Here is a 56,666-nt window from a genome sequence, read left to right as displayed (position 1 = left end):
CGCCATCGGCCCATGACCAGTCCGGGTAGGACATCAGGCATTGCGTGGTGGCCGAATCTTCACAGCCCGATACCGAGCCGCCGGAAGGCGCGTTGCAGGCACCAAGACCGAACAGACTCAGCAGGACCAGAAGCGGGCGGAGGATGGTCGGATAGGCTCTTGTCATATCGCTCCCCATATCGATGATCCGGCCGCAACGTCAGGAAATACTTCGCCGCCGGATCGGATCCCGGTTAAGATACCGGCGGCTAAACTTACGAGTCTACCTACCAATTCGATGGAATTCTTCGGAAATCTTGCATATGGCATGCGGCGCTTGCCTGATGCCGAAACTCCTGCAACGGTAAAATCTCGACCCGTATGCAAGACAGAAGAAGGGCGCCGGGAGATATTCAGTCATGCTTGATCTCAAGACTGTGCTGATTGTCACATTTGCAATCGCGAGTTTGCAGGCCGTCGCCTGGATCTTTGTGTGGCTCGCATGGCGGCATCTTTACGAACTCAAGTTTCTCGCCGCGGGGCTGGGCGCCATCGCGCTTGGGCTTTTTCTTATGATCATGCGCAGTGTCGAGCCGTCGGGATGGAGCATCGTGCTGGCCAATACGACGATCAAGGTTGGACTGGTCCTGCTTGCCGAAGGGCTGGCCCGCTTTCTTGGCCAGCCTCGCTATAGCTGGATCGGGATATCGCTGCTTGTCCTGCATGTCATCGGCTGGAGTACCGCCGTCATCCTTGATCCGGGCAATGTCGCCATCCGGGTGCATATGTCGACGATTTTCACGGTGATCATGATGTCGGTGATTTGCCTGGCCCTCAGCCGCGACCGGACACAGCCGATCCTGCTGCGCTGGATTACCATCGGGATATTCGTCGAATACATGGCTTCGAGCATCGCGCAAAGCGTTTTCGAATTTCGGATGGTCGGGCAAGGAAATTCGCTGGTACTGGCCAACCATAACAGCTGGTATCTGCTGCAGGGATCATTGTTCCAGATCGCCTTCTTCGCCTGCATGCTGTTCATGGTCAGCACGCGGCTGTCGAACGATCTGCGCGAAAAGAACACCGCCTTGTCCCGCGAGATCACGATGCGCCGCCAGCTTGAGACCCGGCTAAGCGCAAGTCTCGAAACCGAACGCGGACTACGCGAGGAACAGACCGATTTCATGCGGATCGTCGGTCATGAATTCCGCACCCCGCTTGCCATCATCCGCAATGCGACGGACATGATCGAACTTGTTGGAGACAAATCGCCCTCGGCAACGAAGGACCGGATTGCCGCGATCGGCGAGGCGAGCGACCGGCTGGTTTCGCTGATCGAGCGTTTCATGGCCAAGGATCGTGATACGGGTTTCCAGCCGGAGCCGATCAGGATCGGCCTGCTCATCTCGGATGTAAGATTGCATTTCGAGCTGACGGGCCGCGGCGAACGGCTGATCTTCACCTCCGATGACGGTGGAACATTGCTGTTCGCGGATCCCGAGATGCTGGCGACCGTGCTGATCAACCTGATTGACAATGCTCTCAAATATTCACCCGAGGATCAGCCGATCGAAATCGATATCCGAACCGCCGGGAACAAGATCACCATCAGAATCCGTGACCGCGGCATCGGCATCCCGCAGGCGGATTTCCACAAGATCGGCCGCCGCTTCTTCCGGGGCTCGAATACAAAGGCAGGAACCGGCACCGGGCTTGGCCTTTACATGTCGCGCAAGCTGCTTGGCTATCACGGCGGCAAACTGCACTTGTCACCCAATGAGAGCCGGGGCATGACCGCGATTGTAAGCCTGCCCCTGCCGCATGGATCGGCGCAGCCCGCTCTGCCAAAGGAAATGATGGCATGACACATATTCTTATCGTCGAGGATGAATCCCGTCTTCGCCGCGATTTGGCGGATTTTCTCGAACTGACGGGATATACGACAATGGGGGTCGCGACGGCACGGGATCTGCGCCTGACCCTTGCCGAGGGCACTCCGCCGGATGTCGTCATTCTGGATGTCGGGCTGCCGGACGGAAACGGCTTCGAACTTGCCGGAGAAATTCGCGGATCACATCATTGCGGCATCATCATGCTGACCGCGCTTGGGGATAGCGACGACCGCATTCGCGGCTATGAGAGTGGCGCGGATATCTATCTGGTCAAGCACAGCACTCTGCGAGAGATCGAAGCCGCGATCCGCAGCCTTCTGAGGCGCACAAATGATGCGCCCGGCTCCGGAAGCGAAGACGCGGGGCAGTGGATTCTGGACACCATAGACTGGACGCTGATCGCGCCGAACGGTCATGCCCTGAAGCTGACCGCAACTGAATTCGCCTTCATGCATCTGCTGTGCAAGCGTTCGGGGGGGATTTGCTCGCGCGACGAACTGGCGAATGTCGTGGCCCGGCCCAACTGGCCCTTCGATCACCGGCATCTGGATGCGGTGGTCAGCCGGCTTCGCCGCAAGATCGAACAACGGGTCAATCTGCCCGCACCGATCAAGGTCGTCTACGGCGTCGGTTATACATTCGCGGCCGGGCTGAGCCTGTCGTGACGGCGGCGGGTGCATTTGCACGAACTGCACAACACCTCAAAATATTCTGACGTTACAGCGTTCTGCGCGTTGTCATTTGTTGTTTTCTGGCCTACCAACCTTTCAGGAACTTGTCGGCGGGAAAAATACGAACCGTCCAGCCAGGCATTGCCTCGCCCTTCCCATAAGCCGCCAGGTCCTCCGATCCGCCAGTCATGCTGATCGGTATTGCGGTACGGTCCGCAGCATTTCGGACCGTGTGAGAAAGGAACATCGGATGTCCATGAACAATTTGCAAAGCAAGCCGCCGGAAGGTGGCGGGTTGCTGTTGCGTATCGTCGGCATACTCATCGCGCTGGCCGGGCTGCCACTGGCCTGGAGCGGCGCACAGCTTATCGGTCTTGGCGGGTCGTGGTATTACCTCCTCGCCGGCCTGTGCATCGTCGTTACCGGTATCTTGTTCTTCATACGCAATAAGGCCGGGATCTGGCTTTATGCGCTTGTGTTCCTTGCCACGGTCGCCTGGGCGCTGTGGGAAGCCGGCATGGATTTCTGGCCGCTCGTGCCGCGTCTGGTGGCGCCGATGGTTCTGGCGATCATCGTCGCGCTATGCGTGCCGCTGTTTCCGGGGCGCCCGCGCAAGGCACTTCCCTTCACCATTGCCGCCATCCTTGTTCTGGCACTGGCCGCGACCGGCTATCTGGCGTTCCAGCCTCATGGAGTGATCCGGGGCACCGCGCCGGATGCGGTTGCGGAAGTGCCCGCGGATGCCCGGACGGATTGGCCCGCCTATGCCCGGACCACACATGGCACCCGCTTCGCGCAGATCGATCAGATCAATGCCGGGAATGTCGGTGAACTCGAGGTCGCCTGGACCTTTCAGACCGGCGATACCGCGGAAGATCCTGCGCAGGATCAGAATACGCCGCTGATGGTGAACGACACCGTCTATACCTGCTCGCCGCATAATATCGTTCACGCCCTGAACGCCGAGACGGGCGAACTTCGCTGGAAATACGATCCCGAAGCCAGTTCGCCATTGTGGCAGCGTTGCCGTGGGGTCAGCTATTAAGAACCTTCGGATGCAGCCCTTGCCGCCGGTGCCACCGCGACCGCGCAGCACGACGATCCCGCGACGTCAGAAGAGGGCCCGGAAACTGCCGAAGGCCCCGCAGCAACGGAAACGCCCGACACTGCGGAAACAGAGGAAACCGCAGCAGCGGAACCCCAAGCCTGCGCGCAGCGCATCGTATTGACCACCATCGATGCGCGGCTGATCCAGATCGACGCGGCGACGGGCGAGCCCTGTGCCGGTTTCGGCGATGCAGGCATTGTCGATCTCAAACAGGGTATGGGCGAAGTCGAGGAAGGCTTCTATTTCCAGACCTCTGCTCCGACCGTCGCGGATGACCTGATCGTCGTCGGCGGCTGGGTGTGGGACAATGTCAAGACCGGCGAGCCTTCGGGTGCTGTCCGGGCATTTTCCGCAGTCACGGGTGAGCTTGCCTGGGCATGGGATCTTGGCAATCCCGCGATCACCGGAGCGCCCCCGGAGGGTGAAACCTATACCCCCGGAACACCGAATGTCTGGTCGACTCCGGCCGTGGATGAGGAACTGGGGCTGATCTATCTGCCTACTGGCAACGCAACCCCGGATTTCTTCGGCGCCCACCGTTCGGAAGCCGCCGAGGAATATTCCGCCGCAGTTGTGGCGCTTGATCTGGCCACGGGCAAGGAACGCTGGAAATTCCAGACCGTCCATCACGATATCTGGGATTATGACGTTCCGTCGCAACCGGCGCTTTACGATGTCCCTGACGGAGACGGCGGCACGATTCCCGCGCTTATCCAGGTGACCAAGCGGGGCCAGATCTTCATGCTGGATCGCCGCGACGGCAATCCGATCGCCGAGGTCGAAGAAAAGCCGGTGCCGCAGACCGGGGGGGTGCCGGAAGATTTCCTGTCCGAAACCCAGCCCTATTCCGTGGGCATGCCCGCCATCGGCACCGAACCCTTCACCGAGGCACGGATGTGGGGCGCGACGCCCTATGACCTGCTTTATTGCCGGATCCAGTTCCGCAAGATGCGCTACGAAGGTGAATTCACGCCTCCGGGCACGGATATGAGCCTGATCATGCCGGGCTATTACGGTGGGATGAACTGGGGTTCCGCCTCGGTCGACGAAGGCAATTCGATGCTGATCGTCAATGATATCCGCATGCCGCAATTCGTCCAGCTTATCCCGCAGGCCGAGGTCGAATCCGGCGCGGTATCGTCGGATTCGCATGAAGGGCTGGCGACCCAGACCGGGACTCCTTACGCGGCGTGGAAGAACGGTTTCTTCTCGCCCCTGCAGGTTCCCTGTCATCAGCCTCCCTATGGCACCATCACCGGCATCGACCTGAAAACCCGCGAGATCGCATGGCAGGTTCCCGCAGGGACATTGCAGGATAGCGGCCCACTGGGACTGAAGACTAATCTGCCGATCCCCGTGGGCATGCCTTCTCTGGGCGGGCCGATGACCACTGCCGGAGGGCTGACCTTCTACGCCGGAACGCAGGATTACTATCTGCGCGCCTTCGACACCTTCACCGGCGAGGAATTGTGGAAAGCTCGCCTGCCAGTCGGCGCACAGGCAACGCCGATGACTTATGTATCGCCCGAAAGCGGCCGGCAATTCGTCGTCGTCTCTGCAGGTGGCGCACGGCAATCGCCCGATCGGGGTGATTACATCGTCGCCTATGCCCTGCCGGAAGCAAACTGACTTCCGATAGACGGAACAAGGCAAAGCCCTGATATGCGGTCCGTTTCAAGGCGGGCCGCATATTTATTTCAAGGAGCCGATATCCGGGGCCAGCAGAGGAGATGAAATCGGAACGCGGACAACCGGCTGTCCCGTATTCCTCCCCCGGATCAGAGACCGCCGGCCGGTGTCGGGGTTACGGAGCGCTTGGCCGCCATGATTTCCTCAAGCAAACCCAACGCGCGCGAGCGATGCCGGTCCCTGTGGCGGATCATATGGAACGGACGCGCCGGCAGATCGAAGGGCGGCGCAACCATGCGGCCGGCACTCAGATAGGGTTGCGCGACATCCTTCGAAATCACGGTCGCCAGTTTCGAGCCCTCGACAGCGGCGCAAACCGACTCGTTGCTGGGAAGTTCAAGAAAGATGTCGAGCTGTTCGGGATCATACCCCTCGGCGCGCAGTTTCTGCTCGAATGTCGCGCGGGTGCCCGAGCCCGCTTCACGCAGAATCCAGCCGGTTTCGAACAATGCGGCAAAACCGCGCGGAGGCGTCCTGCTCCAGCGATGCTGCTCGCCGACAAGCAGCACCAACTGATCAAGCCCCACCGGGATCTGGCAAAGCTCGGCATTATTGACCGAAGCTTCGATAAAGGCCGCGTCGGCCTTGCCCTGGATAATCGCATCCACGCAGTTCTGCGTATTGCTGACCTCAAGCCCGATGCTGATTGCCGGACAGTGCTGATGAAACTGCACCAGACGCTGGGGCAACCAGACGCTGGCGACGGTCTGGCTGGCGAATATCTTCAGCCGACCGGCATTGCCAACGCCGAAATCCTGCAGCAACTGCTCGGCATCGCGCACAGAGGCCAGAACCTTTTCGGCCAGAGCAACGAATTGCTCGCCCTCTCGGGTAAGGTGAATGCCGCGGCCAAGCCGGTTGAAAAGCTGCACGTCATGCCGCGTCTCCAGCGCCTTGATCGCGGCACTGACCGTTGATTGGGTCAGATTCAGCACGGCTGCTGCCTGGGTAACATGCTGCTGCCGGGCCACCTCAAGGAAAATCCGCAGCTGGTCAATGGTCATGGGCGGTACTTTCAGATGGCCGCAATCCGAAGATCGGAAGCCGCCTCGATATCACATCGACACGAGAATATAGGAAAGCGTGGTGATGACAATCGTACCCAATCCGCAAAGGATCAGCGGCTTCACGCCCAATTCGCGCAGCTTGTCGAACCGCGTGCAAAGCCCCAGCGCCGCAAGCGCGGCAGTCAACAGGACGGGCGTCACATCGATGATCGCCTCGCGGGGCATCTCGGGCAGCAGGCCGCCCGAATTCATCAGAACCAGCCCCAGAAAACAAAGGATGAAGCCGGGAACCAGCGGAACACCGGCAGAGGTCTTGTCCGCTTCCGCGCCGTCTCTTTTCCGGAAGGCAAGCACAAGCCCGGATACCAGAACGGCAAGCAGCAAGACCCGCACAAGCTTGGTAATGACCGCGGTTTTCCCGGCAAATTCACCGCTTTGGAATCCGGCACCCACCACCTGCGCGACCTCATGCACCGAAAGCCCGACCCAGGTGCCATAGGCCTGCGTCTCCATGCCCAGAAGCCGGCCGATCAGGGGAAGGCTGAACATCGCGATCGTGCCGAACAGCGTAATGCTTGCGACCGCATAGGTCACATCTTCATCCGAGCCGCGGGCGGCGCTGTTCGCCCCCGCAATCGCAGCGGCGCCGCAAACCGAGGTTCCTGCCGCGATCAGCACCGTAAGCGAGCGCCCGACCCCCATCAGCCGCCCAACCCAGAGGATAAAGAAAAATGTGGTGAATAACGCGATGACCGCGCTGGCCAACCCCCAGGCGCCGATCCCGATCAGCTCACCAATGGTGATCTGCACACCAAGAAGGGCGACGGCGGCACGCAGCAGCCCCTTGCCGGCGATGGCAATGCCGGGGCGGAATATCTCGGCCGTGGGCGCGAGATTGCACATCATTACGCCCAATATGATGCCGATGATCATCGGGCTAAGCTGTGCAAGTCCGGGAAACGAACGCAATCCGTAAGAGGCCGCCGTCAGAAGACCGACCAGCCAAAGCCCCGGCAGATAACGCCGTATCCACAGCCCGGGTGCCCAGGATGTCTTGCTGTCCCCAGCGGTTTTCGGAAGCTTCTCGGTCGTGACATGCGACATGGTGATCTGGCCATTCGATAGGATAATTTTCGCTATTTCACGGCTTATGGGGGATTTTTTATCTGTATTCCAACAAGAAAAAAGAATTGTTTTGTTCTATATTTTCGATCAATCGATGGGCTTCCACGGCGAAGCCCGCCCCTTATCGCGGCATGCAGATACGACGCATCGACCGGCATGATCTTTCACCCATGCGTGATGACGATAGCCGCCCCTATTTTTCACATTATGAAATTCTGTCGCAATTCCGATACACGCATTGATGGAATTTCGGGACGTGATAGCCTTGTCGCGACGGCATCGAAAGGGGAGGTTTGCATGCAGCAGGTATCGAATGCGTTGACGGCGGCGAACAGCAAGCGGGCGTCTCATTACAGGCATCTGTCCCCTGCCCTGCCCGGCGAGGAACGCGGCAAAAGCATCCAGTCCGTCGATCGCGTGCTGTCGATCATCGAGATCCTGTCGCTCAGCGACCGGCCGTTGATGCTGAAGGACATCGCCGATCTGGCCGATCTGAACCTGTCGACATGCCATCACCTGATCAATACTCTGGTCCGCCGCGGCTATGTGATCAATTCGGGACGGGCTCAGGGCTATAGTCTCAGCTCCAAATTCGAGATCCTGTCGCGCCGCTCCGAGCGTGAGGCGAAACTGATCGAATTCGTGAAACCGTCCTTGCACGAGTTGAACGAGGATATCCGCGAAGCCGTGCAGATGACGGTGCTGCGGGGATCGTCGCTGGTCAGCTATGTCCGCCTGCCCTCGCAGATCCGCGGCAGCGCCATTGATCTTGCCAACCGCCCCCTGACCCATGCCGTCCATACCGTGGCCAATGGCAAGGCGATCCTTGCATGGCTGCCTCAGGCTGAACTGGCGCGGGTCGTGGCCGATAACGGGCTGACTGCGTTCACTCCCCATACGATCACCTCGCTGTCGGATCTGACCGAAGAGCTGCGGCTGGTGCGGCGGTCGGGCTTCGCGGTCGAGGATGGCGAATTCCATACCGGGCAAGCTGGCTTTGCCGCTCCGGTACGGGACATGTCGGGCGCCGTCGTCGGCTCGATCGGCGTAACAGTAGAGCGGCGGCGGGCCAGCGACGCCTATAGCGATTACCTTACCCGCGCGGTGGTGAAATGCGCCAATGACCTGTCCAGCCGGATGCCCGCAGGCTGCTTTACCTGAAACCGGGCGCGGCGGCACTTCGTTTCGGATTGCGCGATTTCAGCCCATTCTGCCTGCCAGGGCCGTCCCTTCTTCTTTGTCCAAATACCTCGGGGTGAATTGGCCGCAGGCCAAGAGGGGCAGCGCCCCGGGCGTGGCGGGCCCCATGGGTTAGTTCCGACAGGTCGGGACGCGCTCCGAATCCGCGGACGCCCGTCTTATCCGGTCGCTTTGGTCCCGGAACCGGCCCAATCCGCACCCATCCAGCCCAATCCCGCCACCGTCTCGCCCGCAGGCGCATATTCGCAGCCCAGCACGCCCTCATACCCGCATTCGGCAAGAGTCGCAGCAATCGCCGCAAAACCCAGCTTGCCCGAACCGGGTTCATGGCGACCGGGATAATCGGCGATATGAACGTGCCGGATCAGGGACGCATGGTCGCGGATGGTCTGATGAATATCCTGCCCGATGGCAGCGGTATGGAAAATATCCAGAAGCAGACCGATATTCCCTGCCCCCGTCTCGGCGATGATCTGCGCGGCGCCCTGCGGAGTATCGATGAAATAATCCGGCACCGCCGCCGCGCTCATCGGTTCGATGATGATGCTGATATCACGCTTTGCGGCTTCGGCTGCCGCAAGGCGCAGATTCCCGACATAGCAGTCCCGATGCTCCGGGCGGCGTTGACCGGCCGGCAGGATCCCCGACATCGCATGGAGCATGCGCACGCCAATGGCCTCGGCATAATCCAGCGCTTCGGTCAGGCTGGCGCGGAATTCCTCGCGCCGGTCAGGGAAAATTCCGATGCCCTTCTCACCCCGGGCGGCATCGCCGGATCTTAGACCGAACTGCGTATAACGCAGCCCGGAAGCATTCAGCAATTCCGCCATTTGCCGGGCCGGAATGTCATAGGGCGCGGGATATTCGACCGCCGCGAAGCCGTGATCACATGCCGCAGCGACCCTGTCGGTCAACGGGAGTTCCGTGAAGAGATAACCCATATGGGCACTGAGCGGGAATGCTTTTACCATGATATGATCCATGAAAAACTGCAATTCGGACCGCCACTGGCCTCGCGGCGGCCCGGACAGATGCATCAGCCGCCCGCGATATTCCATCCGCGGCCGGTATCGCCATAAGCTTCCCAGCCGTCGGCGGTAATGGCAATCGTGTCTTCCAGCTTGATGAAACCGCGCTCGGTATGATGCAGCTCGGTCTCGATCGAGATCACCATGCCTTCCTCAAGCGGGCGGTCCGCGTGATATGCAGGATAGGTCGGCACGGCAGTACTCATCAGCCAGGGCGCTTCGTGGCTGACGATGCCCATGCCGTGGGCCGAGAAGAACATCCGCCTCCTCTCGCCGCATCTGTCCAGCGCGGCATTGGCCCATTCGAAGATATCGCCGCCGATGGCCCCGGGCTTCAACCCGCTGCGGCCGGCCTGCTGCACCTCTTCCACCTGACCCAGCAGATCGACCAGTTCCTGATCCGGCTCGCCGGTAAAGGCCATCCGGCACAGATCGCCGATATAGCCCTTGTAATTGCCGCCTGAATCCAGTGCCAGTGTCTCGCCCTCTTCCCAGATCTTGTCATAGGGGGCACGGTTGAAGGCGGTTCCGATATTGGTCAGTGCATATTCGAATTTCAGGCCGCGCTTGGTTTCCTCTTGCCGCAGCGCCTCGAACAGGGCGCGCTTGGTCACGCCCGGACCGTGACTGCCGATCACCGCCAGCATCGCATCGACCACCTTTTCCGAGGCTTCGCGCAGAAGGTTCAGTTCCTCGGGCGTCTTGAGGGCGCGCAGCAATTCAAGCGTGAAAGTGGCATCGGTCAGCGTGGCGTCGGGTAGCTGCTCTTCCAGCACCTGATAAGCGTCGATGGGCATGAAGCCAACCTCGATGCCCACACGGCCGCCGCCGCCATTGATCCCCTTCAGCATATCGGCCGCCGCCGCCGCGAAGCCCTTGCTTTGAAAATTCTTCAGGTTCAGGTCCGAGACCCAGAAACTGCCCAGTTGCTTCTCATACCGCTCCATCGGCACGCCGACATAACCGGAGTCCTTCGGGCGGCCCTTTACATAGACGAAAAACGGCAGATAGCGACTAAGGCCATGCGCATCCATGTAATCGTAGAAGAAGAAGCGATAACCACCCAGCAGGTACTGGATGCTGTGCTTCGACGTCACCAGCAGGGCGTCCAGCCGGGCATCCTCCATCAGCCGGTCCAGCCGCTCGGTATCGAAGGGCGGCTTGTGCAGCCGGGATGTATCTTCAGGCGGATTTCCTTCAGAAAAAGCGAAGCTCATGGATTCTCCTTTGCGGTCTTTGCCGGGTCCGGGCCGGTCAGGGTCCGGAGTGAGTTTTCCTGTTGCGGGGAAACGCCCCCGAACGATTGCCGATATGTCAATGTCCGGGGGCGGTTGGTTAACGCGCGGGGGCAAGCCCCATCGCGTCGGAAGAATCGGCGCCGGCCTGCGCCGATACCGGTTGTTGCGGCAGATCCGGAACCTCCTCGCCATTCAGGATCGCGTTCGCCCGCTTCTTGTCGACATTGCCTGTCCACGAGCCGACGACCAGCGTGGCGATGATATTGCTGGCCAGATTGGTCGCCGCGCGGATTTCGGCCATGAAGCGGTCGACACCGATCAGCAGCGCCAGCGAGGCGACCGGCAGCACGCCGATGGCGGGCATGGTCGCCGCCAAAGCGATGAAACCGCCGCCCGTCACGCCTGCCGCGCCTTTCGACGTGAACAGCATGATGAACAGGATCGTCAACTGATGCATAATCGTCAGGTCGGTATTCGTCGCATGGGCAAGAAACAGAACCGCCATGGTCATGTAGATCGCTGTCCCGTCCATGTTGAAGGAAAAGCCGGTCGGTATGACCAGCCCGACGGTTTCCTTCTGCACGCCCAGCCGCTCCAGTTTCTGCATGCTGCGCGGAATCATGGTTTCGGCCGAGGTGGCGGCGAAGACGATGATGATCTCGTCCTTGAAATAGGCCAGTACCTTGAAGATGTTGAACCCGGCAAGGCGCAGGAAGAAGCCCAGCACGAAAATCACGAACAGACCGCTGACCAGATAGACCGCAAGGACAAGCTGACCCAGATCCAGCAGCGTCGAGAAGCCATATTTGCCAATGGTGAAAGCCATTGCACCCGCCGCCGCCAAAGGGGCGGCGCGCATGATGATATTGACCATGCCGAACAGGCCGTGCGCCGCCGTGTCAAGCAGCGCGATCAGCGGCTGCGCCCGCTCGCCCAGCTTGCAAAGACCAAGCCCGAACAGCACCGCAACGAACAGCACCGGCAGGATCTGCCCGGTAACGAAAGGCTCGACAAAAGTGTTGGGCACCATGTTGATCAGAAAGTCGATCAGCGTCATCTTCTCGCCTTGCTGGACATAGCTGGACACGGCGCCGGCATCCAGTGTCGCCGGATCGGCGTTGATGCCGCTTCCGAATTTCCAGATATTGCCCACCGCCATGCCGATCAGCAGGGCACAGGTCGAGGCGATCTCGAAATAGATCAATGCTTTCAGGCCGACATTCGCAACCTTGCGCATATCGCCGATGGCGGCGATGCCCACCACGATCGTCAGAAAGATGATCGGCGTGACGATGACCTTGATCGCCCGGATAAAGACATCGCCCAGGGGTTTCAGGGTAACCGCGATATCGGGGGCGACAAAGCCCAGCACTGTCCCGATGATCACCCCGATAATCACCTGGACATATAGTTTGCTCAACCAGCGCATGACGCCACTGCGTTCCGGCGCTGTCGGGGCGGCCTCCGTCGGCGTGAGATGCGCCATGATTTTTCCTCCCTTGTGTTTCGTTCGACGCCGGGCAAGCTCCACCCTTGCCCGGCATATCGCCATTCACCGATCTAACGGATCACTCGGCGGCCTCGACCATCTGGGCCGCATGGCGGTTCTTCACCACGACCTTGATCGCATCCTCGACCCGGTCCTTGGCATAGCGCAACGCCTCGGGCAGATCATCCATCTCGAATGTATGCGTATGGATCAGCCGGGCGTCGAAGCGTTTCTGGCGCATATAGGCTTCGGCGCGATGGGTAGCCGTCTTGCCCTCGCCGCGGATGCCGTAAAGATAGATATTGTTGCGCACCAGATAGGCCACATCCACCGGCACCGAATCGGACGGGAAAGCCGCGAGGCAAATCTTGCCGCCACGGTTCAGCATCTGCGCGGCCTCGTTCACTGCATTCGGCGCGCCCGAGCATTCCAGCACGTAATCGACGCCCTTGCCCCCGGTCAGCTTGCGCACGGCCTCGACCGGATCTTCCTTGCGGATGTTGATCACATGGTCGGCGCCAAGCTGTTTGCCGATCTCCAGCCGGTTATCGCGGGTGCCGGTCAGGATGACGGGCTGCGCGCCAAGCGCCTTTGCAACCGCCGCGCCCAGAAGCCCGATCGGACCCGGTCCGCTGACGACGATGCTTTCCCCGGCGATCAGCCCGCCGATCTCGGTCAAACCATACATCGAGGTCCCGGCGGTGACGACCAAGGTCGCCTCTTCGTCGCTCATGGAATCGTCCACATGGACCAGCGTATTGATATTGTTCACCTGATATTCGCAAAAGCCGCCATCGGTGGTGAAACCGTTGGCCCGGTGTCCCTTGTCTACATCACCGTAATTCTTGCCGTAATTGTGGCACGAGGTATACATGCCCTGACGGCAACGTTTGCATTGGCCGCAACCGGCATGAATTTCCACCGTCACACGTTCACCGATGGCGAATTCGTCCACGCCCGGCCCAAGCGCCACGACGGTGCCCATATATTCATGACCCGGCGTATAGTTCTTGTTGAACGGCAGGTCGCCTTCGATCATCGCGGGCGGACCGTGATGGATGATTTCGAGATCGGTCGCGCAGATCGCCACGGCATCGATCCGCACCAGGACTTCGGCCCTTTTCGGTGTGGGAACCGGTTTATCGACATAGGTCAGTTCGCCGGGATCGCCCAGAACCCAGGCTTTCATGGTTTCCGGGATCGGGAAATCCTTATCTGTCGTAACATTTTCTGGCATCGCCATAATATCCAGTTCCTCCTTAGAACAGTTAGACCAGTGCTGCCGGTTCCGGCAGCATCTTGCATTCGGATGATCTTGGCCGGGGAAATCCCGAGATCGTCGCCCGCCAGTCCGTGCGAGCTTTTGTCCAGCGGAGGATGTGGGTGATGCCGCTTCCGATCAACTGTAACGGATTTGCTTTCGCAATGTGAAAATCTCCCTGAGCAGCGATATGCGACACCGTCAGTTTCCCGCCGCGGAAAAGGCTATCCACGGCAGAAAATCGCCCGTTTCATGGCGTTTCACGATAGTTTCATCGATTGCCATCGCCCACTTCCACAGGGCAAAACGCATGTCAGCTTGGGAAGGTGGCGTTCAGTTCGGCCAATGCGCGGGCATCCAGAGGCCGGGTCGGCCGGTCGCCAAGGATGAAGAACAGCTTCGCTGTCTCTTCCAGTTCCTCATAGGTATAGATCGCCTGTTCCAGCGACTTCGCCGACACGATGGGGCCGTGATTGGCCAGCAGCATGGAATGCGCGTTCCGGGCGGTCTTGCGGACCGCATCGGCAAGCGCCCGGTCGCCGGGCCGGTAGTAATCGACCAATGGCAACTTACCCACACGCATGGCGTGATAGGCCGTCAATGGCGGCAACACGTCATCGGTGCAATCATGGCACATGCATGAGACGGCCACCGCATAGGTCGAATGCAGATGCACCACGGCACCGGTCCGGGGCCGCTCTTCATACATGGCAAGGTGGAAGAACGCCTCTTTCGACGGCGGGTCTCCGTCCAGCAATTCACCCTCCGCAGATACCCGCGAAACCTGATCGGGATGCAGCAACCCAAGACAGCTATTCGTCGGCGTCACCAGAATACTGCCGTCAGCCAGCCGCGCCGACAGGTTTCCGGCGCTGCCATGCGCAAGCTGACGGTTGTACAGCAATGCGCCCAACCGGACGATCCTGCTGCGCAGATCGGCTTCCTCACTCATGCGCGTGCCCCCGCCAGCATGTTTGTGGCCTTGCTGAAGAAATCCTGTTGCCCGAAATTCCCGGATTTCAGTGCCAGCGCCGCGTCACGCCGCGCCGAGATCAGGATGGGAACCCCCGGATCGATCTCGGGGCCGATCATCACTTCGCCCAGATCCAGCGCCTGCGCCACCGCGCCCGAGGTCTCGCCCCCCGCCACGACCAGCCGCTTGCCGCCCCGATCCAGAAATGCCTGCGCCGTGGATGCAAACAGCCTGTCCAGCGCGTTCGAGACATTCTCGCGCCCATAACGTTCCTGCGCCGCCCGCACCTCCTCCGGCGTGGCCGAGGAATAGGCCAGCGGCGCCCTGCCGGTATGCTCCAGCAGGAATGACAGCAATTGCGGGATGCCGATCTCGCCGGTCATCACCTGATCGACAGGGATCGGCAGAACGGGATGGCCCTTCGCATGACGATCCACCTGCCCGCGCGTCGCGCCCGAACAGCTTCCGGCAAGGATGGCTTCGGGGCCGTCTATCCCGGCGAACCCGCCTCCGTGATATCCGCGCGCCTGACCCGTGGCGATGAAATTCGCAGGCAGGCCCAATGCCACGCCAGATCCGCCCGTGACCAGCGGCGCCCCCGCACAGGCCCGCCCGATGATCGCCAGATCCGTGTCGTCCACGGCGTCCACCACGACCAGCTGCCGCCCGTCCTGCACCAGGGACTGCCGTAAAGCGTCTGCACCCTGGCGGACGGTATTCAATGGTATCAGTCCGACGCCGCCGGTGACCTGAAGCGACAGCCAGCGGCGGATATCGGCATCGGTCATCGGCGTCAGCGGGTGGTTTTGCATCCCGGATTCGTTCAGTAGCCGGTCATGGACAAACAGATGCCCCTGATAGATCGTGCGGCCCGCCTTTGGGAATGCGGGACAGACAACCACCCCGTCAACCCCCAGCTCCGCCGCCAATGCCTGCGCGACCGGCCCGATATTGCCTTCGGGCGTGGAATCGAAGGTCGAGCAATATTTGAACACGATCTGCCGGCAGCCCTGCGCTTTCAGCCAGCGCAGCGCTTCAAGCGACTGCGCCACGGCATCCGCTTTCGGCACGGACCGGCTTTTCAGAGAGATCACCCCAGCCTCGACCGCAGGACCCGCATCGTAATCGGGGATGCCCATATATTGCGATGTGACCAACCCGCCGGTTTCGCCATCGCCGCAGGCAATGGTATTGGCGATGTCGCTGGCACCGGTGAAATCGTCGGCGATAACCCCCAGAAGCATGGATTACCCCGCCACCAGTTCGCGCATCCGCGTAACCGCCGCATCGGGTGCGGTAAACACCGGGACGCTGACCGCCGCGCGCACCTTTTCCGCCGCGCGAGAGGTCGAGAAATGCGCCAGCATGATCGCATCGCGATCCGCCAGACCGGGAGCCATGTCGCCCACCAGACGGTTATGGGTCTCGGCATCACCCTTGCGCAGAATATCGATGGCGTCCGGCACGACGATCGTGTCCAGCTTGCTGTCGGCACCTGCCTGCGCCGCAAATTCGGCAAACTCGGCCTCCATCGTCGGAACCGAGGGCGCGAATGTCGCCAGCATACCGATGCGTTTGCCCTGCCGGATCGCGGCCCGGAACATCGCCTCGTTCGGCTTCAGCACCGGCACCGGCAGCGTCTCGATCATGCGATCGATGGCGGGCCCGAAGGCCGAGCAGGTGACAAGGATCCCGTCGGCACCGGCGCGGCAGGCATAGCGGCCAAGATCCACGAAACGCTCGATCAGGATCTCGGACAATTCGTCGCCTTCTCGCGCCCGGTCGATGGTCAGACCGTCATCCAGCAGATTGACCGCCTCAGCCTCTGGCCATAGCCGCGCCATCGAGGCTTTGATTGGTTCCATCGCGACCGGCGTGGCGTGGAACAGAACGATACGGGGCGAGCGTGACATGGCGAACTCCGGTTCAGGCGGCGGGTTGAGCGGCGACAAGGGAATCAAGGCCACCATCCCGATAGGCCCGTTGCGATTGCGGCGATTTCAGGTGATCAAGGAAAGCACGGGCATTCGCAGCATTCGGGGCATCCGCAAAGATGGCACAAGCGAAATCGGTTGTCTGCTGCAATGCCTCGGGGAACGGACCGACAATCTCGACGCCCTTCACAAGCATCAGCTCACTGATTTGCTGCACAGCAAGATCCGCCTCTCCCGAGACCAGTTTCTCGGCGGTGAAGCCCGCCTGAATGGGCGTGGCCCGGTCCAGCACATCCGTCATTCCGCGATCCTGCAGAATTTTGCGAAAATGGATACCGCTGGCACCCGCCAGCGAATAGGCGATACTGCGTGCGGCACGGATCGCGTCAAGAAAATCCTCGGCGGTGTCGATTGCCGGATGCGCGGCACCCGCCAGCACGCCCAGCCCGAACCGTGCCCGCGCAAGCGGAGTGATCGAGCCGGCTTCGATGATGCCTTCCGCCTCCAGCGCTTCAAGCTGACGTTCGATCATGATGATCGCATCGGCCCGCTTTCCCTGCCGGATCTCCTGAACCAGTACGGTTGTCGGCGACCATTGTACGCTGGTGTCGATCCCCTTCTCCTGCCACGCGGGCAGGATATCGCGCTTGAACGCAAGTTCCACCGCAAGGGTGCTCATGATCTGCAAATTCCCGGGCATCCGGTTTCCTCCATCCCTTTAGCGGTACTGAACGAACTCGGGGCCGCCAGCAGCTTGCGCATATTGGACGAAGCCTGCGCGCGACCGTCAATGAAAGCGGACCCGGTTTCACAGTGTGAAAACGCGCCGCCATCTGGCAGGCTGAGACAGCCCGGATCATCCATGATCGTATAGCTTTCTGAGGCGACGAATCCATGAAGGAATCAGTATCAATGATCTGATTCAAAATAGATTATGTTATTTTCAATATTATAGAAAAATATTCCATATTATTCACTGATTCTCGGCGCGAGCCACCATTCCCGCCCCTTGCATATCGACGCCACGGCGGCTAATTCAATGACATGTCATCAATTTCACCGGCCAAAGCGACCAAAGCGGAACCGCAGGCAGATCCCTCTGCCCGGTTCGGTCGCCTTCTGGGAGGCGTCTTCCGAAAATGGCGCCGTTATATAGATGACGAGTTTCGCGCCGTCGGCTTCACCGATGCGACCCGCAGCCCGCTGATTGCGCTTTACGATCATAATCAGCCGATGCGCCAACGGGATCTTGCCACCCAGCTTGGCCTTGATCCGTCCGCACTGGTTCGTGTCATCCAGCTTTTGATCGAGCGCGATCTTGTCACCTCTGCGACCGACCCCGAGGACAAGCGCACGAAACGCATCTCGCTTACGGTGGAAGGGCGGCGCTGGGCGGAATTCATCATCGCCAAAAGCATGGAGGCCGAACGGAAATTCCTCGCCTCCGTCTCAGGCAAGGAAATTGCCGCCATGCGTTCGGTACTTGTCAGGATTTCGGCAAATATTCCGGATGGATGATCCAGCCCGCCATGCATTCCTGCCCCAGCATCCTCGAATGTCGCTCCGCCCGAAAAATACCCCTGCCTGTGTCCCGACACCGATCACATGACCACCACGCCCACGGATAAACCCCCGCACGCCTCACTTGCGCTTCTGGTACTGATCGCTTTCAGCGGCACGCTGGCGATGCATATCTTCGTGCCCGCGCTGCCTCAGGCTGCTCTGGCCCTGCATACGGACAGCCAGACCATCCAGTTGACGGTCACCGTTTATATCCTTGGTCTGGCGCTTGGGCAGTTGATCTACGGCCCGTTATCGGATGCGATAGGACGGCGCCCCGCGGTTCTTGGCGCGTTGTGCATCTATTGCACCGGGGCGATCGCATCCTATCTTGCCACGGGAATCGAGTTCCTGATTGCCGCGCGCTTCCTGCAGGCTTTGGGCGGTGCGGGCGGGCTGGCACTGACCCGCGTCATCGTGGCCGACACAAGCAAGGGCATAAGCACCACGCGCAGCATCGCCATCCTGAACCTGATCCTGCTTCTTGGCCCCGGTCTGGCGCCCGTGATCGGCGCCGAGATCGCCGGTCTGTTCGGGTGGCGGACGATTTTCGGGGCGCTGGCGCTTATGGGATTGATAACCATCGCACTCGCGATCCGATATCTGCCCGAAACCGCCGCCCCAAGCGGAACGCTGAACGCCACGCGCATCTACACGACATTTCGGGATCTTCTTGCCGGGAAAGCCTTTTTCAGGGCCATAACCGGCGGAGCATTCGGATCGACGGCGTGCTATGCCTATTTCGTCTCTGCACCGTTCATCCTGACTTCCGAAATGGGTCTGAGCGTTCAGGCGGTCGGGTATTGCGTCGGAAGCACGCTTGCGGCGGCGGCGGCCGGCTCACTGCTGACCCGTTCCATGGTGGGGCGCGTAAGGGACCGCCTGATCCTAAGAAGCTTTTCCGTCATCGGAGTTCTTGCGGGGCTGGCATTCCTGATCGGCGCGATCACCGACATGCTGACACCGGTTTCCGTCGTCACCATAAGCCTGATTATCCTTTTCGCCGCCGGAGGTCTGGGGCCGGTCGCGATCGGCACCACGCTTCGGCTGGCCGGCAGCAATGTGGGATCCGCCTCGGGGCTTTATGGCTGCTTCCAGATGCTGAGCGGCGTGATCTGCAGTTTCGCGGCAGGGTTGTTCACAGACCATGCGCTTGGCTGCGGATTGGTCTTGTTCCTCGCCTATCTGTTCTGCGTCATTCAATTCATCCGCCTTAAGGAACAATAGCAGCCAGGGCCGACGACATGACATCTTTGGTCCCGTTCGGTCTCTGATGGTTTTATCCTGACTTCGAATGCCGGAACATGTGGCCGCGCAACTCATCAATCCGGTTCCCCGGCGAACGCTGGTTCCGGGCTATCCCGCCGACCGGCCCGCGATTCATCCGGCTCACAATCCGCTTGCTGCAGATCAGATGAAACCGCCCTGCGGCGAAAGCGGTCGCAGGATGCAGGGCAGTTCGATGCGGTCCGACGGATTGCCTTCCGCCGAGGAGACGATCTGGAATAACCGGGTCAGCATCGCCGGGACGTCCTGTTCCGCCATGCCGACATTCTGCGGCAGAAGTGCCGCGAACGGGTCCCAGTCGAAACAGCCCAGCCGGACACGGTCCATCGCGACATTGCCAGTCAGCCAGCGGACCACGCCTTCCATGGAAATCGTCGAATTCACGAAAATGCCGCATGATTGCGTGAATTCGCGGCCTTCCAGCGCGGCGAAAGCCTTGTCCGGCGAATAACCCGGCATCAGGATGCGGTCTTCGGACAGGGTCAGTCCCGCCTCCTGATGGGCGGTGCGGAAACCGCGCAGCCGTTCCATCGTATTGTGATCATGCGAACGCCCGCCAATGAACCATAACGGCGGCACGGCGCCGAAATCCTGCCCTGTGCGGGTTATGATCAACCGTGTCAGATCGCGCGCGCCGCCGAAATTATCCGAAAGAACCGACGGTGCCTTGCTGCCCGGCAGATCCAGATTGATCGTCCGCACCCCCGCCGCCGCGCAGAATTCGGCGATACGGTCGGGATCCGTCGCCCCGGTCACCACCAGCGTCTCGGCCTGATACGAGACCAGTTCGCGAGCCGCCTCGAATTCCAGTTCCGGATCGCGCTGCGTGCAGGTCACGACCGGGAACAGATCGCGCGCGCGGGCCATTTCCTCGAATTTCTCGGCAATGGCACCGAAATAACGGTTGTCGTATTTGGGAACGATCATGCCGATGATATGCGACCGCTCTCGCCGCAGCATGCTGGCCTGAAGATTGACGGCATAGCCCTGTTCCGCCGCGATCTTCATGACCTTTTCGGCGGTCCGCGAACTGATTCGGCGCTTCTTCCACGTTCCGTTCAGGATCGAACTCACGGCGCTGGGGCTGGAGCCCGCGATCTGCGCCAGATCGTAGATGGTTGGCCGCCTTGATGAATTTCCGCCGTTCCCGGCCATATTGCTGCCCCGTCAGACTGGCCGATATGGCCGGAAGACTTGCATCTTGACAGCAAACCGCAATTTGCACAATGTTGCTAAATCGATTGAGCGTGCATGCTCTATCGGTTGTGCTAGTGGGAAGAACTGGTCAGGAAATTGCTGAAAGCGGCGTGAATCCCGCTTCTGCGGGATGCCCGTTCCGCCGGGCTGCCCCTGTTGGGGCATGTGACAATTGGAGGAGACTCGAGATGAAGAAACGATATTCGATCGCCGCCGCTTCGGCGCTGGTGACGGGCCTTTTGAGCACCGCCGCGCTGGCCCAGGAAGCGGCGACCGTCGCATTCCTGATGCCGGATCAGGCCTCGACGCGATATGAAGAGCATGATTTCCCGGGCTTCAAGGCCGCCATGGATGAACTGTGCCCGGATTGCACCGTGGTTTACCAGAACGCCAATGCCGATGCCTCGTTGCAGCAGCAGCAGATCAACTCGGTCATCGCGCAAGGGGCGAAGATCGTGGTTTTGGATCCGGTCGACAGTTCGGCGGCCGCCGGGTTGGTGCAGATCGCCCAAAGCCAGGACGTGAAGATCATCGCCTATGACCGCCCGATTCCGGATGTTCCGGCCGATTATTATGTGTCCTTCGACAACGAGGGCATCGGCGAGGCCATCGCCCAGTCGCTGGTTGATCACCTGAAGGCCGAAGGCGTCGAGGCAGGCGCGGGCGTTCTGCAAATCAACGGTTCGCCCACCGATGCAGCAGCCGGGCTGATCCGCGACGGGATCGATTCCGCGCTGGACGGATCGGAATACGAGACTTTGGCCGAATATGACACGCCCGACTGGGCACCGCCCAAGGCGCAGGAATGGGCCGCTGGCCAGATCACCCGCTTTGGCGATGAGATCACCGGCATCGTCGCCGCCAATGACGGTACCGCAGGCGGCGCCATTGCCGCATTGAAGGCCGCCGGGGTCGATCCGGTGCCGCCGGTCACCGGCAATGACGCGACCATCGCGGCGCTGCAACTGATCATCGCGGGCGATCAGTACAACACCATCTCGAAACCGTCCGAGATCGTGGCCCGCGCCGCCGCCGAAGTCGTCGCCACCTTCCTGAAAGGTGAGACGCCCGAGGCCAAGACGACGCTGTACGACACGCCTTCCGAACTGTTCGTGCCTGCCGTGGTCACGCGCGAAAACATCAAGGCCGAGATCTTCGACAAGGGCATCCAGACGCCCGAAGAAGTCTGTACGGCGGAATATGCAGATGCCTGCAAGGAATTGGGTATTCTGGAATAGGTCCGGCAACTCTGCATCCTGCGAAACGGAACCCCAAGAACACGGTGCGCGCTCATCCCGCGCGCACCCGCATTCCGGGAGGAAATCGAATGACCAGCCAGACAACGGCGCAAGAGCCGATCCTGAAACTGCGCGGCGTCTCCAAGCAGTTCGGCGCGGTCTCGGCGCTTAGCGATATCGAACTGGACATCCATGCAGGCGAGGTCGTCGCGCTTGTGGGCGATAACGGTGCCGGTAAATCGACGCTGGTCAAAGTGCTGGCCGGTGTTCATCAGCCCACGGCGGGCAGCATTGAATTCATGGGCAAACCCGTGACGCTGGACAGTCCCGGCACCGCGCTGGAAATGGGCATCGCCACGGTCTTTCAGGATCTGGCGCTTTGCGAAAACCTCGATGTGGTCGCGAATCTGTTTCTGGGCCATGAAATCGGTCCCTGGGCACTGGACGAGGTGCAGATGGAGGTTCGCGCCTGGACATTGCTGCAGGAACTGGCTGCCCGTATCCCCTCGGTCCGCGAACCGATCGCCTCACTGTCGGGCGGGCAGCGTCAGACCGTCGCTATTGCCCGGTCGCTGCTGCTGGACCCGAAAATCATCATGCTGGACGAACCCACCGCCGCGCTTGGCGTGGCGCAGACCGCCGAGGTGCTGAACCTGATCGAACGGGTGCGCGACCGGGGTCACGGCGTCGTCCTGATCTCGCATAATATGGAGGATGTGCGCGCCGTCGCCGACCGCATCGTGGTGCTGCGCCTTGGCCGCAATAATGGCGTGTTCACGCAGGAAACCACACATGAGGAACTGGTCGCCGCAATTACCGGCGCGTCCGAAAATTCCGTGTCGCGCCGCCGTGCGCGCAAGCTGGAAGAGGTGAAGCAATGACCATGCCCGATCCCAAGACCTCGCCTGCTCTCGATCGCTCGGACAGCCGCGTCCGCCATGACGAGGGCATCGCCGGTGCCATCCGCGCCTTTATCGACCGCGTTCGTTCCGGTGATCTGGGAATGCTGCCGGTGGCCGTGGGACTGGTGCTGATCGCGGTGGTCTTCACTTCGCTGAACCCGGTCTTTCTGGCCCCGAACAACCTTGTGAACCTGTTATTCGACGCCGCCGCCATCGGCTGCATCTCGCTGGGCATCGTCTGCGTGCTGATGCTTGGCCAGATCGACCTTTCGGTCGGCTCGATGAGCGGTCTTGCCTCGGCGATGGTTGGCGTGCTGTGGATCAATATGGGCCTGCCGGTCGTGGTGGCCATTCTTGCCGCATTGTCTGCGGGCGCAGTTATGGGGCTGATCTACGGGATGTTGCTGAACCGTTTCGGCATGCCGAGCTTCGTCTCGACACTGGCCGGGCTTCTGGCGATGCTGGGGATGCAGCTTTACATCCTTGGGCCAACCGGCTCGATCAACCTTAGCTATAGCTCGCCGCTGGTCCGGTTCGGTCAGGTCATGATCATGCCCGCGTGGCTAAGTTATGTTCTGGCGGTGGTGCCGGGGATTGTCATGCTGGCGCAGGGATTGCGCACCATGCGATTGCGGGCTGCGGCAAATCTGTCGAATGCCGGGATCAGCGTATTGATTGCCAAGACCGCAATGCTAACGGCGGCGCTGCTGATTGCAGTCATCTATCTGAATCAGGGACGCGGCGTGCCCTATATGTTCGGGCTGTTCGTCCTGCTGGTCGTAATCATGAATTATGCGCTTACCCGCACCAAATGGGGCCGCTCGATGTTCGCGGTCGGCGGAAACACCGAAGCAGCGCGGCGTTCCGGGATCAATGTGAACCGGATCCGGCTGTCGGCCTTCATGCTGTGTTCGACACTGGCCGCATTGGGCGGTGTGCTGTCGGCAGCACGGCTGGCATCCTCCAGTCAGCAAGCGGGGACCGGCGACGTGAACCTGAACGCTATCGCCGCGGCGGTGATCGGCGGCACCTCGCTGTTCGGCGGGCGGGGATCGGCCTGGTCGGCATTGCTGGGCATTCTGGTGATTCAGGCGATTTCCAACGGCCTGACGCTGCTGAACCTCAGTTCCTCGCTGCGCTATATGATCACCGGCGCGGTGCTGGCCATCGCCGTTGTCGTCGACTCGCTTGCCCGGCAATCCCGCGCCAGCCACGGCCGCGCATAAGGAGAAATCATCATGAGCGAAGAATTGAAAGGCAAGGTGGCTGCGGTCACGGGCGCCGCCTCGGGGATCGGGCTTGCCTGCGCGAAAGCCATGCTGTCCGAGGGCGCGACCGTCGTCCTGATCGACCGGGCCGAAGACAAACTGACCGCGCTGTGCGAGGAACTGGGACCAAAAGCGAAGCCGCTGGTGCTTGACCTGATGGATGGCGCGCAGATCGATGGCATGGCGGATAAGATCGGCAGGATCGCCGGACCGCTGGACATTCTGCACGCAAATGCCGGGGCCTATGTCGGCGGAGCAGCGGCCGAGGGCGATCCCGACCAGTGGGACCGCATGCTGCATCTGAATATCAATGCGGCTTTCCGCTGTGTGCGGGCGGTGCTGCCCGGCATGATCGAGCGCAAGACCGGCGACGTGATCTTCACCTCATCCGTGGCAGGCGTCGTTCCGGTCGTGTGGGAGCCGATCTATACCGCCTCGAAATTCGCCGTGCAGGCATTTCTGCACGCGACGCGGCGGCAGGTGTCGCAGCACGGCATCCGCATGGGCGCGGTGCTGCCCGGTCCGGTCGTCACCGCGCTGTTGGACGACTGGCCCAAGGCCAAGATGGAAGAGGCGCTGGCTAACGGCTCGCTGATGCAACCTGAAGTGGTCGCGCATGCGGTGCTGTTCATGCTGACCCGTCCGCGCGGTGTGGTGATCCGCGATCTCGTCATCCTGCCCAACAGCGTCGATCTGTAAGCGCAACCGGAGGAAGCCATGACGAAGCAAGGGTTTTTCCTGGGCGTCGATGTCGGATCGGGCAGCGCGCGGGCCGGAATTTTTGATACCGCCGGACACATGCTGGCCGTGGCCAAGCGCGATATCACGATCTGGCGCGAGGGCGCGGATGTCGTCGAGCAATCCAGCGAAGATATCTGGTCCGCCGTCTGCGCCTCCACCCGCGAGGCGCTGGGCAATGCCGGGATCGATCCGGCCGATGTCAGGGGGATCGGTTTCGACGCGACCTGTTCGCTTGTCGTGCTGGGAGAAGGCGGCACGGCTTTGACCGTCAGCCAGTCGGGCGATCCGCAGCGGAATATCATCGTCTGGATGGACCACCGCGCCATTCAGCAGGCCGAACGGATCAACGCCACTGGCCATCCGGTGCTGCGCTATGTCGGCGGCGTGATCTCGCCCGAGATGGAGACACCCAAGCTGTTATGGCTGAAAGAGAACCTTCCGGATACCTATGCCAATGCATGGCAATTCCTGGATCTCGCCGATTTCCTGACATGGCGGGCAACCGGCGATCTTTCCCGTTCTGCCTGCACCGTGACCTGCAAATGGACCTATCTGGCGCATGAGAACCGCTGGGATCCCGATTATTTCCACCGGATCGGCCTGAATGAACTGGCGGATGAGGATTTCGCCCGGATCGGACAGAATGTCGTCGCGCCCGGCACCGCCTTGGGGCGGGGCCTGTCGGAACAGGCAGCGAAGGATCTTGGCCTCATGCCCGGCACGGCGGTCGCGGCGGGGCTGATCGACGCCCATGCCGGGGGGATCGGCACCGTGGGCGTTCAGGGTACGCCGCAATCGAACCTCGCCTATGTCTTCGGCACCTCGTCCTGCACCATGACCTCGACGGATGGGCCGGTCTTCGTTCCGGGTGTCTGGGGGCCCTATTATCAGGCGATGGTGCCGGGCATGTGGCTGAACGAGGGTGGGCAATCCGCAGCCGGGGCGGCGATGGATCAGCTTTTGTCATTCCACCCGGCCGCCGCCGAAGCAGAGAAGGCGGCACAGGACGCGGGCCAATCCCTGCCGGTCTGGCTGGCCGAACGTGCGGCGGCGGCGGTCTCACCTTCGGAGGCCATCATGCTTGCCGGAGGGCTGCATGTCGTTCCGGAATTTCTGGGCAACCGCGCGCCTTTCGGCGATCCCCATGCCCGCGCGATCATCGCCGGGCTTGGCATGGAGCGCGACATCGACAATCTTGTCGCGCTTTATATCGCCGGGCTTTCCGGCATCGGCTATGGCCTGCGCCAGATCATCGAAGCCCAGGACCGCGCCGGAGCCTCGGTCGAGCGGATCGTCATCTCGGGCGGAGCGGGGCAATCGCCGCTGGTGCGTCAGCTTATTGCGGATGCGGCGGGCAAGCCGCTGGTCTCGGTGCAGGCGGAAGAGCCGGTGCTTGCCGGTTCCGCCATCCTTGGCGCCGTCGCAGCCGGAGTTTACGCCACGATGCCAGAGGCAATGAAAAGCATGTCGGCAAGATCATCCGAATATATGCCTTCCGCCGAAACCGGAACGCTTCATCAAAGGCGCTATGACGCATTCTGCGCCTTGCAGAATGTCGGCAGGTCGTTTGGATGAATAGCCCGCCGCATTCTGAGCCAGTTTCATCCCGGCCGGGATAAAGCGGAACCGACAGAGCAGGCGGCATGAGTTTCTGCGAGGGCAAAACCCGGTCCCCCATCAAAGCATATCGCGCCTGCCCGGCATCTCTCCTTCCCTTCTTCTTTGTCCAAATACCTCGGGGGTCCGGGGGCTGGCCCCCGGCCATCGCGGGACGCAAGTGACCGGCGTTTTCGATTCAACAACGCCCCACCCGAGACTGAAAAGTCAGGCGGCAAGTATTTCGTCCGTAGGCCCGAAGAATTCATAATGAATGCGATCCGGCGACACATTCGCGCCGATCAGGCTGGAAACGTAATGCCGAAGGAACGGTCTGGGACCGCAGAGGAAAATATCCGCCTCATTCAGCGGCAGTTCGGATTTCAGCCAGTCCACAGAGATATATCCCTCATATGCGGCATCGGCCGGCTCCATCCGTTCGTAGAAGGTCGCGATCTCGGTATTGCCATGCTGCCGCGCAAGCTGGCGGATATGGGCAGCAAGGGCATGGCTATGGCGATCTGTCGTACCGTGAATGAAATAGGCGGGCAGCGCTTTATGCTTATCGGCGATTTCCTCAAGCATGCTGACCATCGGCGTAAGCCCGACACCACCCGAAAGCAGCACAACCGGCCGATCGGGAACCTCGCGAAGGTAGAAATCGCCCGCCGGTGCGGTCAACTCGAAAATGCTGCCAATTGCGGCCCGGTCATGCAGGAATCGTGACGCTTCCCCGTCCGGCTCGCGCTTGACGGTGATCCGGTAGTGATCGTTATTCGGCCCGCAGGAAATCGAATAATTCCTGATCACGCCTTTCAGCCCCGCCGTGTCGAAGCGAAGGGTCAGATATTGTCCCGGCCTGTGCCGGATGACCGGCGCGCCATCTTCGGGACGCAGCGTGAAGGACATGATCTGGTCGCTTTCAGCCCGCCTTTCTGTGATGGCAAAATGGCGCCATCCGGTCCACCCCCCGGTCTGCGCTTCGATTTCCTCGCGAATGCCGGCCTCGCGTCCCTTCAGGATATCCGCGAGGAACCAATAGGCCTCACCCCAGGCAGCAAGAATTTCCGGCGTCGCGGCGTCGCCAAGCACCTCTTCAATGGCGCCAAGCAGCGCAGTCGCGACATAGGGATAATGCTCGGGCAGGATCGCATAACCGACATGCTTCTGCGCGATCCGTTCGACCGCCGATGCAAGCGCCCCCGGATTGTCGATATTCTGCGCATAAGCCAGAACGGCATTCGCCAGCGCGAAACGCTGCGCGCCGCTTTTCTGGTTCGCCTGGTTGAAAAGGCGCGCGATATGCTCGTCCTCGAACAGACGTCGATACATGACCTCGGTGATCGTCGCACCATGCTCGGCGATGGCCGGCACGGTGGCCTTCACGACAGCGACGGTTTCAGCGGAAAGATGGTTCGACATGGAGAGCTTCCTTATACATGTATATTTTCTGCATCTTATATGCGATCATATACATGTAGATAAAATGCATGTAATGTGACAAAATGAAGCTGACCCGCTATACAGATTACGCATTGCGCCTGATGACACATCTGGCCGCCCGCCCGGACGAGCTTTCCTCGATCCGGGAGATTGCGCATGCTCATGCCATCTCGCAGAACCATCTGATGAAGGTCGTCAACGACCTGTCCCGCGCGGGCTTTATCGAGACCGTTCGCGGAAGACATGGCGGCGTCAGGCTGGGCAGACCTGCCGGGGAAGTCACCATAGGCGAGATCGTCCGGCATACCGAAGGACATGCTGCGCTTGTCGAATGCGCCGGCTGCGTGATCGCACCTGCCTGCACCCTGCCACGAATCCTGGCAGAGGCAGCCGAGGCTTTCATGCAGTCGCTGGATCGGTATCCACTTTCCGATCTGGTGCGTTCGCGGGAGATCCTTGATCTGATCCTGAAATCCCTTGCCGGTCAGGATGCGGATAAGGTCGCATAGGTCAGGGCCTATTGACCGCAGTCCCGGCATTTCCTGTTCCGGCAGACTGCCCGATATTGCGGCCATTCAGGAACCGCCGGCAGAAGCTTTGCGGCATCTTGCGGCGCTTGGCATGAAAAATCTGTGAATTTCAGCCAGAAGGCCTCATAAATGACCAAGAGGGAACCTATCCCGGCCATCCAGGGTCCGGATATGACTGACGGCAAAAAGGAGTGATCAATTGCAATCCATCATCATGGCCCTCATCATGGGTCTTCTGGGCGGGCCAGCCATTGCATTGGTATTTCGCATGCAGCATCTGCAGGCGGCCCATCAAAAGCGGAAAGAGGATTTTATGGCGGGCAAGGGCCGTGATCCCGACACCGCGCCTTTCGGTCCGCACAAGTCATTCACGCAGAACGCAATCCTGTTCGGACTGATATTCGCGGCAATCGGATTCTTTATCGGGACGCTTGCCTGACCTGCCGCCCGGCAGCAACTTGTCCGGGCAGGCGGGGTTCACCGGCCTTTCGCCGTTTTTTGGCGTCAGTTAACGATGAAGCGCATGGATCATTGCCAGACCGCCATAAGCAGCGGCAGGCTTATCAGCGACAGCACGGTCGAGATCAGGATCACCCGTCCCGTAAGCAATGCTTCCCGCTCGTGAAACTCTGCCAGCATGAACGGGCCCGTGCCGGTTGGCAGTGCCGCAAGCAGAACCGCGGCCTGCGCCATCAGGGGCGGCAGACCCAGAACCGGCACCGCCACGACCCAGGTGACAAGCGGCTGCCCGACCAGCTTCAGACCAATCAACGCGGCCTGCACCCCGCCACCCGCACGCGGGCGACGGCCTGAATTCTGGGCCAGAAACAGGCCAAGCACGACCAACGCGCAAGGAGGCGCCGCCCCTCCCAGCAATGCAAGATAGGTGTCAAGCGCCGGTGGCATGGCGATTCCGCTGATCATGAAGATCGCGCCCAGCAATGGCGCCACCAGCAGCGGGTTCTTCACCAGCGACAGAAACGTCCTGCGGGCGATGTCACGCCGCCGCGCCGCGCTTTGCAGGGCGCTTTCGATCAGGATGATCGCGACAGAGAAAAGAATACAGGCGGTGATGATGGTTGCGATCAGCGTCGCCGCCAGCCCCTCGGGGCCCATGATTGCGGCGATCAGCGGAAAGCCCATGAAACCCACATTGGCATATCCCGAATTCAGCCCGTCGATCGCGGCATCCGCCAGATGACTTCCCTGCCTCAGCCGCAGCGCCAGGGTCGCGGCGAAGACCACAGCACAACCGGTCATGAAGGCGGCGATGAAGCCGGGTTGCCAGATCGCGGCGGGATCGGCATTGGCCATGATATCGAACAGCATCGCCGGAAGAGCAAGATAGACCACCAGCCGGTTGACCTCGCGCGTTGCGCCGGGACCAAGCGCACCAAGCCGCGATGTGATCCAGCCGGTGAAAATCAATGCAAAGATGGGCAGAACGATGGCGATATTCGATAGCATGAAATGGCGGCCTTCTGGAAAAAACGGATGCCTTCTACGTAGCCGCCCCGGTCAGGACAATCCATCTTGGCTGGCACCCTCTGGCGAAGCCCGGCCTTCATGCAGGAAATCAGATGGTGTGGCACGGGCAATGACGAACGACCCCCGGCGTTTTTACAGGGATCGCGGCCTTCGGGCAATGGACGCCCGCCGCCACAAGATCAGGTCACAGCGGCACGAATGCCGAAACGCGCATCCCGCCATTCGCCGCCGCGCAGAATGTCTTCAAGAATGTCGACCGCATGCCACAGATCGGCATAGCTGGTATAAAGCGGCGTGAAGCCAAAGCGCATGGTCGAGGGCGCGCGGAAATCGCCGATGACGCCCCGCGCGATCAATGCCTGCATGATCTCATAGGCATTCGGATGGCCGAACGAAACCTGACTGCCGCGCCTGACGCCATCGCGCGGACTCTCAAGTTCCAGCCCGTGACCCGCGCATTTTCCTTCGACAAGCGCGATGAAAAGATCGGTGAGGCGCAGGCTTTTTTCCCGCAGCGCGGTCATGTCGACCTCGTCCCAGATATCCAGCGCACCTTTCAACGCGCGAAGCGAAAGGATCGGTTGCGTGCCGCACAGAAAGCGCCGGATTCCTTCGCCCGCAGCATAGCGCTGTTCGAAAGCGAAGGGCCGGGCATGGCCCCACCACCCGCTGAGCGGCTGGCGAATGTCACCGTGATGTCGTGCGGCGGCATAGATGAAAGCAGGCGCGCCGGGGCCGCCATTCAGATATTTATAGGTGCAGCCGACGGCGAAATCGACATTCGCGCCGTCAAGCCCGACCGGCAGCGCCCCCGCGCTGTGACAGAGATCCCAGATGATTAGCGCGCCATTCGCGTGGGCCATCCGCGTCAGCTTCGCCATGTCGCGCAGCTCACCGGTCTTGTAGTTGACATGGTTGACCAGAACCACCGCAACATCGTCGTCGATCAGATCTTCGATATCTGACGCATCCACGCCTTCAAGGCGCAGCGAGGCATCTTCGCGCGTCGAAACCACGCCCTCTGCCATATAGATATCGGTTGGAAAGCTGCCGCCTTCAGAGACGATCACCGACCGATCCGGCCGCAGGGCAAGCGCGGCATGCAGCAGCTTGTAGATATTGATCGAGGTCGTGTCGCAGACAACCGTCTGACCGGCGGCAGCGCCGATAAGACGCCCGACGCGATCCCCAAGATCAAGCGGCATGTCGAACCAGCCCGCGGTATTCCAGCTGCGGATAAGCTCCTGCCCCCATTCCTCTGTCGCCGCTTTCTGCAATTCTGCGAAAGCGGCGGCCGAGGCGGCCCCAAGGGAATTGCCGTCAAGATAGATGACGCCCCGCGGCAGCACGAAACGCGCGCGCATGGGGCGCAACGGATCGGCGGCATCCATAGCCTCGATTGCAGCGAGATCGGGAAATACAGACATGAGGCGGTCCTTGCCAAGCGTATCACTGCCTTGATGACAACCGATATCGGCCTGACGATCAACGCCTTTTCACGGCCTCTTACGGATCACCGGCATGATGACACGGCATTCGCGCTGCCAAAGGCAAGGCCATTCCTTATGGCAGATGCCGACATGCCCTGTATTCCATTACACCCGATCCCTGTGACCAGCTCTGGTTTGAGAGCATTTTGCCCTTCATCAAACCCGCGCCCGCTGCTTCTTCTTTGTCCAAATACCTCGGGGGTGGCCGGCGGGTCGCGCCATTGCTTCAAGAGACCAGCCGGCGACGGGCAGCGCCCCCGGCCATCGCGGGGGCAATCCGCTCTACCCCAAAAGCCTGTCGCAAAAGAGTTTTCCGATCTCGGGGAAAACCGTTGGATGGTCTTCGCAAATACCCTTGCCCTGAGTCATCAGGCACAGAATGACCGGCGCCTTGCCCGGCAGGGCGATCCTGATCAGATCGTGCTTGTAATAAGAGGCCATATCGTCGCCAGTCCAGCTGTTCTTTCCTGCCTTGCTCCACAGGGTGGCCTCGGCAGGGGTGCCGCCGCCAAGATAGGTCTTGACCTGAAAATGGGGAAGTTCCGCCTCGGCGCTGCTGCGGTCGCGCAGCAGGATATTCTGCGCCCGCCCGCGGGCAGCGGCGGACAAGGGCACGTCACCGGCGAAGATTTCAAAAAAGATGCGCGCGGCGGCAATCGGGGTCAGGGCGTTCAGGTTCTGGCCTGACGGGCCTGCATATTGCGCCTCGCGCCCATAGCGGATGTCGTCCATCAGCTTCTGGGTGATATTGCATCGCACGAAATCGGGCGCGAATTCCGGCCAGCCGGCGGTTGTGAAAAAGCGGTTCAGCTCATCGCGCCGGTTGCGCCAGTCATCGAAATCCGCGCCGGACAGCATCGTATCGCCGGTCGTTCCGGTCAGCATGTCGATCACGTAATTGGTGCCGGTATTCGACGACCACAGGATCATGTCACGCATGGCGCGGGACAACTCGTCATGATCTTCGACCCGGCCCGCATCGATCGCGTGCAGGACGTGAATCAGATGGAACACCTTCACCAGACTGCACGGATAGCAGCGCCAGTCTCCGCGATAGGCGAAACCGTCGGGCATCTGGCCCGCGCCATTCTCGCGCAGCGCCACGAAGCCGAAATTGTCGGGACGCAGCCCCTTTTCGGCAAAACGGTCGACCAGTTCCGCCGCGATGGGTTCACAGCGTCCGGACCAGTCCGGGTCGGTTCTGAAGAGCATCTTGGTGACTTTCATGAGGGGAGTGACGTTAATCGGAGGGGATGGCCTTCCAGCAGCGAACGCCCCCCGCCCGGCCAAGCGGAAGCATCTCCTGCGGATTTTGACAGGCGGTCTCGGCAAACGGGCAGCGGGTGGCGAAACGGCAGCCGCGCGGGATAGCGAACGGATCGGGGATTTCGCCGGTGATGGGCTCGGCCAGCGATTGCGCATGCCGCACATCCGGCACGGCCGCGATCAACGCCCTTGTATAGGGATGGCGGGGATCGCCGAACAAATCCTGACTGTCCTGCAATTCCACGATTTCGCCCAGATACATGACAGCAACCCGGTCGCAGAGATAGCGAACCACGTTCATGTCATGCGAGATGAAGATAATCGTCAGCCCCTTCTCGCGGTTCAGCCGTTTCAGCAGATTGATGATCTGCGCCTGAACCGAGGCATCAAGCGCCGAGACGGGTTCATCCGCCACAAGGATTTCAGGATCCGGACACAGGGCGCGGGCAATCGAAACGCGCTGCCGCTGCCCGCCCGACAAGGCATGCGGGAATTTCAGGGCGGTTTCAGGATCAAGACTGACTTCTGCAAGAATCTCGGCAACCCGCGCTGCCCGCCTGGCACGGGGCAGTTTCGGGAAGTAATGGGCGACGACCTCTTCTAGCTGCGCTCCGATGGTCATGCGCGGGTTCAGCGAGGAATAGGGATCCTGAAACACCATCTGAAGCCTGCCTGCCGGATCGGGGCCGGCAAGGGGCCTGCCGTCGAAAACGACCTGTCCGCCATCGCTTTGCTGAAGCCCGACGCCGATGCGGGCCAGCGTGCTTTTGCCGCAACCGCTTTCACCGACGATGCCAAGAATATCCCCCGGGCTGACCCGCAGATCAACGCCGCGCACGGCGTGCAGATAGATCCTGTCCCGCCGCGCCACGATGTCAAGCAATCCGCGCTTGACCGGAAACCGGCGCTCGACCCTTTGGAAATCAAGCTGCGCCATGGGCGACCTCGTTCAGAATGCAGGCATCCACATGCCCGCTAGACACACCATCGCGCGCATGCAGCGGTGGCGGCGGACCAATCGCGCAGTCCGGCTGCGCAAGCTTGCAGCGCGGCGCAAAGCGGCAACCGGGCGGGGGCGAGATCAGGCTTGGCGGCGCGCCCTCGATCGGGGTCAGGGCCTGTTCGCGACCGACCTGTCCGGGCAAGGCAGCAAGCAGGGCCTGCGTATAGGGATGGGACGGGGAATCCAGCACCTCGCGCACCGGGCCGGTTTCAACGACGCGCCCCGCATACATGACCGCCATCCGGTCGCAGATCTGAGAGACGACGCCCAGATCATGGGTGATCAGGATGATCGAGGTCCCCAACCTGTCGCGGCGCTCTTTCAGCAGCCGCAGGATCTGGTCCTGAACGGTGACATCCAAAGCCGTGGTCGGTTCATCCGCGATGATCAGCCGTGGCCGCAAGGCCAGCGCCATTGCGATGACCACGCGCTGTCGCAGCCCGCCCGACAATTCATGCGGATAGGAGTCCAGCCGTCGTTCGGGCGAGGTGATATGCACATCCCTCAGCAATTGCAGCGCCGCCGCGCGGGCCTTGGCGCGGGTGATGTTCTGGTGGCGACGAATGACCTCGGTGATCTGCCTGCCGATCTTCATTGTCGGATTCAGGGCAGTCAGCGGATCCTGGAAGATGAAGGCGACGTCCCTCCCCCTGACCTGTGCAAGCTGTCGCTCATGAAGCGCCGCCAGATCGCCCACCCCATCCAGCAGGATCCGCCCACCAGCGATCCGGGCCGGCGCGCCGCCGAACAACCGCAGGATCGCGCGACAGGTGGCGGATTTTCCGCAACCGGATTCGCCTACGATGCCGAAAATCTCGCCGGGCTGGACGTCGAAGCTGACGCCATCCACAGCGCGGGCAATGCCCGAAGGGCTGTCGAATTCTGCAACCAGATCATGGATACTCAGCAGGCTCATTGCTTATCCCTTTGGCTTCAGAGCAGTCGAGAGCCCCTCGCCCAGAAGAGCGAAGGCGATCCCGATCCAGACAATGGCTAGTCCGGGAAACACAGTCATCCACGGAGCGTCGCGCATATAGTCGATGCTTTCGACAATCAGCAGCCCCCATTCCGGCGCAGGCGGCTGCACCCCAAGGCCGAAAAAGGACATGGCGGCGACGGCCTGAACGGTCAGCACCACATCCGACATCGAATAGACCAGCGCCGGCGTGATCGCGTTCGGCAGGATATGCCGCAATGTCACCCGCAGCTTGCCAAATCGCAGAACGCGGGTCGCCTCGATGAATTCCAGCCGCGAGATCAGCAATGTCTCGCCGCGGATGATCCGCGCATAGCCGATCCAGTTCACGAGGAAGAAGGCGATATACAGATTCGTCTCGCTTGGCCCCAGCACACCGACAATGGCCAGCACCAGCACATAGAACGGAAACGCCCAGACGATATCCGTCAGTCGCATAAGCGCCGCGTCGATCCTGCCGCCCAGATAGCCGGCGACAAGGCCGATCAACACGCCGATGGCCATGGGCCCGAAAACACAGATCAGGGCCAGCCGCATATCATAGACCGCGCCCGCCATGACCCGGGTGAAAATGTCCCGTCCGAAATTGTCGGTGCCGAACCAATGCGCGGCCGAGGGTGGCTGCATCGCATTCGCGAAATCCAGCGCAAAGGGATCATAGGGCGACAGAAAGGGTGTCAGCACGGTCGAGGCGATCGTGATGATCAGCATGATCAGCCCGACGGAACCCGACACCGTGCGCAGAAGGTTTCGCAGCACGCGCATCATTCACTCCAGCCGGATGCGCGGATCGGCCAGCGCATAGCAGATATCGGCAATCAGGTTCACGGTCACCACCAGGATGGCGAAGAACACCGTCAGCCCCCGGATAACCGGCAGATCGCGCGAAACGATAGAGTCGATCAGCAGACTGCCAAGGCCCGGAACCGAGAATATCTTTTCGACGACGACGGTGCCGCCGATGATCCAGCTTACCCGGACGCCGATGATCGAAATCGTGGAAATCAGGCTGTTCGGCAGAATATGCCGCAAGAACACCTCGTATCCCCGCAGCCCCTTGGCCCGGGCGGTGTCGACGTAATCCGCCTTCATCGCGTCGATCAGGGCGGCGCGCAGGCTTTGCTGGATAAGCGCGGCGGTCGACAGCCCGACCACCAGCGAGGGCAGGAACAGACGATAGAGATTTTCGAAGAACCCCGTGCCCACGCCGCCGGTCGGGAACATTCCCAGGTTAAGCGCCAGCCACAGGATCAGCACATAGCAAAGCCAGAAAGGCGGCAGCGCGATCAGGACGACAAAAATCTGCCGGATCGCCACGTCCAGAAAGCGCCCGCGATTGGCCGCGGCCAGGATCGCGAATGGCAAGGCGATCACAAGGGCGATTACCGTCGAATAAAGGACGATCGCCAAAGTATATGGCAATCTGTCGGCAACAAGGGTGATAATCGGCTGCTTGTGGAAAATCGAGACGCCGAAGCTGCCGGTCACGCAATCGCGCAGGAAGTAGAAATATTGCACCCAGATCGGCTTATCCAGACCCCATAGCTCGCGCATCGCCTGCAGGTCTTCCGCACTGGCGCGCGAACCCATCGCCCGCGATGCCGGATCTCCGGGCATGATTTGCAATAACAGGAAGCTGATCAGCGTGATCCCGATCAGGACCGGGATCAGCATCAGCAGGCGTTTTAGAATGGCGAGGAACATGGGCTCTCGTCAGGCTACTGGCCGCGAATGGGCCGATTGCATTGCGATGGCGAGGTTGGGTCCCTGTAAGGCAGGGACCCGTTCATCACTTCTCGATCTTCACCTCTTCAAGGCGGAAATTCGATGTCGGCAGGATCTCGAAATCCTTGACGTAATCCTGCGCCGCCCATGCAGAAGCCGGATGATACAGGAAGATATAGGGTGCTTCGTCATGCAGGATCTGGACCATTTCCCTGAACATCCCGCCACGCTCGTCGCCATCCGGCGTCTTGCGCTCTTCCTCGTAGAGTTCGTTCAGGCGCTCGCTTTTCCATTCGGTGTGATAGGCATTCGCCCGTTCGGGGTTCACACCGACGAAGCCGATGATCTGATCGGGATCGATCGTGTCCGAGGTCGCATAGGATACCGACATGTCATAATTGCCGGACTTGGTGGTTTCCCACTGGGTTCCGCCCTCAAGCATCTGCACCTCGACCCTGACGCCCACTTGCTGAAGCATCGCCTGTAACGTAATCGCCGCGTTGCGGCTGGTCGCGGCGCCCGAATCGACCAGAAGCTGCGCCTCGAAACCGTCGGCATAACCGGCTTCGGCCAGCAATTCCTTGGCCGCGGCGGGGTCATAGGGATATGGCGCCAGTTCCGGATCGGCATAGGCCATGACCGGCATGGCGGCGGCGGCGGGTTCGCCCGCGCCGTAAAGCACGCCCTGAACCAGTGCATCCTTGTCGATCGCCATATTCAGGGCTTTCCTGACCCGCTCATCGTCAAAGGGTTCCCGGGTGGTGTTGAGCTGGACGAAATCGGCGCGGTAGGGAATGATCTGGCCGGTGGAGATGCCATCTTTGCCATCAAGATCCTCAAGCTGGTTCAATGGCGGGTCAAGCGCCACATCCACCTCTCCGGCTTCCAGCTTGATCACCCGCGCCGAGGGCTCCGTGACGATCTCGAGAACCGCGTCATCGACATAGGGCTTGCCCTCCTGCCAGTAATTCGGGTTTTTCTCCAGTTCGATCCGCGAACCGCGCGCCCAGTTCTTCAGCATGAAGGGGCCCGCACCGACCGGCGCATCGAAAAAGGCGTCGCCCTTTTCCTCGACCTGCGCCTTGGGCAGGATCGCGGCGGCGAACAGCGCAAGATTGTTGAAGGCCGGGGTGAAAGGTTCGGCAAGTGTCATCACGATCTGGCGGTCGTTCACGATCTCGAAGCTGGTGATCGGGCGATAGAACCGTGCCCAGCCCGATTCCTCGGATGCGGCGCGTTCGATCGAGAATTGCACATCTTCCGCAGTGACCGGCGTGCCATCCGAGAATTTCGCCTCGCGCAGATTGAAGGTCAGCGTCAACCCGTCTTCAGAGACGGTCCAGCTTTCGGCAAGGCCCGGTTCAAGCCCCTCTCCGGTCTTGTCGGGGCGCACCAGGGTGTCAAAGATAAGAAGCTGTGTCCAGATAGAACCATTATCGCTGGTCGCGATCGGATCAAGGCTCAGCGGGTCGAACCCCATTGCAACGCGAAGCGTTTCCGCCGCCGCTGGCAGGCCGGTCAGTGCGACGGCTGAAGCAAGCAGCAGAGCTTTCAGATTAAGTCCGGGGATCATGAAGATTACTCCTACACCTGTCGTTGGGCGCTTCCTGATTTCGTTCGACAAGATTGCGCGTTGGCCTTGGGTTTGCGGATATGATCATAGACAGGTCAGCCCATGCAGAATAATAATAAATAAGCGGTCCAGCATAAGGTCAGTAATAGTGAACCTGCGCGAGCTTGAACTTTTCGGAACCCTGATGCGGGTGGGAACCACGACCGAAACCGCGCGGCTGCTGGGCATATCGCAGCCGGCCGTCAGCGGGCAGTTGAAACGGCTGGAAGGCAGGCTTGGCATGTCGCTGTTTCACCGGACCGGCAACCGGTTGGAACCAACGCATGAAGCAAACGAGCTTTTCGCGATGGCCGTGCCAATTTTCAACACCCATGCGACGATCCGTTCGAGACTGCCGACCCTGCGCGATCTTGCGGAAAAGCCGGTCGCTATATCGGCCACGCCGGCGCTTGTCGAAAGTTTTCTTGGCGCGGTTCTCATTCGCGCCGGATACCGGGACTGGAAGAAGCGCATCATCATGCGGGTTCATTCGCCCGAGGACGATCTGCGCAGCGGCGAAGCCGATATCGGCCTGCAAATGGCATTGCCGCCCAAAGCGGAATTTCAGGCTCACGCGCTTGGCAAGATCCCTCTGGTCGCCCTGCTGCCGGAAGATCACCCTCTTGCCCGCGAGCCCGAACTGACCTGCGCCGTGATCGCCGCCAACCCGCTGGTTTGCTATAGTCCGGACTGGTCGCCGATGGGGAACAGTATCCGCAACGCCTTTGTCGCTCAGGGCCTGTCCTATGATCCGGCCTGCGTGGTTCCGTTCTGCGCGAATGTCTGCAGCATGGTGCGCGTCTGCGGAGGCGTGGGAATCGTGGACGCGATGACCGCGCGCGATTACGTCATGCGCGGACTGGTTTCGCGCCCCATCCCGGATCTGCCGGATGTGTCCATCATCGCCTTTCACCGGCGGCACGAACCGATGCGCGCGCCTGTGCAGGATCTTTTAAGCGCGCTGTTGAAGTTTGAAACCAAACTTCTGCCAGAGCTTCCGCATTCCACCAACTGAACCCCGGCGCGATCGGGCCGGGATATCGCAGATAGGCGCCACGCCCTATCGCAGATCGGGCATGCCGGCGGTAGCGGGCCGGACACTCCGCCATTCCCTGCCGGCATCCCGCATGATCAGGACCGCACCCTGAAGCGCAAGACCGGACATCAGGCTTGCGACGACAAAATCAGGCCAGCCCGTTCCCGTACCGAAGACGCCAAGCGCGGCCAGCAGCACCGCCATGTTCGCGATCACGTCATTGCGCGAACAAATCCACACGGAACGCATATTCGCGTCTCCGTCCCGGAAAGCCATGAGAAGGATCAGACAGACAAGATTCATCACCAGAGCCAGAGTGCCGATAAGCCCCATTGTGGGCGCATGCGGCACCGTTCCATTGAGCCAGTGCCAGACCACGGTGCCCAGAACCCACAGTCCGAAAACGCCCATCGATGCGCCCTTGACCCATGCGGCACCGGCACGCCAACGCAGATTCATGCCCAGCACGGCAAGGCTGATGGCATAATTGGCTGCGTCGGCAAGAAAGTCGAGCGCGTCGGCTTGCAGCGCGGCAGAACCTGCCAACATGCCCGCGGCGATTTCCGTCACGAACATCCCGGCATTGATCGCAAGCGCGATCCACAGGACACGACGGAAACGGGATGATCCCTGAACGGCAGAGGAAGCGCAGCTATCGGAAGAGCAGCAGGGCATGGCGGACTCGCGGAATGTTTCGGTTCCGCCTAGAATGTAGCGGCTATAGCAACTATAGGGTCAAGCCATGCCCGAAGAGATTTATCGCATTGGCGATCTCGCGCGTCTGACCGGCACGAAGGTCGTCACGATCCGCTATTACGAAAAGATCGGCCTGATGCCCGCGCCGCATCGCAGTGCCGCCAATTATCGCATCTACAGCAAGGCCCAGCTGCATCGGTTGCAGTTCATTCGCCGCTGCCGCGAGCTTGGCTTTTCTTTGGAGCAGGTCGCCGAACTTGCCGCGCTGTCTTCGGATCGCGCCCGATCCTGCACGGAAGTCGATGATCTGACACGGGTGCATCTTGCCGAGATCGAAGACAAGATCGCCGATCTGACGGCACTGGCCGCCGAATTGCGCAGCATCGGTGCCCAATGCAAGGGTGGGACGACGATTTCAAACTGCCGGATCATCGAAGCATTGGGCCGAAATTGAAAAGCCGGTCCGGACGCGCTGCCGCCCGGCCCGGCTTTCCGTATGATTCAAGACGCCGATTTCGCGCCCCGTGGCGACAGCCTCAACCCTGTTGCGGTTCGAGGATATCCGTCGCGCGGTGCTGGTCATCCACGCCGTCCATAAGAAACACCTCCCCCTCCGAGCCTTGCTGACGCAAAGGGATAAGCGCCTGATAAGCAGGTGAGGAATACCACAAGCGCGCCGCTTCGATGGTCGGAAAGGCGATGACGATCAGGTCGTCGCGCGACACCCCTTCAAGCTGCTCTTTCCGGCCTCCATGAATGATGAAACGGCCGTCATATGGTTTCAGCGTGGCGTCAATCCCGTGCAGATAGTCCAGGATCCCCTGATTAAGATCGACGTTGCGCAATTGGCCTATGGCATAAGCTGTCATGTCTTTATCTCCTTCGAATAGTCGTCGGGCAAACGCGACGCAGCACAAAACTGCTGATCACAAAGCCGATCATCATGGCAAATTGTTCTGAGGTCGATTACCTCGAAGGTAATCGCAACGCTGTTTGAAACAGGATGGAATGCAAACATGCAGGACGAACAGCATTCCTTTGGCCAGATGCTGCGCGATTGGCGCTTGCGCCGCCGCTACAGCCAGCTTGCCCTTGCGCTTGAAGCCGAAATTTCTCAGCGGCATCTGAGCTTTCTGGAATCCGGGCGTTCGAATCCCAGCCGCGACATGATCCTGCGTCTGGCGGAATTCCTGCAGATGCCGCTGCGCGACAGAAACGCATTGCTGGCCGCCGCGGGCTATGCGCGGGTATATCGCGCACGCGGACTCGCGTCTCCCGATATGGAGCAGGCGCGAACCGCAATCGAACGGATCCTGACCGGGCACGAGCCCCACCCGGCCCTTGCCGTCGATCGCCGCTGGATGCTTCGCTCGGCCAACCGGGCGGTTGCGGTCCTGACCGAGGGCGCCGCACCCTCTCTGCTGGCGGGCGAGGTGAATGTGCTGCGCCTTAGCCTGCATCCCGAGGGGCTGGCACCCCGGATAGTCAATTTCAGGGAATGGCGCGATCATATACTGGCCCGGCTTACGCATGACATCGAGCTTACCGCCGACCGTCAGCTTATCGATCTGCGTAAGGAGTTGCGGGCCTATCCCGTGCCACCCGGCGCCGCGCCGATGCGCAAACCCGTCGCGGCAACATCCGAAATCGCCGTTCCCCTTGTCATCCGAAGCCGGGAAGGACCGCTTGCGTTTCTAAGCACGACAACACTTTTCGGCACTGCGGTCGACATCACCCTTGCGGATATCGTCATCGAAAGTTTCTTCCCGGCGGATCCGCAAACGGCGGCGGCGATGGTCAGACTGATGGCCGGCCCGTGAATCTGGCCCAGTTCGGGGTTGACCCCCGGCGCCACGGATAGGATCTGTATGGGCGTGAAAAACTCGCGACGCACAGGAAAGCCGATGACCAATCATTGCCCCATCATCCTGTCCGACGATCATGTCGCCCGCGTGGCCTCGGCTACGGGACCGCTGCATGATCCACGCTGGAGGATGCTGGAGGATGCCGATCTCGATCTGCTGGCCGCCAGGCTGACGCAGGACCGGCCTCGGCCGATTCCGGTCTTCGCCTATGGTTCGCTGATCTGGAATCCCGGCTTCGACATTCAGTCGCGCCGCCGCGCGACCGCTATCGGCTGGCATCGCAGCTTCTCGATCTCGCTTGACCATTTCCGCGGCTCGCCCGAGCGGCCTGGCCTGATGCTCGCGCTTGCCTCGGGGGGCAGTTGCGAGGGGCTGGTATTCGAGATCGCCGAGGGAACCGAGATGCAATCCCTGCGCGCCATCCTGCGGCGCGAGCTTGTCGCGCATGAATTGGCCGCCAACGCCCGCTGGATCGAGGTCGAGACCCAGCGAGGCCGCGAACAGGCCCTGACCTTCTACGCCGACCCGGTGGATGTGCAGATCGCCGAACTGACGGTCAGGGAACAGGCGCAAAGGCTTGCCCGCGCGGCAGGTGCTGCCGGATCGGGTGCGGAATATCTGCTGCGCACGGTCCTTGGGCTGGCGGAACTGGGCATTCACGACGAATATATCTGGACGCTCCAGCAGCTTGTGGCCGAAGAGATCGAGGCAGGAGACAGTTGACCCATCGTTATCGCCCGCTCAGAAGCTGTGGACCGGCTTGGGAAATGACGGCTTCTTCATGTCCGGCCTTGCTGATCGCACGCCGCATGAGATTTTCCCGAATTCACCATAGCCGCCCATGACGAAGCTGTCACCGCAACCAAGGGTCAAGCTGTCCAGACTGCGCGATATCGGCTGGGCGTATTGGGATCCGATTGGATTGCTGGGACCGGAGGGATTGCATCCGGGTAAATGGGATGACGACGCCAATCTGCCCTTTGCGGACGAATATGACAGCTATCTTGTCTCTGCGGCTTCTCAACTGCGCAGGAACGTGCCCCGCGAACAGGTTGTCGATTACCTTGTACGGGCCGAGACGCAGGACATGTGCCTGCCGAAGACCCCCACGGCTCAGGCGCGGGCCGAAGCGGTTGTCGCCGCCATTCTTGCCGACAGGGAGCTATGGACCTGGCCGGACGAACAGGGGCGTTTTGGCTGACAAGGCAGTCACCGATGAAATCCCGGCACGGTCCCGCGTTAAACGGAAACGAAACGCGGTTAAACGGCCGCCGCCGCATCCCGCCCGAAATCAGGGGCCAAAGGCCCGTCGTAGCTTGCACGTATTTGCATGACGGGCAGCGCCCGGCTCTGGGGACGCGCGGGGATTTCGGCCCCTCGCCTGTAGAACGGCATCCCGGCAGCGTTCACAGACGAATATCGATCAGCATCGGCCCATCCTTGGCCAACGCGCGCCCGAAAGCTGCGTCCAGTTCCAGATTATCGAACACTGAGAGCGCCTCGACGCCGAAACCCTGCGCAATCGAAACCCAGTCGATATCAGGCCGTGACAGACTCATCATGTCATTCGCAGTCGGCCCCGGGCTGGCTCCGACCTTGGCATATTCGCCCAGCAGGATCGCGTAAGAGCGGTTGTTCAGAAGCAATGTCGTGACCGGCAGATTCTCACGCGCCTGCGTCCATAGCGCCTGCACCGTATAAGCTGCGGATCCATCGGCCTGCAGGGTGATGACGCGCCGGCCTTTCTGGCCACTGGCCTCGGCCCCGATTGCCGCGCCGGTCGCCAATGGGATGCCGCCACCGATCGCTCCGCCTATCACCGTCATCCAGTCGCAGGGCGCGGCCTTTCCCATCACCGCATCAAAACCCCCGCCCGAGGTCAAAGCCTCGCTTACCACGATACAGTTTTCGGGCAACTGCCCGGCCACGACCGCAGCCAGAGAGTCGGGCGTGATTGGCCCCGCCTGCGGCTTTTCGATTCGCCCGGACGTGACCTGAACCGGTCGCGGCGCGGCATTCAGCGTTTCGGCCAACGCGTTCAACGCCGACCGCGCATCCTGCTGCCGGTCGGTCAGGGTCAGGATCTCGGCATCCTCACGATGCAACAGGCTGGGAAGGCCGGGATAGCGGAAGAACCCGACCGGGGCCGGACAATTCACCAGCACCAGCAGATCATAGGGTTCCAACACCCGCAAAGCATCGGATACGGGATAGGGAACGGCTGACAGATCAAGACGCCCGCGCCCGCGTGGCTGGCTGGAAATCGCCGGGCTGCCCATCAGATCCGCGCCGGTGGTTTCGGAAATCCCAAGCAGAAGCGGGTGCAGATCCGCGACGACCGCCGGGGCGCCAAGCAGGATCAGGGCCCTGCGCCCGGATTGCAGGGCAGCGGCAACCCGGGCCACGGCTGCCGGATCATGCGGCCGCGGCCCCGCCGGCGGGGCACCGCCCACCGCCGCCGCCCCGCCTTTGGACCAGGACACATCCGCAGGCAGGACCAGCGACGCGATCTGACCGTAACCCTCGGTGGCGGCGCGCAAACCGTCCATGGCATCCTCGCCGATCTTCCCGGGCGAGACGCCGAACCGGAGCCAGTTCGAGGTGCTGCCGACCAGCGCCTCGACATTCGCCGTCAGCGGGCTGTCATGGGCAACGTGATCGGTCGCGTGATCGCCGACAATATTCAGCATCCCGCTGCCTGCCCGGCGGCCGTTATGGATATTCGCAATCCCGTTGGCGTATCCGGGGCCGCAATGCAGCAATGTCGCGGCGGGGCGCCCGACGACGCGGAAATAGCCATCCGCCATCCCCGTCACCGTGTTTTCCTGCAATCCCAGCACACAGCGGATGCCCGGGATCCGGTCCAGAGCGGCAACGAAATGCATTTCGCTGGTGCCCGGATTGGCAAAACAGGTATCCACATTTCCGGCCACGAGACTATGGACCAGCGCTTCGGCACCGCTAAGATTTTCATCGTTTTTCATTATCTTCCAACCTTCCTGTCCGCCATTCCCCGGCACCGTGAACGGATCAGCCACGATGTTCAACGATCAGGGCATCGACAGCCACCGCGCCTTTCGCCGACACCATCAGCGGATTGACATCCAGTTCAAGCAGGTCCTCCTGATGATCGCCTGCATAATCCGCTATCGCCATGATCGCGTCGATCACCGCGTCCAGATCGGCCAAAGCGCGGCCGCGGAACCCATCCAGCAGGGCGAAGCTTTTCAATCCCCGTAACGCGGTTTCGACCTCGGACCGGGTCACCGGCAACAGCAGGGGCGTGGCGTCCTGCATCAGTTCCACCAGGATGCCCCCTGCCCCGACGACCAGCACCATCCCGAACAAGGGGTCGCGCTTGACGCCCACGATCAGCTCCGCCAGCGGCGCGGCCTGCATCGGCTCGATCAGGAAATGCCCGAGCCTGATATCCGGATCATGCGCGGCGACCGAGGCGATCATGCGCTGTGCGGCGGCAGTCAATTCGCCACGGCTGCGCAGGTTCAGGGCAACGCCGCCGACCTCGGTTTTATGCGCCAGCCGGTCATGCAGCACCTTCAGCACGACCGGCTCGTCCAGCATTTCCGGCAGGGATGAAATTTCCGCCAAAGTCAGCACCCGGCCTTTGGGTACCTGCAAGCCATAACCGGCAAGGCGGCGCTTGGATTCGCCCTCGTTGACCGTCATGGCGCCGCCTGAAAGCGTAGCAATCGCAAAGGGCGCCTGAACCTCCACTCCGGTCCGGTCCGCCCTGACCAGCCTGCACCAGGCAACCCATTTGGCGATCACCTGCGCCGCGTCATGCAGCCCCTGCAAGGGTACGATCCCCTGCGCGATCAGGGCAGAGGCATCTTCGGGTGGGATGCTTTCGGTATTGACCGAGGCATGGAATACCGGCTTGCCGCTGGTCCTGCCTGCCGCCGCCAATGCACGGTCCATCGCCTGATGCGCGGTCTTGTCGCGGTAATGCGCCCCTGTGGGGGGATAATCGATGACCAGCATCCCGGCATCATAATCACCTTGCAGCATCGTGGTGAACATCGGGGTCAGTAATTCTTCGCTGCCCCAATAGCCGGCGGTAAAATCCAGCGGGTTCGAGACATGGCCAAAAGCGGGCAGCAGGGGCCTGATCGCGGCCACCTGCCGGTTATCGGGTTGCGGCAGAGCCAATCCGGCAAAGGAACAATAATCCGCCGCCAACCCGTTATCCCCGCCCGAGCTTGAAAACACCGCGATCCGGTCGCCCGAGACACGCGGCGCGACCGAAGCCAGCTTCATCATCTCCAGAAACTGCGGAACCGTGTCGGTTTCGATCACCCCAAGCCGCGTGAACAGCGCCTGATAATATTCGTTCTGCCCCGCAAGCGAACTGGTATGGCTGGCGGCCATTTCCGCACCCAGTTCCGAGCGGCCGGAGCGACAGACGATCACCGGCTTGCCGGACGCCCGCGCCCGCAGACATGCCCGCGCAAAACCCGCAACGTCGCGAATGCCTTCCATGAACAGGCCAAGGCAGGTCACATTCGGATCGTCGATCAGAAAATCGATATAATCCTCGAAGCCAAGAACTGCCTGATTCCCGGCGCTTATCAGGTAGGAATACGGCACCGAACGCGCATTGCTGACCAGATGCCCTGTCACATTGCCGCTTTGCGAGATGACCGCCGCGCCCCGGCCATTTGGCAGTTGCGGATAAAGCGCGGGCCAGATGCTGCCGTGACTGACGTAATTCACCAGCCCGTAACAATTTGGCCCGACCACCGCCATATCGCCCGCCGCCGCGATAAATTCACGGTTACGCTCATGCCCCGCCTCGCCGATTTCCGAAAAGCCCGAAGCATAGCAGACCACGCCGCCGGCCTTCATCGCCGCCAGTTCGCGCAATGCGATCACCGTCGCATCGGCATTGACCGCCAGAAATACCGCATCCGGCGAAACCGGCAGATCCGCGATCGAGGGCAGGCAGGGATATCCGGCAATCTCGTCGCGTTTGGGGTTCACGACATAGACATCACCGCCATATGCCTGTTCGCGCAATGTTTTCAGCGTATATTCCACCTGCGAACCGCCTATAAAGGCCATGCTTTCCGGAGCAAGCAGCCGTTTGAAGTTCTCTCGCATCGCCACGCCGGTTTCCCCTTCGGTTTCGAATGTATTATACGCTCGCATGTCTCATCCTCCCCATGAACGAGGTGTCGCAGATTGCCCGGTTTTGCCCTTATCGGTTGATGCCCGGTTCAGCCCCTCAGCCGCTTGGGCATCGGGGCGCTTGTCGGATATGTTTCCAGATCGATATCCGGCCGCAGCGGGTGCTTATCCGGATCCTCTCCGAACAGATCGCACAACCATTTCCGGATTATTATACAGCACTCGTCACTGGTGTAGGCTTCTTCCATGACCTTGCCGACCCACAATCCGTCCGAAAGCTGGGTTACGGTGATTGCAGACATCCTGATATCGATTTCCATCCCTCTTTCATGGGCGACCGCGGCCAGACGGCGGCCGATATAGGCACGGTATTTCCCCCATAATTCCTGATGCAACGCACGGATTTCGGGAACTATCCATGCCGCGCTCATGTAATGGATCAGAAGTTCCTCATAGCCAAGATCGCGAAGAAAGGGACCGCAGGCGGCATAGAACAGGCGATCGAAGCGATCCTCGATCGTGTTTGCCATATGCCGGTAGAAATCATCGGCATTCTGCAGGAAATACCGGTGCGCCGCGGTGATCAGATCGTCCTTGCTGGCGAAATAATGGTTGATAAGGCCGCGCGACAGACCCGATTCCTCGCTGATCGTATTGATCGTCGAGTTCAGATAGCCATGTTTGCAGATCGAATTCAGTGTGCCAACGATCAGTTCTCGTTTGCGCTGCTCACTGATCCTCGTCTCTCTTGTCACAGTTCTCATGCCGCCATTCCGCCACCACTGACCAACCGATATTCAACCGTTACCTGTAAGGTCGTAACAGATCTTTCGCAATTATGTCCTGATGAACCTCTGATGTGCCTTCCCAGATGCGTTCGATCCGGGCGTCGCGCCAGAAGCGCTGGATTGGAAGTTCTTCCATCACGCCCATGCCCCCGAAAATCTGGATCGCATCATCCGCGACCCGGAACACCATTTCCGAGCAGTAATAGTTTACCATCGACGCTTCGGTCCGGTTCATCTGATCATTATCTATTTTCCAGGCGGCTTCCTTGACCATAAGATCGCCCAGTTTGATATCAACGGCCATATTGGCGATCTTGAAGCCAACGCCCTGGAATTCACCGATCGTTTTTCCGAATGCCTTGCGGGTTCCGGCCCATTCCTTGCTCATGTCGAAAATGCGCTCCGCGCGGCCGACACAATGCGCAGACAGTGCAACCCGGCCATCATACAGCCATTCATTGGCCATATCGAAACCCTTGCCCTCTTCGCCCAGAATCTTGCTGTCATGAAGCCTGACATTATCCAGATAGATCATGGTCGGGTTATATCCGCGTGTCACGATGGATTTCATCGGCTCTACCCGCACGCCGGGCAGATCCTTGTCCATCAGGAACGAGGTGAAGCGCTTGCGCGGCCCCTGGGGCGTATCGTCAATGCCGGTCACCGCCGTGAGGATGATGAAATCGGCGATATCCGCATGAGAAATGAACTGCTTGACGCCGTTGACAACCCAGTGATCGCCATCGCGCACCGCCTTGGTGGTGATGCCCCGCGCATCGGAACCGGCCCCCGGTTCGGTCAGGGCAAAGGCATCCTTGCGTTCGCCGCGAATACAGGGCTTCAGATATTCCTCGATCTGCTCGCCCCGGCATTTGAACAGAATGCCGGTCACCCCGCGATTCATGCACATGGTCAAGGCGGCGCTGGACTTGCCAAGCACCCGCTCGGCCTGCATCTTGGTCTGCCGGTCCAGCCCCGGCCCGCCCCATTCTTCAGGCAGGTTCATTCCGGCAAACCCGGCCTCTTCCGATTTGCGCCGGATTTCCTGCTGAAGTTCTTCGGGGACATGGCGCAATTCCTCGACCAGATCTTCATGAGGATACAGCTCGCGCCTGCAAAATTCTTCCAGCGAGTCGATCAGGGTCTGTTGTTCGAAACTAAGTGCGAAATCCATATTTTTCTCCTTACGCGCCGGTAAAGCGCGGGGCGCGGCGCTCATTGGCGGCCGCCAAGCCTTCCTTGTGATCCTGTGTCTGTCCGCAGATCTTGCCTGCCGCCGCCTCTTCCAGCTGTTGATCCGAAAGGCTGCGAAGATGCGCCGTGTTCATCAGTTTCTTAGCCTGGGCAATCGCCACGGTCGGTCCGGAGGCAAGCAGTTGCGCAAAGGCCAGCGTGTCATCCCACAGCGCGTCCGGATCGCTGACATGGCTGACAAGACGGTTCTTCAAGGCAATCTCTGCCGTCCATAATTCACCGGTATAGGCAAAACGCTTGGCGGCCTCTAACCCGATGATCCGCGGCATCAGCCAGGTTCCGCCGCAATCGGGATTGAAGCCGACATTGGTATAGGAACAGATGAATTTGGCCCTGGCCGAGGCATAGCGGAAGTCGCAGGCCAAAGCCATGTCCAGCCCCGCCCCGACCGCCGCGCCATCGATCATCGCGATCACCGGCTTGGGCATATCATGCACCTGCTGAACCAGACGCAGCGATTCCTCGACCCAGTTCATATCGGGCCAGGGATTTTCTTCCGAAGCCCATTCCTTGACATCCGCCCCGGCGGAAAAGGCACCGCCGCGCCCGGTCAGGATCAGTGCCCGCATGGTCGTGTCGGCGGCCGCCTCGCGCAGGGCACGACGCAATTCGATCGTGATCCCCATTCCCAGCGCATTGCGGGCCTGCGGACGGTTAAGCGCGATGACCCCAACAGCATCATGCCGTTCAATTTCAAGAAATTTATACATTTTCCCCTCATTTCCGCTCTTCCCGCAGATCGGGCTGGCTTTGGTTGACGTTTCTTTGTCAGCAGCCGCGCCATCGCGGCATGCGTTTTTCCAGAAAGGCGCGCTGGCCCTCGATCATGTCCTCGGATCGCAGCATCGCGGCGTAATTCGTCAGGCCTTCGCGGCCATCGGCACGCAGGGCCATCGCCTCGCGATCCGGCAGGGCATCGACGGCGCGCAGCGTTTCCTTCAGGGCCTGCTGCGCCAACGGGGCAGAGCGCCCGATCCTTTCGGCGAGTTCCCAGGCAAGCGGCATCAGGCCCGCCCGGTCGCTCACGCGCCAGACCAGCCCCCAGCGATGCGCGTCGGATGCGCTCATCGGCTCGCCGGTCCAGATCATCGCGGTGGCGACATGATAGGGGATACGCCGGGGCAGCCGTTGAAGCCCGCCGCCATCGGGCAGCAACCCGCGCTCGAGTTCGGGCAATTGCAGGAACGCCTCATTGGCCATCACCAGCAGGTCGCAGGCCAATGCGAGTTCCAGACCACCCCCCACCGCAGGGCCGTTGATCGCCGCGATCAGCGGTTTCTTCAGGGACCACAGCGTGGTGATACCGCCAAACCCGCCTTCGACCGCGCCCTGCTTTGCCTCGGCTCCGGCAGGGTCGGTTCCCTCGTTGAAATCCATACCCGCAGAGAATGCCCGATCCGAACCGCTGGACAGGATACCGATCCGCAATTCGGGATCGGCCTGAAGATACAAAGCCGCCCGTTCCAGAGCGCGGCCAAGCCGGCGGCAGATCGCGTTGACCGGAGGCTTGACCATGCGGATCTCCAGCACCACGCCCTTGCGGATCAGCAGGACATAACCCGCCAGCTCGCGATTCAGATCATCCAGCATCGCGACCCTCCTTCCGGGCGGCACGCATGCTCAGCAGATGCAGGATCAGCGGCGGCAGGGATGTCACGACCAGCATCAGCGATGACGCTGCCGCCAGCGTCGGATCGACATCATCCCGCAGCGTCGCAAAGGTCACACGCGGCAAGGTGGACATCGGCCCCGACGACACCATCAACGAGATGATCAACTCGTCGAACGAAATGAGGAAGGACAGCAACATCGAGGTCGCAACCGAGAATTTCAGTTGCGGCAACGTCACCGTCAGAAAGGCTTTCAGCCGATTTGCGCCCAGACTGCGGGCGACCATCTCCTGGCTGGCGTCATAGCTGTTGAACCCGGCGGTCATGGTCAGGATGACGAAAGGCATCGCCACCACGGAATGGCCCAGGATCAGGCCCCAGATCGTGTTCAGCATGTTCCCGAGCGCCGCGTAGATGAAGAACACCCCCACCGCGATCAGAATGGCCGGCACCGCAAGGGGCGCGACAAGCGTGGTGCGGATCAGGTTCCTTAAGCCGAAGCGGCCCTGATTCAATGCGTAAGAGGCCGCGACACCTACGATCGTCGTCAGAATCATCGTCCCGAAGGCGACGCGCAGCGATACCCACAAGGCCCCGATCCATTTCTCTTGCTGAAAGAAGGATTCATACCAGCGCAGCGACCAGCCCGAAGGCGGAAACGACATCGCCATGGTCGAACTGAAGGACACCGGAATAACGATGATCGCAGGCGCGACCAGAAAGAACAGGACCAGACCGACGAGGCTGTAAAGCCACAGGCGCTCCCGGTGAGAAACATGAGATTCCATCGTTTACCTCACCCGTTCCGGAGACAGTCTGCGCACGAGGATCAGGCTGATCCACAGGCACAGCGCCGTCATGAGCAGAAGAAGAACGGCAAGCGCCGCCGCCGGACCCCAGGTCGGATAAAGCGCAAGCGATTCCTCGATGCGCTGGGCGATCATCTTGACCCTGCCGCCACCCAGCAATGCGGGCGTGATGTAGAAGCCCAGGCTCATCACGAAGATCATGATCGTTCCGGCAACCAGTCCCGGCATCGACAGCGGCAGGAAGATGCGGAAGAACGCATGAGTCGGCGATGACCCGACATTCGCGGCGGCACGCATCAGATTTCCGTCTATCGCCTTCATCGAGGCGTAAAGCGGCAGGATCAGGAACGGGATCATGATATGCACCATGCCGATCACCGTGCCGGTCATGTTATGCACCAGCGTCAATGGCCGCTCGATCAGGTTCAGCCATGACAGCGTCTCGTTGATCAGGCCCTTTCTTTGCAGAATGATCAGCCATGAAAAAGTGCGAACCAGTCCCGAGGTCCAGAACGACCAACACCGCCAGCATCATCAGACCCGCCCATTTCGCCGACAGGATCGACATCAGATAGGCCACCGGATAGCCCATCAGCACGCTGATCACGGTCACCATCAGGGCGATCTTGAACGTGTTCAGGAATATCTCGACATAGACCGGCTCGGAAAAGAACAGCCGGTAATTTCCCAGACCGTAATTCCCCTCGATATCGACGAAGGACATCGACAGCAGCCATAGCAGCGGGGCAACCATCAGCACGCCCACGATCAGCAAGGCGGGAATGGTCAGGCGAAGCATGGACCAGTTTTCGTGCCGCCGTTCACGGTTCAGCGTATGGCGGTTCTTGTCCAGCTGCGTCTGCGGAATTGCGGTTTCGGCCAGAGCGGCAGGTTCCATCGTCAGCCCCCCGCCCGGACAATTCTGGTATCCGCCCGGCCAAGCCGCAGCGTCACCTTTTCACCCGCCTGCGGCATGGCACGCAGGTTTTCCGACCGGTTGGCGGCGCGGACAAACACTTTCTGCCCGCCACTCAGCATCACCTCGTAAAGAAGGGATTCTCCCTGGAACGCGGCCGTGACCACCTGACCGTCGAACAGGTTGTCATCCATATTGGTCACATCGCCCTGCGACACGATCCGCAGACGCTCGGGCCGAAGCATCAGCAAGCTGTCGCCATCGACGCCACCGGCATCCTGCGCCAGATTGATCTGCTGATCACCGAAATGCATCCCGCGCGCGTCGCGCTGCAGCGGCAGGAAGCTGGATTCACCGATGAACTCGGCGATAAACCGGCTTTCGGGGCGTTCATACAACTCGACCGGACTCGCCACCTGTTCAAGCCGGCCCTTCGAGAACACCGCGATCCGGTCCGACATGGTCAGAGCCTCGCGTTGATCATGCGTCACCGAAATCGTGGTCATTCGCAGACGATCATGCAGCTTGCGGATCTCGATCTGCATGGTTTCGCGCAACTGCTTGTCCAACGCCGAAAGCGGTTCATCCATCAGCAGGATACGCGGTTCGAACACGATGGCGCGGGCAAGGGCGATACGCTGTCTTTGCCCGCCCGACAGTTCCGTAATCCGGCGCGCGCCATATCCGGCCAGCCGCACCAGATCCAGAACCCTGTTCACCCGGTCCTCGATCTCGGTACGGGGGATTTTGCGCAGGCGCAGCGGATAGGCCACATTTTCGCCGACCGTCATATGCGGGAACAGCGCGTAATTCTGAAAAACCATTCCGATATTGCGCTTATGCGGCGGCAGGTGAACGATCTCCTGCCCGTCGATACGGATCGAACCCGCATTCGGGCGGGTAAAACCGGCGATCATCATCAGCAGCGTGGTTTTCCCCGAGCCCGAGGGTCCAAGCAGCGTCAGGAATTCACCCGCATCGATATCGAAAGACACCGAGTCGACGGCACGGACCGCCCCGTAATGTTTTGACAATGACTGGATCGATACCGGCAATGCCGTTGTCGAAGAATTCGTCATCCTTGCCCCATCTTTCAGCAATCAGATCGCCCGGCCATGTCAGCCCGACACTGGATTTCGCACGAAGATCCTTTGGATGCCGCAGCGGTCCCGCGCCATCCGGCCAGAAGCTCATTGCAGCATTATGGAATCCCATTTGGTCTGGGCTTCCGTCTGATGATCGGCCCACCACGGCATATCCGTGATCAGCTGTTTTTCCAGATTTTCACTGCTGGTCACGATATTCGCAGCGTCCTCGGGCGAGACCAGTCCCTGTTCGAAGGCATCCTGGTTCATCGGGCCATAGGGAATGAATTCCGGCAAACGCGCCTGATATTCCGGATCAAGCAAATGATTGATCAGTTTCATCGCGCCTTCGGGATTGGGCGAATTCTTGGGCACCACCAGGCATTCGACATCCATGACCGCATCCTGAAGCGTATAGGCATAGGGCGCGCCCTCATCGATGGCTGCGTCAATCCGCGCGGCCCAGATTGCGATCATGTCGACCTCTTCCGATGTCGCAAGCTGCGTGGCTTGCGCACCCGACGACCACATGACCGCGATATCCGGCAGCAATTCCTGCCATTTCCCCATCGCACGATCCATATCGACAGGATAGACATCGGCTTTATCCACCCCATCCGCCATCAATGCGATTTCCATATTGGTAGCCGGTGACTGGGCCGAAATGGCGCGGAGTCCGGGGAAATTCTCGGTATCGAAGAAATCGGCCCAGTTCTTTGGCGGATTATCCCCGTAAACATCGGTATTATACGCCAGAACCGTGCTATAGGCGGTGAACCCGACCCAATGCGTATTCCGCAAATGCTCGGGGATACCGCTGGCATTCGGGATCTGGGAATAATCGAGCTCCTCGATCAGCCCCTCTTTCGCCGCCAGATCGCAAAGCCCGCCATAAAGCTCGGCCACATCGATATCGACGGCATTGGCGCGGACCTTGCTGCGGATATCGCGGATGCCGCCCGCCAGCACGTAATCGACAACGGTCATGCCATGATCTTCGGGCAAATGGTCCAGGATGGCCTTGCGAACGCCCTCCTGATAGGCGCCGCCATAGGACGCATAGCTGACCGTTTCCTCGGCTGCCGCCATACCGGCGACAAGTGCAACCGACGTAGCAAGAATATATTTCCTGTTCATGAATTCCTCCCTTTTTGCGGCACCTCCCCGTGCCGTGCTGGTGATTGGTAGGCGTGTCTTTTGCCGCCGGAAATTCACCTTCCTGCGCGATGCCGTTCCCCGCATCCGGTGATCAACCCGAAAAGGCCGCCTGACCGATATCAATCGCCTTTCGGCAATCTCTGACGATCCGGTCGATCAGTTCCTGGCAACTGGGGATATCCTCGATCAGCCCCATTACCTGACTGGCCCAGACAAGGCCGTCATCGATCTTGCCACTGGTCAAAGCCGCCTTTCCTCGCGCGCCCGAAACCAGAGGCCGCACATCCTCGAACTCCGCGCCCCCGGGACGGCGCTCGATCCGGATAACCTCATCCGAGACTCCGTTTTTCAGCACCCGGCCGGTATTGCGGAACGGGCGGAAAATCAGGTTGGTGTCGCGCTCGCTGGCATCGACCATGGCCTGTTTGATATTGTCATGGATCGGCGCCTCCTGCGTGGCGCAGAACCGGGTGCCCATATTGATTCCCTCGGCCCCCAGCATCAGCGCCGCCGCGAACAGGATCAACCCGCCGATATCGTCTTCACCCGGATGCCCCGCAGCTTCGAAACCATCGATAGAGATCGCGTCGACCCCGGCGCGCTCGGCCGATACTGCATGACGGACGGCGGTGCACTTGTGAACGATCACCCCGCCGGCATCCTTGATCCTGGCGATGAACTCCCTTGGACTGCGTCCGGCCGTCTCGATCACCCTGATCCCTGAATCCAGCGCCGCATCCAGATAGTCTTTGTAGGGCGGAGGCGAGGTCGTGGGCAGAATGGTCAGATTCACGCCAAAGGGCTTATCGGTCATGGCGCGGCAACGCGCGATCTCGGCCCGCAGCGCATCCGGGTCCGGCTGCGTCAGCGCCGTCAGGATTCCCAGCCCGCCGGCATTCGACACCGCCGAGGCCAGTTCGGCGCGGCCGACCCACTGCATCCCGCCCTGAATGATCGGATAACTGATGTCCAGAAGATCTGTCACTCGCGTCCTCAAACCGTCCCCCTTGTCGATTCTGGTTTGTTGTCGGCAGTATTGAGTGATGTTGGACGTTGGTCAAATAATTTTTTTGCTGGACGTACAACTAACCTATAAGCTACGGATATTTAGGGTTGTTTTCGTAACAAACACGGAAGACGGGTCGAATGTCATGCAGAAAATTACATTTCCCGGTGAAACGTTGCGCCGAATCCGCACCGGCGACACAAGCTTTCGGATCACCTTTGTGATTCCCGATATGATCCGGCTTTCTCCCCTTTGCTCCGGTGGCCGGCAATGACTCCGTCGCGGACGCTGGCGGCGATTCTGGTCTGTTTCAGCGGTCTTTGCTACGTGCTCAATGACAGTGTCACCAAACTTCTGATCGACCGCTATGATGTCTCTTGCATCATTCTTATCCGCAGCCTCGTGGCGCTTCCGGTCCTGTATCTGCTGCATGCCCGCACCGCTGGGCGCCTGGGCATCGGATCCCGCAATCTTCCCCTCCATGCGATCCGGGGCGCGATCGGGTTGACGGCCGCCTATCTGTATATCGCCTCACTTGAACAGCTTACGGTTGCCGAGGCCACCGTCATCCTGTTCCTGTCCCCCGTCCTCATCACCGCCATATCCAGCATCGTGCTGAAAGAGCCGGTCAGCCTGACCTCGTGGCTATCGGTCAGCCTGTGTTTCCTGGGGGTCGTCATTGCGATCAATCCCGGTGGTGCGACCTTCAGGCTGTCGGCTCTGCTGGTGGTCGCCTCAAGCCTGATGTATGCTCTGAACGCCATCAATGCGCGCTGGATTCCGCCGAATGACAACCTGTGGACCATCGCCTTTTTCGGAGCATTGTTCTCGGCGCTGTTCATCACCCCGACCGCCCTTCGACATTGGAGCGGAATCCACCTGTCCGACCTGCTGCTGTTCGGGGGCGCAGCGGCGTTTTCCAGCCTTGGGATCGGCATGGCGGCTATCGCCTATCGCATGGCCCCGGCCGCGTTTCTGGCTGCCTTCGGGTATTCAGGGCTGGTCTGGTCGCTGTCGGTGACCTGGATCCTCTGGGGTGTCATCCCGTCGCTGCCATCGCTTCTGGGCGCCACAATCATCCTGTGCAGCGTGGCACTGAATTTCCGCAGGCATAATCGCCCGGTAACCGCACCTGGAACAAAGACGCAAATAGCTTGCCGCGAAAGAAAGAGGCCGGACTGAAAACGATCCGGGCCGGATACATGCCGGGCAGATAAGAGATCCAAAGCATATCGCGCCCGCCCGGATCGCTTTCTCCCCCTCTTCTTCTTTGTCCAAATACCTCGGGGGTGGGGGGGGGGGGGGGCCCGGCCGCGGGGGGGGGCGCCCCCCCCCCGGGGCGGGTGGCGGGGCGCCGGCGGGGGGGGGGGGCGGGTGGG

Annotated in this window: 53 protein-coding genes and 1 pseudogene (1 of these 54 running past the window's edge); 19 read left to right on the top strand and 35 right to left on the bottom strand. The window is 60.7% G+C overall.

Annotation, left to right across the window (positions count from 1 at the left end; translation table 11 throughout):
- Positions 1–166 carry the 5' portion of a hypothetical protein gene (locus tag Q0601_RS10780; protein WP_305289836.1) on the bottom strand. Its footprint begins 23 nt before the window's first position, so the window shows 166 of its 189 coding nt (coding positions 1–166); its start codon is at positions 164–166; its stop codon lies beyond the left edge, outside the window.
- A gap of 232 nt (positions 167–398) precedes the next feature.
- On the opposite strand from Q0601_RS10780, the gene Q0601_RS10775 reads away from it, so the two are divergent.
- The 3 genes and pseudogenes from Q0601_RS10775 to Q0601_RS24875 all read left to right on the top strand — a co-directional run bounded on the left by Q0601_RS10775 (position 399) and on the right by Q0601_RS24875 (position 5,279).
- Entirely contained in the window at positions 399–1,844 is a 1,446-nt protein-coding gene (locus Q0601_RS10775; RefSeq protein WP_305289835.1) for a sensor histidine kinase, read from the top strand.
- Positions 1,841–2,536, top strand: a complete 696-nt coding sequence (locus Q0601_RS10770; protein ID WP_305289834.1) for a response regulator transcription factor — start codon at positions 1,841–1,843, stop codon at positions 2,534–2,536. Before Q0601_RS10775 ends, Q0601_RS10770 begins: the two co-directional genes overlap by 4 nt.
- Before the next feature lie 256 nt (positions 2,537–2,792).
- A pseudogene (locus Q0601_RS24875) lies at positions 2,793–5,279 on the top strand (membrane-bound PQQ-dependent dehydrogenase, glucose/quinate/shikimate family).
- Positions 5,280–5,428: 149 nt separating this feature from the next.
- Here the strand turns inward: Q0601_RS24875 and Q0601_RS10755 are convergent.
- Together Q0601_RS10755 and Q0601_RS10750 are read right to left on the bottom strand one after the other, a co-directional pair.
- Positions 5,429–6,343, bottom strand: a complete 915-nt coding sequence (locus Q0601_RS10755) for a LysR family transcriptional regulator (RefSeq protein ID WP_305289831.1) — start codon at positions 6,341–6,343, stop codon at positions 5,429–5,431.
- Between the two features lie 51 nt (positions 6,344–6,394).
- Positions 6,395–7,450, bottom strand: coding sequence for a YeiH family protein (locus Q0601_RS10750; RefSeq protein WP_305289830.1), 1,056 nt, complete (start codon positions 7,448–7,450; stop codon positions 6,395–6,397).
- 318 nt (positions 7,451–7,768) lie between these two features.
- Here Q0601_RS10750 and Q0601_RS10745 point away from each other — a divergent pair, with 318 nt between their 5' ends.
- A complete protein-coding gene (locus tag Q0601_RS10745; RefSeq protein ID WP_305289829.1) occupies positions 7,769–8,632 on the top strand; it encodes an IclR family transcriptional regulator in 864 nt (287 codons plus the stop codon).
- Positions 8,633–8,829: 197 nt separating this feature from the next.
- Here the strand turns inward: Q0601_RS10745 and Q0601_RS10740 are convergent, their stop codons facing one another.
- The 8 genes from Q0601_RS10740 to Q0601_RS10705 all read right to left on the bottom strand — a co-directional run bounded on the left by Q0601_RS10740 (position 8,830) and on the right by Q0601_RS10705 (position 17,294).
- Entirely contained in the window at positions 8,830–9,642 is an 813-nt protein-coding gene (locus Q0601_RS10740) for a hydroxypyruvate isomerase family protein (protein WP_305289828.1), read from the bottom strand.
- Between the two features lie 65 nt (positions 9,643–9,707).
- Positions 9,708–10,916, bottom strand: a complete 1,209-nt coding sequence (locus Q0601_RS10735) for a M24 family metallopeptidase (protein WP_305289827.1) — start codon at positions 10,914–10,916, stop codon at positions 9,708–9,710.
- A gap of 118 nt (positions 10,917–11,034) precedes the next feature.
- A complete protein-coding gene (dctA, locus tag Q0601_RS10730) occupies positions 11,035–12,423 on the bottom strand; it encodes a C4-dicarboxylate transporter DctA (RefSeq protein WP_305289826.1) in 1,389 nt (462 codons plus the stop codon).
- An 82-nt stretch (positions 12,424–12,505) separates the two neighbouring features.
- Positions 12,506–13,669, bottom strand: a complete 1,164-nt coding sequence (locus tag Q0601_RS10725; protein ID WP_305289825.1) for a zinc-dependent alcohol dehydrogenase — start codon at positions 13,667–13,669, stop codon at positions 12,506–12,508.
- Between the two features lie 331 nt (positions 13,670–14,000).
- The gene (gene otnC, locus Q0601_RS10720; protein ID WP_305289824.1) at positions 14,001–14,639 is read right to left on the bottom strand and encodes a 3-oxo-tetronate 4-phosphate decarboxylase; all 639 of its coding nucleotides are present in this window, start codon (positions 14,637–14,639) and stop codon (positions 14,001–14,003) included.
- Positions 14,636–15,904 (bottom strand): 3-oxo-tetronate kinase, encoded by a 1,269-nt coding sequence (gene otnK, locus Q0601_RS10715; protein WP_305289823.1) that lies wholly within the window; start codon positions 15,902–15,904, stop codon positions 14,636–14,638. Before otnK ends, otnC begins: the two co-directional genes overlap by 4 nt.
- Positions 15,905–15,907: 3 nt before the next feature.
- Positions 15,908–16,573 (bottom strand): aspartate/glutamate racemase family protein, encoded by a 666-nt coding sequence (locus Q0601_RS10710; RefSeq protein WP_305289822.1) that lies wholly within the window; start codon positions 16,571–16,573, stop codon positions 15,908–15,910.
- Between the two features lie 13 nt (positions 16,574–16,586).
- Positions 16,587–17,294, bottom strand: a complete 708-nt coding sequence (locus Q0601_RS10705) for a molybdate ABC transporter substrate-binding protein (RefSeq protein WP_305289821.1) — start codon at positions 17,292–17,294, stop codon at positions 16,587–16,589.
- A gap of 344 nt (positions 17,295–17,638) precedes the next feature.
- Between Q0601_RS10705 and Q0601_RS10700 the strand changes: the two genes are divergently transcribed.
- Together Q0601_RS10700 and Q0601_RS10695 are read left to right on the top strand one after the other, a co-directional pair.
- Complete coding sequence (locus Q0601_RS10700; RefSeq protein ID WP_305289820.1) at positions 17,639–18,112, top strand: MarR family winged helix-turn-helix transcriptional regulator; 474 nt, start codon at positions 17,639–17,641, stop codon at positions 18,110–18,112.
- Positions 18,113–18,199: 87 nt separating this feature from the next.
- The gene (locus Q0601_RS10695) at positions 18,200–19,381 is read left to right on the top strand and encodes a Bcr/CflA family efflux MFS transporter (RefSeq protein WP_305289819.1); all 1,182 of its coding nucleotides are present in this window, start codon (positions 18,200–18,202) and stop codon (positions 19,379–19,381) included.
- 183 nt (positions 19,382–19,564) lie between these two features.
- Here Q0601_RS10695 and Q0601_RS10690 read toward each other — a convergent pair whose 3' ends face one another.
- On the bottom strand, positions 19,565–20,596 hold the full coding sequence (locus Q0601_RS10690) for a LacI family DNA-binding transcriptional regulator (protein ID WP_305289818.1): 1,032 nt from the start codon (positions 20,594–20,596) through the stop codon (positions 19,565–19,567).
- A 230-nt stretch (positions 20,597–20,826) separates the two neighbouring features.
- On the opposite strand from Q0601_RS10690, the gene Q0601_RS10685 reads away from it, so the two are divergent.
- The 5 genes from Q0601_RS10685 to Q0601_RS10665 all read left to right on the top strand — a co-directional run bounded on the left by Q0601_RS10685 (position 20,827) and on the right by Q0601_RS10665 (position 26,362).
- Complete coding sequence (locus tag Q0601_RS10685; protein WP_305289817.1) at positions 20,827–21,876, top strand: ABC transporter substrate-binding protein; 1,050 nt, start codon at positions 20,827–20,829, stop codon at positions 21,874–21,876.
- An 89-nt stretch (positions 21,877–21,965) separates the two neighbouring features.
- Positions 21,966–22,757 (top strand): ATP-binding cassette domain-containing protein, encoded by a 792-nt coding sequence (locus Q0601_RS10680; protein WP_305289816.1) that lies wholly within the window; start codon positions 21,966–21,968, stop codon positions 22,755–22,757.
- Positions 22,754–24,004: a sugar ABC transporter permease gene (locus Q0601_RS10675; RefSeq protein WP_305289815.1), complete on the top strand. Its 1,251-nt coding sequence runs from the start codon at positions 22,754–22,756 to the stop codon at positions 24,002–24,004. Before Q0601_RS10680 ends, Q0601_RS10675 begins: the two co-directional genes overlap by 4 nt.
- Before the next feature lie 12 nt (positions 24,005–24,016).
- Entirely contained in the window at positions 24,017–24,745 is a 729-nt protein-coding gene (locus Q0601_RS10670; RefSeq protein ID WP_305289814.1) for an SDR family oxidoreductase, read from the top strand.
- Positions 24,746–24,763: 18 nt separating this feature from the next.
- Positions 24,764–26,362, top strand: coding sequence for an FGGY-family carbohydrate kinase (locus Q0601_RS10665; protein ID WP_305289813.1), 1,599 nt, complete (start codon positions 24,764–24,766; stop codon positions 26,360–26,362).
- A 249-nt stretch (positions 26,363–26,611) separates the two neighbouring features.
- Here the strand turns inward: Q0601_RS10665 and hmpA are convergent, their stop codons facing one another.
- Positions 26,612–27,805: an NO-inducible flavohemoprotein gene (gene hmpA, locus Q0601_RS10660; RefSeq protein WP_305289812.1), complete on the bottom strand. Its 1,194-nt coding sequence runs from the start codon at positions 27,803–27,805 to the stop codon at positions 26,612–26,614.
- Positions 27,806–27,888: 83 nt separating this feature from the next.
- On the opposite strand from hmpA, the gene Q0601_RS10655 reads away from it, so the two are divergent.
- On the top strand, positions 27,889–28,335 hold the full coding sequence (locus Q0601_RS10655) for an Rrf2 family transcriptional regulator (protein WP_305289811.1): 447 nt from the start codon (positions 27,889–27,891) through the stop codon (positions 28,333–28,335).
- Positions 28,336–28,555: 220 nt separating this feature from the next.
- Positions 28,556–28,795: a hypothetical protein gene (locus Q0601_RS10650; RefSeq protein ID WP_305289810.1), complete on the top strand. Its 240-nt coding sequence runs from the start codon at positions 28,556–28,558 to the stop codon at positions 28,793–28,795.
- A gap of 89 nt (positions 28,796–28,884) precedes the next feature.
- On the opposite strand, the gene Q0601_RS10645 is transcribed toward Q0601_RS10650, so the two are convergent.
- From Q0601_RS10645 to Q0601_RS10610, 8 genes are all read right to left on the bottom strand, one after another.
- A complete protein-coding gene (locus Q0601_RS10645) occupies positions 28,885–29,823 on the bottom strand; it encodes an AEC family transporter (protein WP_305289809.1) in 939 nt (312 codons plus the stop codon).
- 200 nt (positions 29,824–30,023) lie between these two features.
- Positions 30,024–31,235: a kynureninase gene (gene kynU, locus Q0601_RS10640; protein WP_441848174.1), complete on the bottom strand. Its 1,212-nt coding sequence runs from the start codon at positions 31,233–31,235 to the stop codon at positions 30,024–30,026.
- Positions 31,236–31,616: 381 nt separating this feature from the next.
- A complete protein-coding gene (locus Q0601_RS10635; protein ID WP_305289807.1) occupies positions 31,617–32,546 on the bottom strand; it encodes a serine hydrolase in 930 nt (309 codons plus the stop codon).
- A gap of 28 nt (positions 32,547–32,574) precedes the next feature.
- Positions 32,575–33,537 (bottom strand): ABC transporter ATP-binding protein, encoded by a 963-nt coding sequence (locus Q0601_RS10630; RefSeq protein ID WP_305289806.1) that lies wholly within the window; start codon positions 33,535–33,537, stop codon positions 32,575–32,577.
- On the bottom strand, positions 33,524–34,519 hold the full coding sequence (locus Q0601_RS10625) for an ABC transporter ATP-binding protein (RefSeq protein WP_305289805.1): 996 nt from the start codon (positions 34,517–34,519) through the stop codon (positions 33,524–33,526). The genes Q0601_RS10630 and Q0601_RS10625 overlap by 14 nt, the downstream gene beginning before the upstream one ends.
- Positions 34,520–34,522: 3 nt before the next feature.
- A complete protein-coding gene (locus Q0601_RS10620; protein ID WP_305289804.1) occupies positions 34,523–35,344 on the bottom strand; it encodes an ABC transporter permease in 822 nt (273 codons plus the stop codon).
- A gap of 3 nt (positions 35,345–35,347) precedes the next feature.
- Positions 35,348–36,283 (bottom strand): ABC transporter permease, encoded by a 936-nt coding sequence (locus Q0601_RS10615; protein WP_305289803.1) that lies wholly within the window; start codon positions 36,281–36,283, stop codon positions 35,348–35,350.
- An 85-nt stretch (positions 36,284–36,368) separates the two neighbouring features.
- Entirely contained in the window at positions 36,369–37,877 is a 1,509-nt protein-coding gene (locus tag Q0601_RS10610) for an ABC transporter substrate-binding protein (RefSeq protein WP_305289802.1), read from the bottom strand.
- Positions 37,878–38,025: 148 nt separating this feature from the next.
- Between Q0601_RS10610 and Q0601_RS10605 the strand changes: the two genes are divergently transcribed.
- Positions 38,026–38,931, top strand: a complete 906-nt coding sequence (locus Q0601_RS10605; protein WP_305289801.1) for a LysR family transcriptional regulator — start codon at positions 38,026–38,028, stop codon at positions 38,929–38,931.
- Between the two features lie 45 nt (positions 38,932–38,976).
- On the opposite strand, the gene Q0601_RS10600 is transcribed toward Q0601_RS10605, so the two are convergent.
- Positions 38,977–39,627, bottom strand: coding sequence for a cation transporter (locus tag Q0601_RS10600; RefSeq protein WP_305289800.1), 651 nt, complete (start codon positions 39,625–39,627; stop codon positions 38,977–38,979).
- 67 nt (positions 39,628–39,694) lie between these two features.
- Between Q0601_RS10600 and Q0601_RS10595 the strand changes: the two genes are divergently transcribed.
- A complete protein-coding gene (locus Q0601_RS10595; protein ID WP_305289799.1) occupies positions 39,695–40,102 on the top strand; it encodes a MerR family transcriptional regulator in 408 nt (135 codons plus the stop codon).
- A gap of 82 nt (positions 40,103–40,184) precedes the next feature.
- Here the strand turns inward: Q0601_RS10595 and Q0601_RS10590 are convergent, their stop codons facing one another.
- Positions 40,185–40,517: a DUF1330 domain-containing protein gene (locus Q0601_RS10590; protein ID WP_305289798.1), complete on the bottom strand. Its 333-nt coding sequence runs from the start codon at positions 40,515–40,517 to the stop codon at positions 40,185–40,187.
- Positions 40,518–40,664: 147 nt separating this feature from the next.
- On the opposite strand from Q0601_RS10590, the gene Q0601_RS10585 reads away from it, so the two are divergent.
- The 3 genes from Q0601_RS10585 to Q0601_RS10575 all read left to right on the top strand — a co-directional run bounded on the left by Q0601_RS10585 (position 40,665) and on the right by Q0601_RS10575 (position 42,714).
- Entirely contained in the window at positions 40,665–41,468 is an 804-nt protein-coding gene (locus Q0601_RS10585; RefSeq protein ID WP_305289797.1) for a helix-turn-helix domain-containing protein, read from the top strand.
- Positions 41,469–41,552: 84 nt separating this feature from the next.
- A complete protein-coding gene (locus Q0601_RS10580) occupies positions 41,553–42,236 on the top strand; it encodes a gamma-glutamylcyclotransferase (RefSeq protein WP_305289796.1) in 684 nt (227 codons plus the stop codon).
- A gap of 118 nt (positions 42,237–42,354) precedes the next feature.
- A complete protein-coding gene (locus Q0601_RS10575) occupies positions 42,355–42,714 on the top strand; it encodes a hypothetical protein (RefSeq protein ID WP_305289795.1) in 360 nt (119 codons plus the stop codon).
- Between the two features lie 205 nt (positions 42,715–42,919).
- Here the strand turns inward: Q0601_RS10575 and Q0601_RS10570 are convergent, their stop codons facing one another.
- From Q0601_RS10570 to Q0601_RS10515, 12 genes are all read right to left on the bottom strand, one after another.
- On the bottom strand, positions 42,920–44,497 hold the full coding sequence (locus Q0601_RS10570) for an acetolactate synthase large subunit (RefSeq protein WP_305289794.1): 1,578 nt from the start codon (positions 44,495–44,497) through the stop codon (positions 42,920–42,922).
- Positions 44,498–44,543: 46 nt separating this feature from the next.
- On the bottom strand, positions 44,544–46,682 hold the full coding sequence (locus Q0601_RS10565; RefSeq protein ID WP_305289793.1) for an acetate--CoA ligase family protein: 2,139 nt from the start codon (positions 46,680–46,682) through the stop codon (positions 44,544–44,546).
- Positions 46,683–46,750: 68 nt separating this feature from the next.
- Complete coding sequence (locus tag Q0601_RS10560) at positions 46,751–47,425, bottom strand: TetR/AcrR family transcriptional regulator (protein WP_119745194.1); 675 nt, start codon at positions 47,423–47,425, stop codon at positions 46,751–46,753.
- A gap of 40 nt (positions 47,426–47,465) precedes the next feature.
- Positions 47,466–48,623: an acyl-CoA dehydrogenase family protein gene (locus Q0601_RS10555; RefSeq protein ID WP_119745624.1), complete on the bottom strand. Its 1,158-nt coding sequence runs from the start codon at positions 48,621–48,623 to the stop codon at positions 47,466–47,468.
- 10 nt (positions 48,624–48,633) lie between these two features.
- Positions 48,634–49,413, bottom strand: a complete 780-nt coding sequence (locus tag Q0601_RS10550; RefSeq protein WP_305289792.1) for an enoyl-CoA hydratase/isomerase family protein — start codon at positions 49,411–49,413, stop codon at positions 48,634–48,636.
- A 58-nt stretch (positions 49,414–49,471) separates the two neighbouring features.
- Positions 49,472–50,293 (bottom strand): enoyl-CoA hydratase-related protein, encoded by an 822-nt coding sequence (locus Q0601_RS10545; RefSeq protein ID WP_305289791.1) that lies wholly within the window; start codon positions 50,291–50,293, stop codon positions 49,472–49,474.
- Positions 50,283–51,101 carry an ABC transporter permease gene (locus Q0601_RS10540; RefSeq protein WP_305289790.1) on the bottom strand — a complete coding sequence of 273 codons (819 nt, stop codon included), beginning with the start codon at positions 51,099–51,101 and terminating at the stop codon, positions 50,283–50,285. Before Q0601_RS10540 ends, Q0601_RS10545 begins: the two co-directional genes overlap by 11 nt.
- Positions 51,102–51,104: 3 nt before the next feature.
- A complete protein-coding gene (locus tag Q0601_RS10535) occupies positions 51,105–51,512 on the bottom strand; it encodes an ABC transporter permease (RefSeq protein ID WP_305289789.1) in 408 nt (135 codons plus the stop codon).
- Position 51,513: 1 nt separating this feature from the next.
- Positions 51,514–52,020, bottom strand: coding sequence for a hypothetical protein (locus tag Q0601_RS10530; protein ID WP_305289788.1), 507 nt, complete (start codon positions 52,018–52,020; stop codon positions 51,514–51,516).
- A 2-nt stretch (positions 52,021–52,022) separates the two neighbouring features.
- Entirely contained in the window at positions 52,023–53,117 is a 1,095-nt protein-coding gene (locus Q0601_RS10525; RefSeq protein ID WP_305289787.1) for an ABC transporter ATP-binding protein, read from the bottom strand.
- Positions 53,118–53,228: 111 nt separating this feature from the next.
- On the bottom strand, positions 53,229–54,260 hold the full coding sequence (locus tag Q0601_RS10520; RefSeq protein ID WP_305289786.1) for an ABC transporter substrate-binding protein: 1,032 nt from the start codon (positions 54,258–54,260) through the stop codon (positions 53,229–53,231).
- Positions 54,261–54,372: 112 nt separating this feature from the next.
- On the bottom strand, positions 54,373–55,266 hold the full coding sequence (locus Q0601_RS10515; RefSeq protein ID WP_305289785.1) for an NAD(P)H-dependent flavin oxidoreductase: 894 nt from the start codon (positions 55,264–55,266) through the stop codon (positions 54,373–54,375).
- Between the two features lie 291 nt (positions 55,267–55,557).
- On the opposite strand from Q0601_RS10515, the gene Q0601_RS10510 reads away from it, so the two are divergent.
- Positions 55,558–56,469, top strand: coding sequence for a DMT family transporter (locus Q0601_RS10510; protein ID WP_305289784.1), 912 nt, complete (start codon positions 55,558–55,560; stop codon positions 56,467–56,469).
- Positions 56,470–56,666: the final 197 nt, after the last annotated feature.

Origin of the sequence: Paracoccus wurundjeri, assembly GCF_030678915.1 — a bacterium.
Classification (GTDB): domain Bacteria; phylum Pseudomonadota; class Alphaproteobacteria; order Rhodobacterales; family Rhodobacteraceae; genus Paracoccus; species Paracoccus onubensis_A.
This window is presented reverse-complemented; position numbering and strand designations above follow the sequence as displayed.

What these genes read in the sequence shown, in the direction of transcription:
- Q0601_RS10775 (WP_305289835.1), top strand. Translation starts at nt 399, where the DNA reads ATGCTTGATCTCAAGACTGTGCTGATTGTCACATTTGCAATCGCGAGT.
- Q0601_RS10770 (WP_305289834.1), top strand. Translation starts at nt 1,841, where the DNA reads ATGACACATATTCTTATCGTCGAGGATGAATCCCGTCTTCGCCGCGAT.
- Q0601_RS10755 (WP_305289831.1), bottom strand. Translation starts at nt 6,343, where the DNA reads ATGACCATTGACCAGCTGCGGATTTTCCTTGAGGTGGCCCGGCAGCAG.
- Q0601_RS10750 (WP_305289830.1), bottom strand. Translation starts at nt 7,450, where the DNA reads ATGTCGCATGTCACGACCGAGAAGCTTCCGAAAACCGCTGGGGACAGC.
- Q0601_RS10745 (WP_305289829.1), top strand. Translation starts at nt 7,769, where the DNA reads ATGCAGCAGGTATCGAATGCGTTGACGGCGGCGAACAGCAAGCGGGCG.
- Q0601_RS10740 (WP_305289828.1), bottom strand. Translation starts at nt 9,642, where the DNA reads ATGGTAAAAGCATTCCCGCTCAGTGCCCATATGGGTTATCTCTTCACG.
- Q0601_RS10735 (WP_305289827.1), bottom strand. Translation starts at nt 10,916, where the DNA reads ATGAGCTTCGCTTTTTCTGAAGGAAATCCGCCTGAAGATACATCCCGG.
- dctA (WP_305289826.1), bottom strand. Translation starts at nt 12,423, where the DNA reads ATGGCGCATCTCACGCCGACGGAGGCCGCCCCGACAGCGCCGGAACGC.
- Q0601_RS10725 (WP_305289825.1), bottom strand. Translation starts at nt 13,669, where the DNA reads ATGGCGATGCCAGAAAATGTTACGACAGATAAGGATTTCCCGATCCCG.
- otnC (WP_305289824.1), bottom strand. Translation starts at nt 14,639, where the DNA reads ATGAGTGAGGAAGCCGATCTGCGCAGCAGGATCGTCCGGTTGGGCGCA.
- otnK (WP_305289823.1), bottom strand. Translation starts at nt 15,904, where the DNA reads ATGCTTCTGGGGGTTATCGCCGACGATTTCACCGGTGCCAGCGACATC.
- Q0601_RS10710 (WP_305289822.1), bottom strand. Translation starts at nt 16,573, where the DNA reads ATGTCACGCTCGCCCCGTATCGTTCTGTTCCACGCCACGCCGGTCGCG.
- Q0601_RS10705 (WP_305289821.1), bottom strand. Translation starts at nt 17,294, where the DNA reads ATGCCCGGGAATTTGCAGATCATGAGCACCCTTGCGGTGGAACTTGCG.
- Q0601_RS10700 (WP_305289820.1), top strand. Translation starts at nt 17,639, where the DNA reads ATGTCATCAATTTCACCGGCCAAAGCGACCAAAGCGGAACCGCAGGCA.
- Q0601_RS10695 (WP_305289819.1), top strand. Translation starts at nt 18,200, where the DNA reads ATGACCACCACGCCCACGGATAAACCCCCGCACGCCTCACTTGCGCTT.
- Q0601_RS10690 (WP_305289818.1), bottom strand. Translation starts at nt 20,596, where the DNA reads ATGGCCGGGAACGGCGGAAATTCATCAAGGCGGCCAACCATCTACGAT.
- Q0601_RS10685 (WP_305289817.1), top strand. Translation starts at nt 20,827, where the DNA reads ATGAAGAAACGATATTCGATCGCCGCCGCTTCGGCGCTGGTGACGGGC.
- Q0601_RS10680 (WP_305289816.1), top strand. Translation starts at nt 21,966, where the DNA reads ATGACCAGCCAGACAACGGCGCAAGAGCCGATCCTGAAACTGCGCGGC.
- Q0601_RS10675 (WP_305289815.1), top strand. Translation starts at nt 22,754, where the DNA reads ATGACCATGCCCGATCCCAAGACCTCGCCTGCTCTCGATCGCTCGGAC.
- Q0601_RS10670 (WP_305289814.1), top strand. Translation starts at nt 24,017, where the DNA reads ATGAGCGAAGAATTGAAAGGCAAGGTGGCTGCGGTCACGGGCGCCGCC.
- Q0601_RS10665 (WP_305289813.1), top strand. Translation starts at nt 24,764, where the DNA reads ATGACGAAGCAAGGGTTTTTCCTGGGCGTCGATGTCGGATCGGGCAGC.
- hmpA (WP_305289812.1), bottom strand. Translation starts at nt 27,805, where the DNA reads ATGTCGAACCATCTTTCCGCTGAAACCGTCGCTGTCGTGAAGGCCACC.
- Q0601_RS10655 (WP_305289811.1), top strand. Translation starts at nt 27,889, where the DNA reads ATGAAGCTGACCCGCTATACAGATTACGCATTGCGCCTGATGACACAT.
- Q0601_RS10645 (WP_305289809.1), bottom strand. Translation starts at nt 29,823, where the DNA reads ATGCTATCGAATATCGCCATCGTTCTGCCCATCTTTGCATTGATTTTC.
- kynU (WP_441848174.1), bottom strand. Translation starts at nt 31,235, where the DNA reads ATGGATGCCGCCGATCCGTTGCGCCCCATGCGCGCGCGTTTCGTGCTG.
- Q0601_RS10635 (WP_305289807.1), bottom strand. Translation starts at nt 32,546, where the DNA reads ATGCTCTTCAGAACCGACCCGGACTGGTCCGGACGCTGTGAACCCATC.
- Q0601_RS10630 (WP_305289806.1), bottom strand. Translation starts at nt 33,537, where the DNA reads ATGGCGCAGCTTGATTTCCAAAGGGTCGAGCGCCGGTTTCCGGTCAAG.
- Q0601_RS10625 (WP_305289805.1), bottom strand. Translation starts at nt 34,519, where the DNA reads ATGAGCCTGCTGAGTATCCATGATCTGGTTGCAGAATTCGACAGCCCT.
- Q0601_RS10620 (WP_305289804.1), bottom strand. Translation starts at nt 35,344, where the DNA reads ATGCGCGTGCTGCGAAACCTTCTGCGCACGGTGTCGGGTTCCGTCGGG.
- Q0601_RS10615 (WP_305289803.1), bottom strand. Translation starts at nt 36,283, where the DNA reads ATGTTCCTCGCCATTCTAAAACGCCTGCTGATGCTGATCCCGGTCCTG.
- Q0601_RS10610 (WP_305289802.1), bottom strand. Translation starts at nt 37,877, where the DNA reads ATGATCCCCGGACTTAATCTGAAAGCTCTGCTGCTTGCTTCAGCCGTC.
- Q0601_RS10600 (WP_305289800.1), bottom strand. Translation starts at nt 39,627, where the DNA reads ATGCCCTGCTGCTCTTCCGATAGCTGCGCTTCCTCTGCCGTTCAGGGA.
- Q0601_RS10595 (WP_305289799.1), top strand. Translation starts at nt 39,695, where the DNA reads ATGCCCGAAGAGATTTATCGCATTGGCGATCTCGCGCGTCTGACCGGC.
- Q0601_RS10590 (WP_305289798.1), bottom strand. Translation starts at nt 40,517, where the DNA reads ATGACAGCTTATGCCATAGGCCAATTGCGCAACGTCGATCTTAATCAG.
- Q0601_RS10585 (WP_305289797.1), top strand. Translation starts at nt 40,665, where the DNA reads ATGCAGGACGAACAGCATTCCTTTGGCCAGATGCTGCGCGATTGGCGC.
- Q0601_RS10580 (WP_305289796.1), top strand. Translation starts at nt 41,553, where the DNA reads ATGACCAATCATTGCCCCATCATCCTGTCCGACGATCATGTCGCCCGC.
- Q0601_RS10575 (WP_305289795.1), top strand. Translation starts at nt 42,355, where the DNA reads ATGACGAAGCTGTCACCGCAACCAAGGGTCAAGCTGTCCAGACTGCGC.
- Q0601_RS10570 (WP_305289794.1), bottom strand. Translation starts at nt 44,497, where the DNA reads ATGAAAAACGATGAAAATCTTAGCGGTGCCGAAGCGCTGGTCCATAGT.
- Q0601_RS10565 (WP_305289793.1), bottom strand. Translation starts at nt 46,682, where the DNA reads ATGCGAGCGTATAATACATTCGAAACCGAAGGGGAAACCGGCGTGGCG.
- Q0601_RS10560 (WP_119745194.1), bottom strand. Translation starts at nt 47,425, where the DNA reads ATGAGAACTGTGACAAGAGAGACGAGGATCAGTGAGCAGCGCAAACGA.
- Q0601_RS10555 (WP_119745624.1), bottom strand. Translation starts at nt 48,623, where the DNA reads ATGGATTTCGCACTTAGTTTCGAACAACAGACCCTGATCGACTCGCTG.
- Q0601_RS10550 (WP_305289792.1), bottom strand. Translation starts at nt 49,413, where the DNA reads ATGTATAAATTTCTTGAAATTGAACGGCATGATGCTGTTGGGGTCATC.
- Q0601_RS10545 (WP_305289791.1), bottom strand. Translation starts at nt 50,293, where the DNA reads ATGCTGGATGATCTGAATCGCGAGCTGGCGGGTTATGTCCTGCTGATC.
- Q0601_RS10540 (WP_305289790.1), bottom strand. Translation starts at nt 51,101, where the DNA reads ATGGAATCTCATGTTTCTCACCGGGAGCGCCTGTGGCTTTACAGCCTC.
- Q0601_RS10535 (WP_305289789.1), bottom strand. Translation starts at nt 51,512, where the DNA reads ATGACCGGCACGGTGATCGGCATGGTGCATATCATGATCCCGTTCCTG.
- Q0601_RS10530 (WP_305289788.1), bottom strand. Translation starts at nt 52,020, where the DNA reads ATGGAACCTGCCGCTCTGGCCGAAACCGCAATTCCGCAGACGCAGCTG.
- Q0601_RS10525 (WP_305289787.1), bottom strand. Translation starts at nt 53,117, where the DNA reads ATGACGAATTCTTCGACAACGGCATTGCCGGTATCGATCCAGTCATTG.
- Q0601_RS10520 (WP_305289786.1), bottom strand. Translation starts at nt 54,260, where the DNA reads ATGAACAGGAAATATATTCTTGCTACGTCGGTTGCACTTGTCGCCGGT.
- Q0601_RS10510 (WP_305289784.1), top strand. Translation starts at nt 55,558, where the DNA reads ATGACTCCGTCGCGGACGCTGGCGGCGATTCTGGTCTGTTTCAGCGGT.